General features: G+C 69.9%; 47 protein-coding genes (2 of these 47 only partly in view). 19 read left to right on the top strand and 28 right to left on the bottom strand.

Going from position 1 to position 57,040, the window contains the following annotated elements; all coding sequences use genetic code 11:
- The 6 genes from E3O48_RS10650 to E3O48_RS17820 all read right to left on the bottom strand — a co-directional run.
- Window positions 1-1,212, bottom strand: partial view of a DUF58 domain-containing protein gene (locus E3O48_RS10650; RefSeq protein WP_241982497.1) — the 5' portion only. The gene continues 195 nt to the left of window position 1, outside the view; only the first 1,212 of its 1,407 coding nucleotides appear in the window; the start codon lies at window positions 1,210-1,212; its stop codon lies off the left edge, out of view.
- Window positions 1,209-2,180: a MoxR family ATPase gene (locus E3O48_RS10645; RefSeq protein ID WP_134506230.1), complete on the bottom strand. Its 972-nt coding sequence runs from the start codon at window positions 2,178-2,180 to the stop codon at window positions 1,209-1,211. Before E3O48_RS10645 ends, E3O48_RS10650 begins: the two co-directional genes overlap by 4 nt.
- 62 nt (window positions 2,181-2,242) lie before the next feature.
- Entirely contained in the window at window positions 2,243-8,146 is a 5,904-nt protein-coding gene (locus E3O48_RS10640; RefSeq protein ID WP_134538711.1) for a fibronectin type III domain-containing protein, read from the bottom strand.
- Window positions 8,143-9,564 (bottom strand): serine/threonine-protein kinase, encoded by a 1,422-nt coding sequence (locus E3O48_RS10635; RefSeq protein WP_134538709.1) that lies wholly within the window; start codon window positions 9,562-9,564, stop codon window positions 8,143-8,145. Before E3O48_RS10635 ends, E3O48_RS10640 begins: the two co-directional genes overlap by 4 nt.
- Before the next feature lie 146 nt (window positions 9,565-9,710).
- Window positions 9,711-10,499 carry a PP2C family serine/threonine-protein phosphatase gene (locus E3O48_RS10630; protein ID WP_134538707.1) on the bottom strand — a complete coding sequence of 263 codons (789 nt, stop codon included), beginning with the start codon at window positions 10,497-10,499 and terminating at the stop codon, window positions 9,711-9,713.
- Window positions 10,500-10,539: 40 nt separating this feature from the next.
- A complete protein-coding gene (locus E3O48_RS17820) occupies window positions 10,540-11,604 on the bottom strand; it encodes an FHA domain-containing protein (protein ID WP_241982496.1) in 1,065 nt (354 codons plus the stop codon).
- A gap of 217 nt (window positions 11,605-11,821) precedes the next feature.
- Between E3O48_RS17820 and E3O48_RS10620 the strand changes: the two genes are divergently transcribed.
- Together E3O48_RS10620 and E3O48_RS10615 are read left to right on the top strand one after the other, a co-directional pair.
- Window positions 11,822-12,304 carry an Lrp/AsnC family transcriptional regulator gene (locus E3O48_RS10620; protein WP_134506221.1) on the top strand — a complete coding sequence of 161 codons (483 nt, stop codon included), beginning with the start codon at window positions 11,822-11,824 and terminating at the stop codon, window positions 12,302-12,304.
- Between the two features lie 3 nt (window positions 12,305-12,307).
- Window positions 12,308-13,756 (top strand): aspartate aminotransferase family protein, encoded by a 1,449-nt coding sequence (locus E3O48_RS10615; RefSeq protein WP_134538705.1) that lies wholly within the window; start codon window positions 12,308-12,310, stop codon window positions 13,754-13,756.
- Between the two features lie 26 nt (window positions 13,757-13,782).
- Here E3O48_RS10615 and E3O48_RS10610 read toward each other — a convergent pair whose 3' ends face one another.
- A complete protein-coding gene (locus tag E3O48_RS10610; protein ID WP_134538703.1) occupies window positions 13,783-15,006 on the bottom strand; it encodes a DUF4192 domain-containing protein in 1,224 nt (407 codons plus the stop codon).
- Between the two features lie 183 nt (window positions 15,007-15,189).
- Between E3O48_RS10610 and E3O48_RS10605 the strand changes: the two genes are divergently transcribed.
- Window positions 15,190-16,371, top strand: a complete 1,182-nt coding sequence (locus tag E3O48_RS10605) for a MarP family serine protease (protein ID WP_134506215.1) — start codon at window positions 15,190-15,192, stop codon at window positions 16,369-16,371.
- On the opposite strand, the gene E3O48_RS10600 is transcribed toward E3O48_RS10605, so the two are convergent.
- Window positions 16,368-16,847, bottom strand: a complete 480-nt coding sequence (locus tag E3O48_RS10600; protein WP_134538702.1) for an NUDIX domain-containing protein — start codon at window positions 16,845-16,847, stop codon at window positions 16,368-16,370. The two genes, E3O48_RS10605 and E3O48_RS10600, sit on opposite strands and share 4 nt — an antisense overlap.
- Before the next feature lie 85 nt (window positions 16,848-16,932).
- Here E3O48_RS10600 and E3O48_RS10595 point away from each other — a divergent pair, with 85 nt between their 5' ends.
- Window positions 16,933-17,682 (top strand): RNase H family protein, encoded by a 750-nt coding sequence (locus tag E3O48_RS10595; protein WP_134538700.1) that lies wholly within the window; start codon window positions 16,933-16,935, stop codon window positions 17,680-17,682.
- A 2-nt stretch (window positions 17,683-17,684) separates the two neighbouring features.
- Here E3O48_RS10595 and E3O48_RS10590 read toward each other — a convergent pair whose 3' ends face one another.
- On the bottom strand, window positions 17,685-19,157 hold the full coding sequence (locus E3O48_RS10590; RefSeq protein ID WP_134538698.1) for a sugar porter family MFS transporter: 1,473 nt from the start codon (window positions 19,155-19,157) through the stop codon (window positions 17,685-17,687).
- A gap of 145 nt (window positions 19,158-19,302) precedes the next feature.
- Between E3O48_RS10590 and E3O48_RS10585 the strand changes: the two genes are divergently transcribed.
- The gene (locus E3O48_RS10585; protein WP_134538696.1) at window positions 19,303-20,124 is read left to right on the top strand and encodes a DUF429 domain-containing protein; all 822 of its coding nucleotides are present in this window, start codon (window positions 19,303-19,305) and stop codon (window positions 20,122-20,124) included.
- Between the two features lie 39 nt (window positions 20,125-20,163).
- Here the strand turns inward: E3O48_RS10585 and E3O48_RS10580 are convergent, their stop codons facing one another.
- The 7 genes from E3O48_RS10580 to E3O48_RS10550 all read right to left on the bottom strand — a co-directional run bounded on the left by E3O48_RS10580 (window position 20,164) and on the right by E3O48_RS10550 (window position 26,322).
- A complete protein-coding gene (locus E3O48_RS10580) occupies window positions 20,164-20,454 on the bottom strand; it encodes a hypothetical protein (protein WP_134506205.1) in 291 nt (96 codons plus the stop codon).
- Window positions 20,455-20,469: 15 nt separating this feature from the next.
- Window positions 20,470-21,423 carry a Pvc16 family protein gene (locus tag E3O48_RS10575; RefSeq protein ID WP_134538694.1) on the bottom strand — a complete coding sequence of 318 codons (954 nt, stop codon included), beginning with the start codon at window positions 21,421-21,423 and terminating at the stop codon, window positions 20,470-20,472.
- Window positions 21,424-21,502: 79 nt separating this feature from the next.
- Window positions 21,503-22,354, bottom strand: a complete 852-nt coding sequence (locus E3O48_RS10570) for an amino acid ABC transporter ATP-binding protein (protein WP_134538692.1) — start codon at window positions 22,352-22,354, stop codon at window positions 21,503-21,505.
- Window positions 22,351-23,334, bottom strand: coding sequence for an amino acid ABC transporter permease (locus tag E3O48_RS10565; protein WP_134538690.1), 984 nt, complete (start codon window positions 23,332-23,334; stop codon window positions 22,351-22,353). The genes E3O48_RS10570 and E3O48_RS10565 overlap by 4 nt, the downstream gene beginning before the upstream one ends.
- Window positions 23,335-23,338: 4 nt before the next feature.
- Entirely contained in the window at window positions 23,339-24,268 is a 930-nt protein-coding gene (locus E3O48_RS10560) for an ABC transporter substrate-binding protein (protein WP_134538688.1), read from the bottom strand.
- An 81-nt stretch (window positions 24,269-24,349) separates the two neighbouring features.
- Window positions 24,350-25,459, bottom strand: coding sequence for an o-succinylbenzoate synthase (gene menC, locus E3O48_RS10555; RefSeq protein ID WP_134538687.1), 1,110 nt, complete (start codon window positions 25,457-25,459; stop codon window positions 24,350-24,352).
- Entirely contained in the window at window positions 25,456-26,322 is an 867-nt protein-coding gene (locus E3O48_RS10550; RefSeq protein WP_134538685.1) for a GNAT family N-acetyltransferase, read from the bottom strand. Before E3O48_RS10550 ends, menC begins: the two co-directional genes overlap by 4 nt.
- A gap of 142 nt (window positions 26,323-26,464) precedes the next feature.
- Here E3O48_RS10550 and E3O48_RS10545 point away from each other — a divergent pair, with 142 nt between their 5' ends.
- Window positions 26,465-28,093, top strand: a complete 1,629-nt coding sequence (locus E3O48_RS10545; protein WP_134538683.1) for a CdaR family transcriptional regulator — start codon at window positions 26,465-26,467, stop codon at window positions 28,091-28,093.
- A 29-nt stretch (window positions 28,094-28,122) separates the two neighbouring features.
- Here E3O48_RS10545 and E3O48_RS10540 read toward each other — a convergent pair whose 3' ends face one another.
- Window positions 28,123-29,586: a cryptochrome/photolyase family protein gene (locus tag E3O48_RS10540; RefSeq protein ID WP_134538682.1), complete on the bottom strand. Its 1,464-nt coding sequence runs from the start codon at window positions 29,584-29,586 to the stop codon at window positions 28,123-28,125.
- A 207-nt stretch (window positions 29,587-29,793) separates the two neighbouring features.
- On the opposite strand from E3O48_RS10540, the gene E3O48_RS10535 reads away from it, so the two are divergent.
- Together E3O48_RS10535 and E3O48_RS10530 are read left to right on the top strand one after the other, a co-directional pair.
- Window positions 29,794-30,168 (top strand): type II toxin-antitoxin system Phd/YefM family antitoxin, encoded by a 375-nt coding sequence (locus E3O48_RS10535; RefSeq protein ID WP_198413057.1) that lies wholly within the window; start codon window positions 29,794-29,796, stop codon window positions 30,166-30,168.
- A 74-nt stretch (window positions 30,169-30,242) separates the two neighbouring features.
- Window positions 30,243-31,139 carry an oxygenase MpaB family protein gene (locus E3O48_RS10530; RefSeq protein ID WP_134538680.1) on the top strand — a complete coding sequence of 299 codons (897 nt, stop codon included), beginning with the start codon at window positions 30,243-30,245 and terminating at the stop codon, window positions 31,137-31,139.
- Window positions 31,140-31,204: 65 nt separating this feature from the next.
- Here E3O48_RS10530 and E3O48_RS10525 read toward each other — a convergent pair whose 3' ends face one another.
- From E3O48_RS10525 to E3O48_RS10510, 4 genes are all read right to left on the bottom strand, one after another.
- Window positions 31,205-32,233, bottom strand: a complete 1,029-nt coding sequence (locus E3O48_RS10525) for a hypothetical protein (RefSeq protein ID WP_241982495.1) — start codon at window positions 32,231-32,233, stop codon at window positions 31,205-31,207.
- Between the two features lie 74 nt (window positions 32,234-32,307).
- Window positions 32,308-32,952, bottom strand: a complete 645-nt coding sequence (locus tag E3O48_RS10520) for a MerR family transcriptional regulator (RefSeq protein WP_134538678.1) — start codon at window positions 32,950-32,952, stop codon at window positions 32,308-32,310.
- Window positions 32,953-32,954: 2 nt separating this feature from the next.
- Entirely contained in the window at window positions 32,955-33,899 is a 945-nt protein-coding gene (locus tag E3O48_RS10515) for an NAD-dependent epimerase/dehydratase family protein (RefSeq protein WP_134538676.1), read from the bottom strand.
- Between the two features lie 249 nt (window positions 33,900-34,148).
- Window positions 34,149-35,477 (bottom strand): M18 family aminopeptidase, encoded by a 1,329-nt coding sequence (locus tag E3O48_RS10510; protein ID WP_134538674.1) that lies wholly within the window; start codon window positions 35,475-35,477, stop codon window positions 34,149-34,151.
- 131 nt (window positions 35,478-35,608) lie between these two features.
- On the opposite strand from E3O48_RS10510, the gene E3O48_RS10505 reads away from it, so the two are divergent.
- Together E3O48_RS10505 and E3O48_RS10500 are read left to right on the top strand one after the other, a co-directional pair.
- On the top strand, window positions 35,609-36,436 hold the full coding sequence (locus tag E3O48_RS10505; protein ID WP_134538672.1) for a carbonic anhydrase: 828 nt from the start codon (window positions 35,609-35,611) through the stop codon (window positions 36,434-36,436).
- Between the two features lie 159 nt (window positions 36,437-36,595).
- Window positions 36,596-39,091 carry a glycoside hydrolase family 65 protein gene (locus tag E3O48_RS10500; protein ID WP_134538670.1) on the top strand — a complete coding sequence of 832 codons (2,496 nt, stop codon included), beginning with the start codon at window positions 36,596-36,598 and terminating at the stop codon, window positions 39,089-39,091.
- A 44-nt stretch (window positions 39,092-39,135) separates the two neighbouring features.
- Here E3O48_RS10500 and E3O48_RS10495 read toward each other — a convergent pair whose 3' ends face one another.
- The gene (locus tag E3O48_RS10495; RefSeq protein WP_134538668.1) at window positions 39,136-39,876 is read right to left on the bottom strand and encodes a hypothetical protein; all 741 of its coding nucleotides are present in this window, start codon (window positions 39,874-39,876) and stop codon (window positions 39,136-39,138) included.
- 79 nt (window positions 39,877-39,955) lie between these two features.
- Between E3O48_RS10495 and E3O48_RS10490 the strand changes: the two genes are divergently transcribed.
- A complete protein-coding gene (locus E3O48_RS10490; RefSeq protein ID WP_134511013.1) occupies window positions 39,956-40,435 on the top strand; it encodes a PPOX class F420-dependent oxidoreductase in 480 nt (159 codons plus the stop codon).
- Here E3O48_RS10490 and E3O48_RS10485 read toward each other — a convergent pair.
- The gene (locus tag E3O48_RS10485; RefSeq protein ID WP_134511014.1) at window positions 40,432-40,695 is read right to left on the bottom strand and encodes a hypothetical protein; all 264 of its coding nucleotides are present in this window, start codon (window positions 40,693-40,695) and stop codon (window positions 40,432-40,434) included. The genes E3O48_RS10490 and E3O48_RS10485 overlap by 4 nt on opposite strands.
- A gap of 219 nt (window positions 40,696-40,914) precedes the next feature.
- On the opposite strand from E3O48_RS10485, the gene E3O48_RS10480 reads away from it, so the two are divergent.
- Both E3O48_RS10480 and speB read left to right on the top strand, forming a co-directional pair.
- Window positions 40,915-43,074: an ATP-dependent DNA helicase RecQ gene (locus E3O48_RS10480; RefSeq protein WP_134538666.1), complete on the top strand. Its 2,160-nt coding sequence runs from the start codon at window positions 40,915-40,917 to the stop codon at window positions 43,072-43,074.
- Window positions 43,075-43,199: 125 nt separating this feature from the next.
- Window positions 43,200-44,168 (top strand): agmatinase, encoded by a 969-nt coding sequence (gene speB / locus E3O48_RS10475; RefSeq protein ID WP_134538664.1) that lies wholly within the window; start codon window positions 43,200-43,202, stop codon window positions 44,166-44,168.
- On the opposite strand, the gene E3O48_RS10470 is transcribed toward speB, so the two are convergent.
- On the bottom strand, window positions 44,165-45,154 hold the full coding sequence (locus E3O48_RS10470) for an ADP-ribosylglycohydrolase family protein (protein WP_134538662.1): 990 nt from the start codon (window positions 45,152-45,154) through the stop codon (window positions 44,165-44,167). The two genes, speB and E3O48_RS10470, sit on opposite strands and share 4 nt — an antisense overlap.
- 255 nt (window positions 45,155-45,409) lie before the next feature.
- Here E3O48_RS10470 and E3O48_RS10465 point away from each other — a divergent pair, with 255 nt between their 5' ends.
- The 3 genes from E3O48_RS10465 to E3O48_RS10455 are packed head-to-tail and all read left to right on the top strand — an operon-like array spanning window position 45,410 to window position 47,741.
- Window positions 45,410-46,225, top strand: a complete 816-nt coding sequence (locus E3O48_RS10465) for an amino acid ABC transporter substrate-binding protein (RefSeq protein ID WP_134538660.1) — start codon at window positions 45,410-45,412, stop codon at window positions 46,223-46,225.
- Between the two features lie 54 nt (window positions 46,226-46,279).
- The gene (locus E3O48_RS10460) at window positions 46,280-46,948 is read left to right on the top strand and encodes an amino acid ABC transporter permease (protein WP_134511019.1); all 669 of its coding nucleotides are present in this window, start codon (window positions 46,280-46,282) and stop codon (window positions 46,946-46,948) included.
- Window positions 46,935-47,741, top strand: a complete 807-nt coding sequence (locus E3O48_RS10455) for an amino acid ABC transporter ATP-binding protein (protein ID WP_134511020.1) — start codon at window positions 46,935-46,937, stop codon at window positions 47,739-47,741. Before E3O48_RS10460 ends, E3O48_RS10455 begins: the two co-directional genes overlap by 14 nt.
- On the opposite strand, the gene E3O48_RS10450 is transcribed toward E3O48_RS10455, so the two are convergent.
- From E3O48_RS10450 to E3O48_RS10435, 4 genes are all read right to left on the bottom strand, one after another.
- Window positions 47,738-48,799: a TerC family protein gene (locus E3O48_RS10450; RefSeq protein ID WP_134538658.1), complete on the bottom strand. Its 1,062-nt coding sequence runs from the start codon at window positions 48,797-48,799 to the stop codon at window positions 47,738-47,740. The genes E3O48_RS10455 and E3O48_RS10450 overlap by 4 nt on opposite strands.
- A 187-nt stretch (window positions 48,800-48,986) precedes the next feature.
- A complete protein-coding gene (locus tag E3O48_RS10445; protein ID WP_134538657.1) occupies window positions 48,987-49,331 on the bottom strand; it encodes a DUF2834 domain-containing protein in 345 nt (114 codons plus the stop codon).
- Window positions 49,332-49,403: 72 nt separating this feature from the next.
- A complete protein-coding gene (locus E3O48_RS10440) occupies window positions 49,404-52,400 on the bottom strand; it encodes an AAA family ATPase (RefSeq protein ID WP_134538655.1) in 2,997 nt (998 codons plus the stop codon).
- On the bottom strand, window positions 52,397-53,578 hold the full coding sequence (locus tag E3O48_RS10435) for an exonuclease SbcCD subunit D (RefSeq protein WP_134538653.1): 1,182 nt from the start codon (window positions 53,576-53,578) through the stop codon (window positions 52,397-52,399). The genes E3O48_RS10440 and E3O48_RS10435 overlap by 4 nt, the downstream gene beginning before the upstream one ends.
- A gap of 196 nt (window positions 53,579-53,774) precedes the next feature.
- Here E3O48_RS10435 and E3O48_RS10430 point away from each other — a divergent pair, with 196 nt between their 5' ends.
- The 3 genes in view from E3O48_RS10430 to E3O48_RS10420 are tightly spaced (each overlapping or abutting the next) and all read left to right on the top strand, a layout consistent with a single transcriptional unit that may run on beyond the window.
- A complete protein-coding gene (locus E3O48_RS10430; RefSeq protein WP_134511025.1) occupies window positions 53,775-54,563 on the top strand; it encodes a DeoR/GlpR family DNA-binding transcription regulator in 789 nt (262 codons plus the stop codon).
- A complete protein-coding gene (locus tag E3O48_RS10425) occupies window positions 54,560-55,531 on the top strand; it encodes a 1-phosphofructokinase family hexose kinase (RefSeq protein WP_134538651.1) in 972 nt (323 codons plus the stop codon). The genes E3O48_RS10430 and E3O48_RS10425 overlap by 4 nt, the downstream gene beginning before the upstream one ends.
- On the top strand, window positions 55,528-57,040 hold the 5' portion of the coding sequence (locus E3O48_RS10420) for a fructose-specific PTS transporter subunit EIIC (protein WP_134538649.1). It continues 494 nt past the right edge of the window; 1,513 of the gene's 2,007 nt are visible here — the first part of the coding sequence; it begins with the start codon at window positions 55,528-55,530; the stop codon falls past the right edge of the window. The genes E3O48_RS10425 and E3O48_RS10420 overlap by 4 nt, the downstream gene beginning before the upstream one ends.

Below are 57,040 nucleotides of genomic sequence, written 5' to 3'. Positions count from 1 at the left end.
CAGGAACGCCACCGAGATGCCGGCGACCTTGTCGGCCGCCGCCTTGGCCAATTCACTGACGGGCAGCGCCGCAGCGGACAGTTCCACCCTGCTGAGGTCGTCGAGCAGACGCGTGCGGGTGAGCGTGCTCAGGCTGCGAACCACGGATGCCCGCCGCCGGGCACTGCCCGGAACCACCTCGCTGGCCACGACCGACACCGTTCGAGCATCACGGATGGCCCGCACACCGAGCGACCCGGCCACGCTGACCGCCATCTCGAACTCGTCCTCGGTAGCGAAATCGGACTCCGCCAGGCTCAGGGCCACCATCAGGTGGCTGCGGCGCGACTCCTCATACTGCCGAACCATGTAGCGGCCGGTTTTGGCCGTGCTCTTCCAGTGGATGCTGCGGCGCTCGTCACCGGGCACGTATTCGCGCAGCGCGTGGAAGGACATGTCGCTGTTGGTCAGGTCGCGGGTGGGATTGCCTTCGAGGTCGCGGATGAACCCGGTGCTCATGCTCGGGATCGGGATGGTGCGCGGATGCACGAAGAGTTCGACGCGCTCGGCCCAGACTATTTCCCGGCGCAGCAACCCGACCGGGTCACCGCGCACCGTGCGCACCGGTCCGATCGGGATGACACCCCGGCGGGTGGCCGGAACGATGAAGACGTCGTCGAAGCTGCCCCCGCGGGCAAGCCCCGGCATGGCGAATTCGGCCAGCCCGGCGCCGACCGGGACCTCCACAGCGACCCCGGGGAGCCGCTGCCTGGTCGGGTTCAGCACCGTCACCTCACCGGGCACCTTCGCCCCGACGACCACCCGGTCGACCGGAAGGGACAGGTGGATCTCATAGGCGTTGCGCCCGAGCAGGAAGCAGAACGCCGCCAGGACCAGGACGGACCCGGACCAGGCGATCGCAACGAGTTCGGTCCAGCCGAGGCCGTAACCGAAGAGGAAGGAGAAGAACACCACGACGAGGAGGCACCAGCCGAGCGGAGTGACCACCGAGGCGACGAAGCCGCCGATGGTGGAGCCGAACTCGGCCAGCGCCCGCCAGGCCCGAACCGTGGCGGTGATGGCGTCGGCCAGCCTGCCGTCCCGCACGGGCGCATCCGGCCGGCCCGGCGCACCCGCCGGCACCTGAAGTGCGGTATCCGTTCGGCCGGTGCCACCGGGGAGGTCAGCGGTGCCCCGGGGCACCCCGCTGCGGGTGAGTTTGACCTGGCTCACACAGTCAGCCTGTCGCTGGGCGGCGGGGTCTCGATCAGGATCCGGGCGATCACGCTGGACGGTGTGACCCCGTCGAATTCGGCCTCGGGGTCGAGGAGAAGCCGGTGGGCGAGCACGGTTTCCGCGAGTTCCTTCACGTCGTCGGGGATCACGTAGTGGCGGCCGTTGGCAGCGGCCAGAGTCTTGGCGGTGCGGACGAGGGCCAGGGCGCCGCGCACGCTCACGCCCAGTCGAACCTCGGTGCTCGTGCGGGTGGCGTCGATCAGCCGGGCCACGTAGTCGTTGATGGTGGCGTCGACGAAGACCGTGCGGGCGAGGGCCGCGAGTTCGACCACGGTCTCGGAGGACACGATCGGCGGCACCACCGTCTCGTGCGCGCGCAGCCCGGCACCCTCGAGGATGCGCACCGTGGAGGAATGGTCCGGGTAGCCGATCGAGGCCTTCATGATGAACCGGTCGAGCTGGGCCTCCGGCAACCGGTAGGTGCCCGCCTGCTCGATCGGGTTCTGGGTGGCGATCACCATGAACGGCGCCGCCACGGGATGGGTCACGCCGTCCGCGGTGATCTGTTCTTCCTCCATCACTTCGAGCAGGGCCGACTGGGTCTTCGGGCTGGCCCGGTTGATCTCGTCGGCGAGGACGATGTTGGCGAAGATCGGACCACGGTGGAACTCGAAGGCGCCGCTGCGCTGGTCGTAGATGCTCACGCCGGTGATGTCTCCCGGCAGGAGGTCGGGGGTGAACTGTACACGGTTGCTCGAGCCGCGGACACTCTGCGCAATGGCGCGGGCGAGCGAGGTCTTGCCCGTTCCCGGCACGTCTTCGAGCAGAAGGTGCCCGCCGCTGAGCAGGGCGGTGAACGACATCCGGATCACGTGGTGCTTGCCGAGCAGCACCTGTTCCACCCCGGTCACGAGTCGGTCGAACACCTCGGCGAACTGGGTTGCCTGCTCCGCGGTCATCGTCATGGGGTGGTCACTTTCGTTCGGGGCATGGGCTCAGGCTCGGTGCGAGGCTCATTCTGCGTGGCTCATTTGTCATAGGAAAAGGCACGTCCGTTCACCGTCACGGTGAGCCGCACCGTGCCGGCCGGCTGCGGCGAGGAAAGGGTGCACGTGTTCGCCAGGCCGGCAACCGGGGTCACGGACGAGTCTCCTGGCACGAGGCACTCGTAGGTCGCGTCGAGCCCGTTGTTGTCGGGGCCGTTCGTCCAGGAGAACACGCCGGTCTCTGGAGTGTAGACCAGCCCCTGCACGGTGAAGCTCACGGATGCCTCCGCCGACGCCGGGTAGGTCCCGGACCAGGTCCCGCAGGAGCCCCAGACCGTGCAGGCCTGCACCTGGAAGCGAACCACCTGCCCGAACCGGAATCCGAGCGGCGCCCGCGGCCAGGTCGTCGCCGGGAAGGTGACATCGGTCCACGGCATCGGGTTGCCCGAACCGTCGACGGCACGGATGTTGTAGTGGTCGACGCCGGCGCTCGGGCTCACGCCGTCGATGCGAAGGTCCCAGGAATCGCCGTTCATCGCCATCGGGCTGTTCACGGAGGTGATGGTGCCCGGCGCCGGCCGCACGAGCACGGTCGCCACCGCGGTCGGGGCGCAGCCGGCCCGATTGTAGCCCCAGACGACGAACGAGTAGTGCCCGTTGTCGGCGAGGAGGTTGTCGAAGACGACGGAGGTGGTGCCGGCGGCGACCGTCTTCTGTTCGGCGACGATTCCGCCCTGGGTCGGCGCGACCAGCGTTCCGGGGGCCGGGCTGGTCACCGAGCAGGACTGGGCGCCGGTGGGCACCTGATCGGCGCTCACCCGCTGCACGAAGTAACCCGCGATGCCGTCTCCGCGGCCGTCGAATGCGGCCCAGCTCACCGTGACGGAGCCGCTCGAGTCGACCGAGTTCGCGCTGATCGCGCCGGCCCGGGCCGGGCCGAACGGCCGCCCGTTTCCGGTCGACGTGTTCCAGGTAGACAGCGCCGGGTAGGCGTCGTTCCGCGCGCTGACGGTGAACGAGACATCCGTGCCGTTGACGAGGCCGCCGACGTCGATGGTGCAGGAGCCGGCGCTGCAGGACGGCCCGGATGCGCTCACCTCGCTTTGCGGAGTGCCGGCGACCGTGACGACGTAGCCGCGCATGGCGGTGCCTCCGCCGACCGGGTCGACCGTGTTCCAGTGCAGGCGCAGCCCGGAGTCGAGCGGCTCGGCCGTCAGCCCGTCCGGGGCCGGCGGGACGACGTCGGACCAGACCCGGTCGGCGAGCACGGTGGCCGCGGACAGGCCGATCCCGTTGCGGGCGGCGACGGCGACCCGCACCGCATCGCCCTGGCCATTGCCGGGGGTGGAGAGCTCGCAGGCCGTGGCCTGGCAGAGCGTGCTGCCGACGACGGCGCCCGTCGCTTCGCTGGTCAGGGTGATCTCGAAGCCGGAGACGGCGGAATTGTTCGACGCTCCCGCGTTGAACGACACCGCAATCCGGCGGTCGGCGAATGAGGTCACCCGGAGGCTCGACACCGGGTCGGGTTTGTCCTGCACCGAGATGCGCACCGTGCCCCAGGCGAACCGGTCAGGGTCGCCGGTCGCGTCGGCCACCTGATATTGCAGGTTCGTGTCGGCGGGCGCAGCCTCCGGCGCGACCTTGACGGTGAGGCGGCTGTTGTCGGCGCTGGGGGTGATGCTCACACCCGCGGGCACCCCGGCTCCGTCGACGCCGCGCACCGCCACGACCCGCAGCGGCACGGCCGGGAACGGGTTGGTGGCGCCGTCGTTCGCGAGCACATCGACGACGGTGCTCTGGCCGCGCGGGGCGATCACGGCGTCGGCGGCGGGCACGGCCAGCGGCCGGGTCGACGCGACAACGCCCATCTCGATCCGGCCGGCCTTCCCGGCGTTGATGCCGTCGCGCACACCGATCGTGATCGTTCCGCGGCCGCCCTTGGGAGTCGACTCGGAGGCGTGCAGGGTCAGCTGCTGGCCGTCGAGGGAGTAGCTGAAGCCGACGGGTCGAGGCTCGAGCACCGTATAGGCCAGTTCCGCCTGGTCCTTCGGGTACGGGTAGGAGGTGAGCCGGGTCAGGTCGATGACCTTCGTCTGGTCAGGCTCGAAATCGAGCACTGCGCCGTCGAAGCCGGGCGGCTGGTTCTCGCGCGGGGTGACGTCGATCGGCAAGACGATCGTCGCCGTACGACCGTCCGGGTCGCCTGCCCGGGTGCCGTCCGTCACCTCGAAGGAGATCGAGGCCGGTCCGTAGTACTGGTCGCCGCTGGTGAACACGAGACGAGTGTCGGAGGAGACCAGGTCGGCTCCGTCGGAACGGGTGGCCTGCACGAGGCTGCGATCGGTGAGGCGCACGCGCCGGCCGCCGACGGCGACGACGTAGTCGTTGATGTCGATCGTGAGGGTCGATTCGCTCTGGACCTTGAGCGGGGACATCCCCTTCCGCAGTTGCGGCAGGGCGTCGTTCGAACCGGGAACCCAGATGAACGCATAGGAGACGATGCTCGCGTCGTCCGGGTTCGCCACCTCGAACGGGATGATCCGGCTGCTCTCACCGATGCTCACCTGCACGCGGTGCTTGCCGGTCACCTCGGCGACACTCGAGAAGCGGGCCGGGACGGACAGGTCCAGGCTGCCGGCGGGCCCCTCGGCGAAGAACACGTTGGCGAGCACGTCGACGTCGATGGTGCGCCGGTCGAGCACGTCGGAGAGCGACAGGTGCGTGTCGCGGGCGTCGGGTCGGGAGCGCGGGGCATCCGCCCGCACGACAACGGTGAGGAAGGTGGAACTCGAGCCGCCGCGATCGTTCTGGATGTCGTAGATGAATCCGTAGCGCCCCTCCCTGGCCGGCGCGTGCACGGAGACGGCGTCGCCGACGACGACGGCCTTGCCCCGTGAGTCGGCGGTGCCGGTAGGTTCGACGCCCGTGATGGTCAGCACGCCGCCGTCGGGGTCCGAGTCGTTTCCGAGCACGCGCACCCTGACCGTGGAACCCGGGCGCACGATGACCTCATCCGGCGCGGCGACCGGGTTGCGGGCGCCGTCCAGCCGCGGGCTGATTCCGACCCGCACGGTGCCGACGGCGCGGGCGCCGAGGGCGTCGACGACCGAGTAGGTGAAGGTGTCCGTGCCGGCCGAGTAGTCCCCCGCGGTGTAGTCGATCGAGTCGGAGCTTCCGATCGTCACCGAGCCCTTGCCGGGGTTGGTCTCCTGGCCGACCAGTTGCACAGAGTCGCCGTCGGGGTCGATTCCCGACAGCGGGATGGGGATGCGCACCGTGTCGCCGGCAAGCACTCGGGCGGTCACCGTCTTCGGCACGGGCGGATTGTTCGAGTTGGGGTCGGCTTCCCGCACCGAGATGCGCACCTCGGCGTTGGCGAACTGGCCGTCCGGCGCGTTCACCCGGTAGACCGCGGTGAAGTTGCCGGTCGTGTTCGGGGCAAGGTAGCGCAGCACGGTGCCCGACGCGAAGAGCAGGCCTGCTTCGGCCGGGAGCCCGGTGGCGAGGGTGGGATCGAGCGTGAGGGTGTCGCCATCGGGATGTTCGTCGTTCGCCAGCACGGGCACGTCGATGGCATCGCCGACCCGCACGGAGACCGTGTCCGGCACGGCGAGGGGTGCCTGCTTCCGGGCCGGTGGCGGGATCTCGATCACCGTCACCGTCCCCTCGGCCTCGGCCAGTCCGTTGCTGATCCGGTAGCCGAACGCGACCGAGCCGTTCTCGAGTGGCTTGGTGAGGGTGACCCTGATGATGCGCTGGTCGAGGATCTCGACGCGCAGCCCGCTCACGGGCGGCACGTTCATCGTGCCGGTGACCAGCAGTACGCCACCGGCCGGGTCGATGTCGGTCGCCAGCACGTCCACCAGGGTGGCTTGCTGGCCGCGCACGAACGCGGTGTGCGGAACGGTGATGGGGGTGCTGTTGGCGTCGGGTGCCGCGGAAACGTTGACGCGGATGCGACCGGTCGCGGTGAGCGCGCCATCCGTCACCGCGTATTCGATCTCGTGCACACCGATCGCGCTGCTGGCGAAGCGGAAGCTTCCGCCGTCGTAGTCCGGGGTGATGGTCACATCCGGCTTCGCCGGCACGCTGCTCAGGCGGAGGGGCGCCGATCCGCCGCGGACGTGCTCGAGCGGAGACACCGTCACCTCGACGCCGGCGGTGGCGAGCACGACGAAGGCTTCGGCGACGATCGGCACCGATCCGGAGGGACGGACCGTCACCTGGAGCGTCCCGGTGCCCGTCGCCCGGCCGTCGGACACGGTGAGGCCGATCGACTTCGCGTCGGAACTGCTGCCGGCATCCGTGTAGACGACGGCGCCGCCCGGGGTGAAGCTGATCTGGTCCGGCGCCACGGCGGTCGCCTCGGTCAGGTAGATCGGATCGCCGTCCGGGTCGACCCAGTCGCCGAGCACTTGGCTGGTCACCCGGCCGCCGGCCCTCACCGTCGTGTGGGTGCCCCGCGCCTGCGCCGGGGCCGAGTTCTCCTCCGGGCCCCGGATGGTGACCGTGACCGTGGCCGAGGCTTTGCCGCCCCGGCCGTCATTGACGGTGTAGCCGAAGCTCACCGCTCCCGTCGCGGTCGGTTCCAGCGTCAACTGAACCTGCTGGGTGTTCCCGACCAGGTCGAGTCTCCCCGTCTCGGGTCGGAGGGTGGTGAGCGAGTCGATCACCAGGACGTCGCCGTTCGGGTCGAAGTCGTTCAGCAGCACGGGCAGGATGACGGTTCGCCCTGGCCGCGCCCCGAACGCGTCGTCGACGGCGACCGGCGGGACCTGCGCCTTCTCGAACTCCGGCGGGGTGTCGTCGTTGTTCTCCACGACCCTCTGCTGGTCCTGGTTGGTGTCGATCAGCTCGGCCCAGTTGTCGATGAGCTCGTTCCCGTGCTGCACCGCCCAGGTTGCCCCGTTGAGAGCGTCGTTGAGCACCATCCCCGTGCCGTTGCGGCGGAAGGCGAGCCGGGCGTCGCCCGCGAGGCCGGTGAGGGTCTCGGTCCTTCCGTTCCCCGGGTCGCCGGCACAGTCGCGCCACACGGTGCCGTCTCCCCAGGCGGCATATGAGCAGCTGTCGTCCGAGGCCGGGGCGACGGTCTGCCCGGATCGTCCGCTGACCACGGTCGACGCGGTCCCGCCGGCCAGGGGAACCGCCTCGAGCCCACCGCCGTGCGCGACCAGTACCCGGTCGCCGTGCACGCCGGGCTCCTGCAGCTTCGGTCTGTCACCGGCTCGGATGTCCCGGGAGAGGTCGGTCTCGCCGCCGGGAAGGAACAGGCGCAGGGTCGTCGCGTTGAAGAGCGCCCACTGGCCGGCGACGCTGGTCAGCTGGTAGCTGTCGTCCGGGGCGCCGGCGGCCACTGCCACGGTTGAGGCGATCGCGTCCGGACGGGCCGGTTCGACGAGCGACAGGGAGCCGGTCGCCGGTGTGAAGGCGTACAGCATCCCGTCGGCGTCCGCGCTGACCACGGACCCGGCGCCGAAGGAGAGCCCCGGCTCTGCCGTGCTGTCGAAACCGGCGAGCCGGTCGGCCGCCAGATTCCAGACGTCGCCGTTCGAGACGACGATGGCACGATCACCGGCGAGGAAGATGCCCGGCGCCTTGGGCGGCAGCGCCACGCTCTCGGTGACCTTCGCCGTTGCCGGGTCGACGATGTCGACGGAGTTGTTGCCGCGGTCGAGCACCAGGACGGTGGCTCCCTGCTGGACGACATCGAGCCGGGAGCTGCCGGCTTCGACAACGGTGTTGAGCTCGAACACGGCCGTGTTGGCTCGTCCGACGACCTGGCGGGCCTCGTTCGTCACCCAGACGGCGGCATCGCCGAGATCGAGCCGCTGGGCGGTGTAGCCGCCCGACACAATCGCCACGGTGGCAATGACCGCCACGATGACGGTGCCGCTCAGCATCGTGGTGAACAGCGACCGGTGGGCGGAGAGCCACCGGCGGATCATGGGCCGTCACCAGCGGTGTCGACGCACTTCTCCCCACTGGGCGTCCCGCCCTTGCCGTCGCGGTTGACGGTCACGGTCACGCAGACCCGGGGCTGGCCCTTGGGGTCGACGCTGAATTCGGTTCCGCGCTGGATGCTGCTCTCCCCGGTACGCAGCGCCACGACGTAGCTGTCACCGTCCCTCACCCCCGGGTCGGCCCAGCTGAACTGCACCGTGCCGTTCCGGAGCTCCCCCGACACGTCGCTGACCGTGGGGATGCCCGAGCCGACCTGGCGAACGAGGACCGTCGCTGCGGTGGCGGCGAGGCCGACGATGATCACCGCTGCCGCAATGAACGCCCAGAGGGTCAGGGTCCGCCGCCGGGGTCGGTGCGCGGTCGTCACGGACTCGCCGCCGGTGAGGCTGGGCGGCCGGGTCGCCGAACGGGCCAGGCTCGTCGCCGCCTCCGGCCTGCGGCGGCGGCGCCGGCCGGCGTAGGCGTCGACCGAGTTGACGCCGGTGATCCGGGTCTTGTCCGACTGGTCGGCGACGGTGTCCGTGGCCCAGCCATCCATCACGACTTCGAGCGGGGTCTGCGGCAGACCCAGTTCCGCCTCCACCGATTGCAGCTCGCGGATGAGCTCGAGCACGCTGCGCTGCCGCAGCTCCGGGCGCCGGGACATGGTCTTCGCCAGGATGAATTCGAGCCGGGCCGGCACATCCGCCCGGTCCAGGGCCGGGATCCTGGCCTTGTTGATCCTGGCCATGATCCGGGCCGAGCTGTTCTCCTCGCCCGGCAGCTCGAACGGGGACCGTCCGGCCAGCAGCGAGTACAGGGTCGCACCCAGCGACCACACCTCGGAGGCGATCGAGCCGGAAATCTCGTCGAGGAGCACCTCGGGGGCCGACCAGGGTATCGACAGCCCGATCGCTTCGGAGTTCTCCACCTCGCCGAGGGTGGCCGCGATCCCGAAGTCGGACAGGACCGGATGACCATAGGCCGTGACCAGGATGTTCGACGGTTTGAGGTCGCGGTGCAGCACCCCGCTCTGGTGGGCGGTCTCCACCGCGCTGGCGATCTTGATGCCGATCCGCAGCACCTCGGGCACCGACAGAGCTTCGACCCGATACCGCTGGCTGAGCGTGGAGGAACAGTACTCCATCACCAGGTACGGCCGCCCGTCGGCGGACACACTGGCTTGGAAGACCGTCAGGATCGACGGGTGCGAGCTGAGCTGCGCCATCAGGTTGGCTTCGGCCTGGAACAGCTGGCGCACATGGTCGTTCACGATTTCGGCCAGTAGCACCTTGACGGCAACCTGGCGCCTGGGCATGTTCTGCTCATACAGGAACACGTCGGCGAAGCCGCCTGATCCGAGCACCCTCAGGTAGGAGAAGCCCGGGAGATTCGGGGGCGTCGAGGGCAATCGCCGAGCCATGTTCGCCTCCCCGTGTAACGGTGCGTGTCGAGCGTGCTGTGAACGCTCGTCGAACGGGTAAAACGAACGAGCGTCTGATAAGTCTAGGCAACGGTCGAGCCGCACAGCCTGAAGCGACTACCCCAACTCTGGGGGTACGGCTGAGGTTAGACCTCGCCGACATCGATCACGTCGAGCACGATCACGGTGACATTGTCGCGTCCGCCGTTCTCGAGGGCGGCGTCGACGAGCGACTTCGCCGCGTCGGCTGCCCGCGGGTTCGAGATCAGGAAATGACGGATGCCGTAGGCCGTGAGTTCCTTGGTGAGGCCGTCTGAGCAGATCAGCAGTCGCATCCCCGGCTGGATCGGAAGCACCCGGTAGTCGGGGACCGGCGGCTCGTGGAATCCGACGGCCCGGGTGATGATATTGCCGTGGGGGTGCACATCCGCTTCATCGCGGGTGATGCGCCCGGCGTCGACGAGTTCCTGCACCACGGAGTGGTCGGTGGTGACCTGTTCGAGAACGCCGGAGGTCAACTGGTACACGCGTGAATCACCGATGTTGAAGACGATCCACTGGGGCACCCCGGAGACGACAGCGATGGCGGCCCCGGTCACCGTCGTCCCGGTTCCGAGGTCCGTGACGCCTTCGCCCGTTGCCATGTCGGAGACGGCGAGACTGAGCGCCCCGTTGATCGCGTCGGGTTCGAGGTGATCGCGCCCGGCGAATTCGGCCAGCCGGGTGACCACCGCGGCACTGGCGACGTCGCCGGCCGAGTGCCCGCCCATGCCGTCGGCGACGGCGAAGATCGGCGGCTCGGAAAGAAGGCTGTCCTCGTTGACCTCGCGGCGGTGCCCGGTGTCGGTCAGCGCCGCCCAGGCCAGTGTGACGGTCTTCTGCAGCGACGGAAGCTCGATCCTGATGCCGGTTGAGCTCTGACCAATCTGGGTCACGATTGTGCCTTCCAAAATTGGCGCGTGGACACGGAGCCGGCTAGTCGCCGTTCGTGGGGAGGATCTCGATGATATTACCGTCCCCGATGTCCAGTCTCGTACCGGGGAGCACGGCGAGGGACTGCCCGGAGGCCAGCCGTTGCGGGCGTCGCCGGGGAAGCGTCACGACGGTGCCGTTCGTGGAGCCGAGATCTGTCACCACCACCGAGTCGCCGACCTGGCGGATGTCGAGGTGGGTTCCCGACACGGCCGAGGTCGGCGAAGCCACCTCGAACAGCCGCGGCGGCGGCACTTCGGCCACCCGGGCCGGACGCGGGTGCCGACCCAGCCGGCAGGCCGTATCGAGCCGCAGCTCCGTTCCGTCGGGCAGGCGCAGTCCATAGAGCACGCGGTCGGAAGCGGCCGGCCGGGCCTCCTGTCCCGCCTGTCGCCCCTGTCCCGCCTGACCCGCCGGGGCGACGACGTCGGCCGGAACGGACCCATGCCGCCGTCCCCGGGAACCCGGCGGCGGCAGGATCACCGTGTCCTCCTGCACCCTCGGCACGCGGAGCACCGTGTCCGCGTCGACGGCCGGCGGGCGCGGGGCGCGGATGATCGTCGCCTCCATGCTCTCGGGCTGATCCACGAGCGTCCAGAACAGCCGGCTCGCCGAGACCGTGCCGCCGAGGAAGAGTCGTCCGGAGTCGAGCAGACCGGCCGGCACGACTGCGCGCCCCGGGCCGCCGATCACAAGGCCGGTCACGGCCCGGAAATCGGCGAGCAGCCACGGACGGATGTCTCCGGCCACGAATCGCCGTGACCCACCCACCGAGAACACGTCGACCGCGATCTCGCCGCGCACTATCACCGACACCGGCACGCCGTCCTCGTCGGTGGGATCCCGCTGCACGATCACCGCGAAGCTGGCGACCGCCTGGTCGCCGCGTAGCGGCAGCAGCGCGACCAGCGCCTCCGCCTCCACCGTCTGCTCGCCGGACAGGGCGTCCAGCGCGGCCACGACCGCGATCGGCGTCGCCGCCGGGAGGGCGGCCAGGAATGCGCGCCCGACGACGAAGGACCACTCGGCCTCTTCCCCCGGCGCCACCAGGTACCCAACGCGTGCCATAGAACCGGCCTTCCGCTCAGTGTCCGACCCGACCCATTGTCCGGCACGACACATTGTCCGGCACGACCCATTGTCCGGCACGACGCATTGTCCGCACATCCCGCCGGCGACGAAAGGGCGACCAGCAATCCAGTCATAGCTCTGGATTCCGCAGTTTTGCACCCTTTTGGCTACGGAATCCCTTGCCGAATGGCAATCTCACTGACATAATCGCTGGATGAGCGCAAATGGACGTGGTGCGGCAGCGAAGCCCGCCCAGCTGGACGAGGTGTCCAAGAAGATCATCGAACAGCTGCAGGTCGACGGGCGGCGCTCCTATGCCGAAATCGGCAAGGCCGTGGGCCTCAGCGAAGCAGCGGTGCGGCAGCGGGTGCAGAAGCTCACCGAGTCCGGCGTCATGCAAGTGGTCGCCGTGACCGATCCGATGCAGCTGGGCTTCTACCGCCAGGCCATGATCGGCATCCGCGCCAGCGGCGACACCCGTATCCTGGCCGACAAGCTCGCCGCCATCCCGGCCGTCGACTATGTCGTGCTCACCGCCGGATCGTTCGACATCCTCGCTGAGGTCGTCTGCGAAGACGACGACGAGCTCATCGCTCTGCTCAACTCGCAGATCCGCAGCCTCGAAGGAGTCAACTCCACCGAGACCTTCGTCTATCTCAAACTCCACAAACAGCTCTACAACTGGGGAACACGGTAAAAAATGACAATCACTGCGCCTGAAACCACCGAAACAATCTCCGCCGAAGCATCGCCTCCCGTCTTCACCGACGCCGAGAACGCGGCGATGCAGCAGAAGGCGAAGGACCACCTCTGGATGCATTTCTCCCGCCAGTCCGTGCTGGAGTCCGGCGCCGGGGTGCCGATCATCACCAAGGGCCTCGGTCATCACATTTGGGACTCGCACGGCAAGAAATACATCGACGGGCTCAGCGGCCTGTTCACCGTGAACGTCGGCCACGGGCGCAAACGCCTGGCCGAGGTGGCGGCCAGGCAGGCCGAGGAACTGGCCTTCTTCCCGGTCTGGTCCTATGCGCACCCGAACGCGATCGAATTGGCCGACCGGCTGGCGTCCTACGCTCCCGGCGACCTGAACCGCGTCTTCTACTCCACCGGCGGCGGCGAAGCGGTCGAGACCGCCTTCAAGCTGGCCAAGTACTACTGGAAACTGCAGGGCCGGCCGACCAAGCACAAGGTGATCTCCCGCAACGTCGCCTACCACGGCACACCGCAGGGCGCCCTGGCGATCACCGGGATCCCGGCCATGAAGGAGATGTTCGAACCGGTCACGCCCGGCGGTTTCCGGGTTCCCAACACCAACTTCTACCGCGCGGACGAGATGGGCTCCGGCCTCGGCGACGACGTGGAGAAGTTCGGCCTGTGGGCCGCGAACCGGATCGAGGAGATGATCCAGTTCGAGGGCCCGGAGACGGTTGCCGCCGTGTTCCTGGAGCCCGTCCAGAACTCTGGCGGATGCTTCCCGCCGCCCCCCGGCTACTTCAAGCGGGTCCGTGAAATCTGCGACCAGTACGACGTGCTGCTCGTCGCGGACGAGGTCATCACCGCCTTCGGCCGGATCGGCAACATGTTCGCCTCCACCACCTTCGGGATCGAGCCGGACATGATCACCTGCGCGAAGGGCATGACGAGCGGCTACTCGCCGATCGGCGCGACCATCGTCAGCGACCGCATCTACGAACCGTTCAAGCACGGCGACACCACGTTCTACCACGGCTACACTTTCGGCGGCCACCCGGTGTCGTCGGCTGTGGCGCTGGCCAACCTCGACATTTTCGAGGAGGAGAAGCTCAACGAGAACGTGCGCGAGAATTCGCCTGTTTTCCGCGCCGAGCTCGAGAAGCTGCTCGACCTGCCGATCGTGGGCGATGTGCGCGGCGAGGGCTACTTCTTCGGCATCGAACTGGTCAAGGACAAGGCAACCAAGGAGACTTTCACCGACGCCGAGTCGGAGCGCCTGCTGCGCGGCTACCTGTCCAAGGCCTTGTTCGAGGCGGGCCTTTACTGCCGGGCCGACGACCGGGGCGACCCGGTGGTTCAGCTCGCTCCCCCGCTGACCATCGGACCGGCCGAGTTCCGCGAGATCGGCGAGATCCTGCACGGGGTGCTGTCGGAGGCGCCGAAGTACCTCTAGCCCGGGCCGGCAGACGGACCCTCACTTCAGGCCCCGGCCGGACTCGTCGTCTCCGGTGGCCGTTCTTCATCGAACGGTACCGCGAACGCCCAGTCCGGCAGGTGCCCTGAGGAGACCAGCGTGTCCAGCAGGTCCGCCATGCCGTAGCGGGGGTCGACGGCCAGCGCCCGGTCGACGAAGATGCCCGCCACCGAACCGCGGCCCATCGCCCAGGACAACCAGGCGAGCATGCAATACGGGGCAGGCCTGGCCCGGCGAGGGGCCAGGGCGACCACGGTCAGCAGCAACCGCACCGCCCGTTCGATGCGGTCGGGGTCCGGCCGCACGGTCGTCAGACCGAGGATCAGGTCGCTCGTCCGTTTCGCGTCGGGTTCGTCGTCACCGTTCCGTTCCCGCTCGGCCCGCACGATGTCGTCCATGCTCTGCCCCGTGGCGCCCTGGATGGCCGCGTACCGCAGGTTCAGCGCGTGGGTGAGCGCGCCGACCGCCTCACCGAACGCGAACTGCAGCATCATCTGGTCACGGCAGGCAGGGCCCTGCAGCAGGAAGAGCAGCGCCGCCACGTCCGCGGGATCGAGGGCGCCCGGATCCCAGTCCAGGGCCGCCTCCGCTGTGGCCACCGGATCGAGGATGTCACCGACCATCGCGAGCAGCTCGGGAACGGTCTCCTCCTTCCCGCCGAGCCTCTGGTAGCGGGCCAGCCGACGGCCGACCCGCTCCCGCGCGGCGAGGTCGACACGGGGCAGGTCGGCCCGGCTGCGCAGGCTGGCCAGGTCACGGCGGGCCTCGGCGGGGATGGCCCGCTGCACCTCCGATCCGGCGATGTCCGCCAGCGGATGCCCGCCGGCCGGGCAGGACGGGTCACGGTAGGACCCCCAGCCGTCCGGTGCGACGCAGAGCGCGTCCCGAACGAGGAAGCCGGACAGTTCCGCCCGCACACACACGGTTTCGGCGAACCGCTCCGCCGGCAGCCCGGCCACCGACGCGAACGTCTCCTCCGTGTAGACCACCGGCACGACAGCGTCCACCCCGGGGATCCGGCACAGCGTGCCGACGAGGGTAGACGCGATTCTCCGCAACACTGTGCGGGATGCGCCGGCTGCCGGCAGGTTGAAGCGCATGGCCCCGCAGGTGCGGTTGCCCCGGAACGCCACGAGCACCATGCTCCGTTCCGGCTGGAATCCGACGAGTTGCGGCACGAGCGCGAGGAAGTCATACGCTTCCCTGGTCTTGACGATTGTCCTGTTCATGCCGCCACCCTTGTCTTTCGGCCAAAGCTGCGACCGCCTCCGACGCAATCGGTGGACAACCGCACCTTCAGGCTGCCTGTGGATGACTCCCGCGATTGATGCGATGGCGCGGCGGCACCGTACTCTTGAGCAAGAAATGCCGAGGGTGAACGCCGGGCACCGACGAAAGCGCAGGGTCCACGAATGCCAGGTTCAACGATTGTTGACATCCTCCTGGTCCTGCTGCTGGTGAGCTACCTCGCCTCGGGCTTCCGCAGCGGCCTGATCGGCAGCCTGAGCAGCATCGCCGGGCTCATCGCCGGTGGCGTCGCCGCCTACTTCCTCGTTCCCGTGGTCGGCACCTGGGTTCCCGCCGCCGAATGGCGCACGGCCGCCACCCTCGCAACGGCCGGGGTGCTCCTGGTCGGCGGCCTCTCACTCGGCAGCTCGATCGGCCGGTCCCTTCGCCCGCACAGCGCCCGCACCAAGCTGCGCCTGGCAGACCGGATGCTCGGCGCCGGAGCCGCGGTCGTCGCCTCCGCCCTCGTCGTGTCAATGCTCGCGTTCAGCATCGGCGGGCTGGGCGTGCCGCTGCTCTCTCCCGCCATCGCCTCCTCCGGCGTGATCCGGTCGATCGACACCCTGACCCCCGACCCGCTGAAGTCGTTCCTCGCCCAGTTGCGCTCCGTCGTCGTCAGCGAAGGGCTCCCCCGGGTGGTCGAGGCCTTCAACGGGCCGATGCCGACCATCCCGCCTGTCTCCGCCGACACCGACGCACTGCTCGCGGCCCGGCAATCCGTGATGAAGATCACCGGCACCGCCTACGCCTGCGGGCAGAACCAGTCGGGCAGCGGTTTCGTCATCGCCGAGGACCGCGTGCTCACCAACGCCCACGTCGTCGCCGGGGTGACCGAACCCGTCGTCGTCACCCCGGGCGGCAACGCGAGGCCAGGCCAGGTCGTCTACTTCGACCCGGTCGTCGACCTGGCCGTCATCGCCGTGAGCGGCCTCTCCGCCCCTGCGCTCGAACTCGGTCCCAACCTCGCCCCGGGCAGCCGGGCCGTCAGCGACGGCTACCCCTACGGCGGCCCGTTCGATTCCGGGCCGGCCCAGGTCGTCGCCGTGGCCCCGGCACTCGTCGCCGACATCTACGGCCAGGAACCGGCGCAGCGGCAGCTCTACACGCTCGCCGCGGACGTGCAGCACGGCGAATCCGGGGGGCCGCTCCTGAGCGAGGCCGGCCAGGTGGCCGGAGTCATTTTCGCCAAGTCCACCGTCACGAACAACCTCGGCTACGCTCTCGCGATGGAGGAAGTCGACCCGGTGGCCGCCCAGGCGGCGGCGCTTTCGGCTCCGGTCTCTTCCGGGGACTGCATCAAGGGCTAGCCTCCGTTCCGGCGGCGAAAGGCCGCCGGGCCCTGATGGGAGACCGCCAGCCGCAGCCGCTCGGCGTGGGTGCCCGGCAGCGCCGGGAGCGCGTCGAGGGGCCACCACGCCGCCGCCGTGTTCTCACCGTCGGCGGGGTGCGGCTCTCCGCTCACCCACCGACAGCGGAAGACGAGGTCGAGGTACTGCGCCTGGTCCCCGTTCGCGTAGCTGAGCGGCTCGCGGGTGAAGACGCCGACGAGGGCTTCCACCTCGGCGACGATACCGGCCTCCTCGAGGATTTCGCGGGCCGCAGCATCCGCGGGCTCTTCACCGGGATCGATGACGCCGGCCACGGACGACCAGTGGCCCGTGTCGACGCGGCGCACGAGGAGCACCTCGGTATCCCGCACGACGACAGCGGTGACGCCGCTCAGCCACAACGGGGCATGCCCGATGCTCTCGCGGAGTCCGAGGATGAAGTCGGGAGTGGCCATGAACAGAGCCTAGCGGCGGGGTCGCCGTCGTCCCGGTGGCAAAATGGACAGGTCCCGGTTCACGGGACCAGACGAAAGGCCAGCAATGACCATCATCGCCGCCGCTGACGGCTCCGCGCTCGGCAACCCCGGTCCGGCCGGATGGGCGTGGTACGTCAACGACTTCTGCTGGGCTGCCGGCGGGTGGGAGCACGCCACGAACAACCAGGGCGAACTCAAGGCCGTGCTGGAGCTGTTCCGGGCGACCGCGCACCTCGACGACGACCTTCTCGTGCTCTGCGACAGCCAGTACGTGATCAACTCCGTGACGAAATGGATGCGCGGCTGGAAGGCCAAGGGCTGGCGCAAGGCCGACGGCAAGCCCGTGCTCAACCTCGAACTGCTGCAGGAGATCGACGCCGCGCTGGTCGGCCGCAGATACCGGTTCGAATGGGTCAAGGGGCACGCGAATCATCCGCTGAACGAGGCCGCGGACAGCCGCGCCCGCGCCGTCTCCGATGCGTTCCAGCGCAAGGTCCCGTTCAAGCCCGGCCCGGGGTGGGTGCGAACCGGCGACCTCGTGCCGGCCCCCGACGCCTCAACCGCCGTCGTTCGCAGCACGCCGGCGCGGCGCGGTGCGGCGGAGCGGCCTGCCACCGCGCCACCGGCCTCGAAGCCCGCCGGCCGCTCGGCGCATCCCGAACTCTTCTCGTTCGATTCCGCCGGGCCGGAGGCGGCCGCCGCACCCGGCCACACGATCTCGCTGACACTCTCCGTCGACGAGCACGCGCGCCTCGCCGAGCGAGCCGGCCGCCTCGGGGTCAGCTCCGAGGAGCTGCTGCGCGGCCTGATCTAGGATCAGACCCTGACGGGCACCTTCTCCGCGGCGAGCCTCGCGGCGGCCTTCTTCGCCGCGTTCTTCGGCGGCAGCAGGGTGTTCGCCTCGTCGAGCGACATCCCGTTGGTCTCCGGGATCTTGGTCAGGACGAAGACGAAGGACAGGGCCGCGAACACCGCGTACATCCCGTAGGTCAACGGCAACGACAGCGCCGCCAGCGGTGGGAACGTGACGGCGACCAGGAAGTTGGCGACCCACTGCGCGGCGGCCGCGATTCCGAGGGCCTTCACTCGGATCGTGTTCGGGAAGATCTCCCCGAGCAGCACCCAGACCACCGGACCCCACGACGCACCGAAGAAGATCACGAACACGTTCGCCGCGACCAGGGCGATCGGACCCCAGGCGCCGGGCAGGCTGAGTTCACCGTTCACGGTCACCGCCTGGCTGAACGCGATCGCCATGGTGGCCAGCGACAGGGTCATCCCGACCGAACCGGTCATCAGGATCGGCCGCCGGCCGATCCGGTCGACGAGCGCGATGGCGACGAAGGTGACCAGGATGTTGGTGAGACCGGTGAACACGGAGATGGTCAGGGAACTGGACTCCTCGAAGCCCACCGCCTTCCACAACGTGGTCGAGTAGAAGAAGATCACGTTGATGCCGACGAACTGCTGGAAGACGGACAGGATGATCCCGACCCAGACGATCGGCCGGAGTCCCAGGGCCTTGCCCCGGAGCGAACCGGAGCGGGCAGCGCGCTTGTCGACCGCGATCGACGTCTTGATGTCGCGGATCTCACGGTCCACGTCGCCGTTCGGCCAGAGCTTCGCGAAGACGGTGCGGGCCTCGTCCTCGCGTTCCTTGAGCACGAGGAAGCGCGGCGATTCCGGCAGGAGCCTGGCGATGACGAAGTACACGGCGGCGGGCAGGGCGCAGGCGAGGAACATCCAGCGCCAGGCGTCGAGCCCGAACAGGGACGGTTCGCTGGCGCCGCCGGCGGTATTGGCGAAGACCGCGTCGGACAGCAGCGCCGAGAAAATGCCGATGGTGATGGCGAGTTGCTGGAGCGATCCCAGCCGCCCACGCAACTGCCGGGGCGAGATCTCGGCGATGTACGCCGGAGCGACAACGGAGGCGAGTCCGATCCCGAGGCCGCCGACAATGCGCCAGAGCACAAGGTCGAAGACGCCGAAGGCGAAGGCCGATCCAACCGAGCTAATAAAGAACATAATCGAGCCGAGCAGCATGACGGGGATGCGACCGAACCGGTCGCCCACGCTCCCGCCGAGATACGCACCGCCCGCGGCTCCGAGCAGCGCGCTCGCCACGGCCAGACCCGTCAGGGTGGCGTTGAGCGAGTACTCATCCTGAATGGCATTGACGGCGCCATTGATGACCGACGCATCGAACCCGAAGAGGAATCCTCCGAAGGCCCCGGCTACCGCGAGTGCGATGACCTTTCCGTTTGTCGACGGTTGTAGTTTTTGCTTCATTTTCGGCGACCTCAGTTCTGTGTGACAACCTTCCGAGGCTACGCCCGGCGGTCTCTGCCGGAAAAATCGGCCGGATTTTACCGGATGCCCTGGTGTAGGCGGAACGCCCACTTCGGGTGACAGGCGCGTGTGCTATCTATGACGCATGACGCGATTCCTCGGAGTTGATCTGGCCTGGGCCGAAGGCACGGCCACCAAACCCGCCAACGAAACCGGCCTGGCCTGCATCGACGAAGAGGGCCAGGTCCTCGGTGCTGGTTGGGCCAGGGGCACCGAGGCCGTGCTCGAGTGGATCGACTCGATGTGGGAGCCGGGCGCGGTGCTCGCGATCGACGCCCCGCTGGTGGTGAACAATCCTTCCGGGATGCGACTGTGCGAACGTGAGACCGGCAGCCGCTACGGCGGCTGGTTCGTCTCCGCGAACGCCTCCAACCTCGCCCGCCCGTGGCAGGGCGGCGTATCGATCCGTCGTCGGCTCGAGGCATCCGGCTGGACCTACACCGACGGCCTGTCGCCGGTGGACCCGGCCATCGCCAGTTTCTTCGAGTGCTACCCGTACACGACCCTGGTCGGCGCCGAGGAGTTCGGGTACGACGACAAACGGCCGCGGTACAAGCGGATGGGTTCGGCCCTCCCTCCCGACCAGCGTCGCGCCGCCCGGGCGTTCGTGTGCGACGACCTCATCCAGCGGGTATGGCGGCTGCATGCTGCGACGCCACCCCTGGACCTGTCCACCCACCCGGTGTCGGATGCCCTGGTCACCAGCCACTCGCCGCTGCTCGACCGGGCCTACAAACACCGGGAGGACCTGATCGACGCCCTGGTCAGCGCGTGGACCGCGTCGCTCTGGTGGCACCACGGCATCGAGCGTAGCCAGGTGCTCGGTGCGGACGACCAGCCCTCCCCCGATGGGCACCGGGCCACGATCATCGCGCCGGCCAGGCCGGAGCAGCGCCGGCCGCGCTGAACCGCGGTGCGCCTGGGCGCCTGAGCGCCGCCGGGCGGGTCAGCGCACCGGGAGCCAGCGACCTCTGATCCGTTCGGTCACCCGCCAGGACTGCGGATCGGCCACCCTGCCGGTGGCGACGAGCACGGCGTGCCCGATCCGGAGCGCGTCTGACGGGTCGTCTGCGCTGAACCGCACGGTCGCCCGGGCCGCACCGGCCACGACGGCCAGGTCGGAGGCCTCCACGGTGGTCAGCGCGGCGGCCGCGGCGGCTGCGGCGGGGAGCACGGACTGCGGGGCGACACCCGGTTTCACCGCGCCGATGGTCATTTCGATGCGGAACGAGGGCATACAGCCAGCGTAGGCTCAACCGGCCGGTGCCGGGTCGGCCTGCCCCTCGTCGGGGAACCGCACTTCGACCCTGGCGCGGTCGGCCAGCTCATCGCCGGCCGAGTCCCGGATCGCGATGATCACGACGCTCGGCGACCGGCCGAGCCGGTCCAGAACCTGGCCGATCTCGATCGCGGAGTATGGGTCGTCGATGTCGAGCACCTCCGGGCGCACGCCGAACAGGTCCTCGGCCTCGTCGATCAGCAGGACAGCCCCCCGGTGCTCGGCCTGTTCGAACAGCGCGGTGAGATTGTGCTCGGTTTCGTCCATGTCGCGGCTGACGATCGAGGCGAGCGGCACTGTCACGAGGGCCTTGCCCAGCTCCTGCGCCACGGATGCCGCCGCGGCCGCCTTCGCCGCCGCATCCGTGCCGCTGAACACGGCGATCGCCCCCGCCCCGGCGAGTTGCACGACGTCGTGCACCGTGCCGACCACGGCGACCCGTTCGGCCGCGTCGAGGGTGAACGACGCCATCACCCCGAAGGACAACCGCAGCGGCGCCCCTGACGCCAGCCAGAGTGCGGTGAGCGACTCGGCGGTAAGAGGCGACGAGGTGAGCCAGACCTGGAGGCTGTCCGCCGACCCGACCGGCACGGTGAGCACCGGGTGCCGCTCGATCGCGGCCCTGGCGGCGCCGAAGGCCCGGTGGCTGGCGGCATCCGTGTCTCCGTCGTCCGCGGGAAAAGCGCTGACCAGGTAGTGCAGCTCGGCGATGACCCGGCTCGGGCCGTGCTGGGTGCTGGCCTCACGGTAGCTGATCAGGCCGTCGCTGTAGAGGAACAGGTTCACGGACGCCCCGGTCAGGCCGGTCCGGGCCTCGCCGGGCGCCCGAATGGTGGCCTGCAACCCGACCGGCGGAGAGGTCAGCAGTTCCTGAAGCGCGATGGTGGTCGATGCGATCGCCTGGCCGTAGTTTGTCAGTGACGACATGACGACTCCGTCTTCTGGCCGCGGTGAGCCCGCACCCAGTTGTCACGGTACTCCGGCGACGGTTCGAGGTCGACCCTTTCTAGATCACACTGTCCAGGAATGCCCGGGTGCGCGGACTCTGCGGGTTGTCGAGCACCTCGGCCGGCGGCCCGGACTCGACGACGACCCCGCCGTCCATGAAGACCACAACATCGGCAGCGCCCCTGGCGAAGCCGATCTCGTGGGTCACGACGACCATGGTCATTCCGTCCGCGGCAAGGGTGCGCATCACGTCCAGCACGTCGCCGACGAGTTCGGGATCCAGGGCACTGGTCGGCTCGTCGAAGAGGAGCAGCTGGGGATCCATGGCCAGCGCGCGGGCGATCGCGACGCGCTGCTGCTGCCCACCGGAAAGCTGGGCCGGATACGACTGGGCCAGGCTGGCCAGGCCCACACGGTCGAGAAGTTCGAGGCCGCGGTCCTTCGCGATCTGTTTGGAGATCCGGCGCACCCCGATCGGTGCGGCCGTGATGTTCTCGAGCGCGGTCATATGCGGGAAGAGGTTGAAGCGCTGGAAGACCATGCCGATCCCTCGACGCTGCCTGGCAACCTCGCGAGGGTTCATCTCGAAGATGCGGTCTTTGCGCTGGGCGTAGCCGACGAGTTCACCGCCGACCGAGATCCGGCCGCCGTCGATGCGCTCGAGGTGGTTGATGCAGCGCAGGAACGTGGACTTCCCCGAACCCGACGGCCCGAGGAGACACATGACCTGCCCCGGGTTCACGGCGAGCGAGATGCCCTTCAGCACCTCCACTCCGCCGTAGCTTTTGCGCACTTTGAGGGCACTGAGCAGCGGTTCGACCGCAACCCCGTGGGCATCCGGCTCGGAGGCGAGACTCGCGGTTGTCGCTCGCGAGGTCGCCACGGACGTGCCTGGGCCTGCTCCGGTCATGAGGCGTCCTGACTGTCGGTGCGGTGGGTGTTGATCGGGGTGCGCCGGAGAGCGGCGCGGAGTCGTTGGAACGGGGTCGGCGGGAGGCTCCGGGCCTTGCCTCGGCCGTAGTAGCGCTCGAGGTAGTACTGCGGGATCGACAGCACAGAGGTGAGGAAGAGATACCAGCAGCTCACGACGAGGAGCAGCTCGACCTGGCGCAGATTCTGGGAGGAGATCTGGGTGGCGACCGTGTAGAGCTCGAGCACGGCGATGACCGACAGCAGGGAGGTGTTCTTGAGCATCGAGATCGTCTCATTGCCCATCGGCGGGATGATCACCCGCATCGCCTGGGGCAGGACCACCTTGAACAGGGTGAAGACCGGGCTCATCCCGACCGAGTAGGCGGCCTCGTACTGGCCCTCATCGACGGAGAGCATGCCGGAGCGCACGATCTCCGCCGAGTAGGCGGCCTGGTTCAGGGTGAGGGCGAGGAGCCCGGCCGTGAGGGCCGGGATCAGCGTGTTCGTGTCGACGGAGAAGATCGTGAAATCAGTGAACGGGATGCCCATCGAGATCTGAGAGTAGAGCAGCCCGAGATAGCCCCAGAACACGATCTGGATCAGCAGGGGGGTGCCACGGAACGCCCAGACGTAGAGCCAGGCCAGGGTGTTCATCACCGGGTTGTTCGAGAGCCGCATCACGGCGAGCAGCACCCCCAGCACGGAGGACACCAGCATGGCGACGACCGTGAGCATGATGGTGAGCACGACGCCACTGAGGATCCGGGGGTTGAAGATGAATTCGGTGATCGTGGGGTGGTCGATGTTCTCGTTCTGCCAGAGCGAGATGCCGAGGCTCACGAATCCGATCAGCAGGAAGACGGCGAGGATCCAGCGCCACGGATGCCGGAGCGGCACGGCGACGATGTCATCCGGGTCGATCTCGACCGCCGGGCCGGCGGGGGCACGGCCTGACCCGGTCAGGGTTGCCTGCGTCATCCGGTCACGACCCGAGGTTGAGGCCGGCAGCGTCGACGGCGTAGTCGCCCATGTCGTACTTCTTCAGGATCTCCGCATAGGAGCCGTCGGCCACGACAGCCTGCAATGCGAGCAGCAGGGCCTGGCTCAGCCCGGAATCCTTCTTGAGCACGCCGATGCCGGTGTAGACCGGGTTGTAGCCGGCCGGGTTGGCCGGGTCGCGCACGACTTCGAACAGCTTCCCGCCGCCCGCGGTCTGGGCCGCGTAGGAGGCGACGGCGGAATCGACGACATCGGCGATGGCCTTTCCTGAGCGAACCGCCGTTTGCACGTCCGTCTCCAGTGGGAGTTCGGCGATCTTCATCGGGCCGGAGCCGGCCGCCGTGCACTCGGCGTCGTAGCCGCGCAGGATCTCGGCCTGCACGGTCGCCTTCTGCACGGCGACGTCCTTGCCGCAGAGGTCGAGCACCGTGGCGATCTTGCCGGGGTTCCCTGCGGGCACGAGGATGGAGAACCCGGCGTGGAAGTAGTCGACGAAGTCGATCGTCTTCTGGCGCTCGGGGGTGTCGTTCATTCCGGACATGATCACGTCGTGCTTGCCGGACTGGAGCGAGGGGATGATGCTGTCGAAGGCCTGGGTCTGCAGTTCCATCGTCACGCCGAGTCTGGCGCCGATGGCCTGGGCGAGGTCGTAGTCGAACCCGGTGAGCATCTGGTTGTCGTCGAACATCTCCATCGGCGGGAACGGGATGTCGGAGGCGACCTTGATGGTGCCTGCGTCCTTGTACTTCGCCGGCAGCGCCGCCGCCGCGGCAGCGTCGACGTCGGCAGTGGACGGCGCCTGCGGCGCCGGCGAGGTGCCCGAGGCGGAGCACGCCGCCAGCACCAGCGCCGCGGTGACCCCGATCGAGGCTGCCAGCAGAACGGACCGGCCGGTTCGTTTGTCAATCTTCATTCGTGCTCTCCTGACTGGGGTGGCGCGGGGTAGGGCGAAACTGATGCAGCGGAACAGACGTGGGACGAACGTGACGGCGCGCTAGAACCTGATGTCGGTCCTGGCCGTCGTGACGTCGGCGAGCACGTCGGGCAGAACGTCGACGCCGATGCCGGGCCCGGTGGGCACCCGCAGGTGACCGTCCTCGAGCACGAACGGGGCGGTGAGGTCCTGGGCGTAGTAGCGGTTGGAGGCGGAGGTGTCCCCCGGCAACACGAAGTTCGGCAGGCCGGCCAGGGCGACGTTCGCGGCCCGCCCGATGCCGGTTTCAAGCATGCCGCCGCACCAGACGGGGACTCCGTGGGCCGCCGCGACGTCGTGGATGCGCCTGGCCTCGAGGTAGCCGCCGACCCGGGCCGGCTTCACGTTGATGATGCTGCACGCGCCGAGCGTGATCGCCGCCGCCGCGTCCCGGGCGGACTCGATCGATTCATCGAGGCAGATCGGGGTCTTGATCAGCCTGGCGAGGGCGGCGTGGCCGAGGATGTCGTCTTCCTTGAGCGGCTGTTCCATCAGGAGCAGGTCGAACGGGTCGAGACGGGCGAGGTGGCGGGCATCCGCGAGGCTGTAGGCGGTGTTGGCGTCGACCTGCAACAGGATCTCGTCACCGAAGCGCTCCCGCACGGCGCGAACGGGCAGCAGGTCCCAGCCCGGTTCGATCTTCAGCTTGATCCGCAGGTACCCCTCGGCGAGGTAACCGGCGACCGCGTCGAGCAGTTCGTCCAGCGAATCCATGATGCCCACCGAGACGCCGGCCGGCACCGTGTCGTGCACGGCGCCGAGGTACCGGCCGAAGGAGACCCCGGTCTCCTTGAGCTGGGCGTCGAGAATGGCCGTCTCGAGCACGGCCTTGGACATCGGGTGTCCCTTGACCGGGGCGAGGGCGGTGGCCACATGTTCGGCGGTGAGCGCGTCTCCCAGCGCCTGCAGCCGCGGCACGAGGTGGTCACGGATGACCAGGTCGGCTCCGTCGAGGAATTCGGGGCTGTAAAGGGGGTCAGGTTCGGCGGCGCATTCCGCCCACCCCTCCGCGTCGGCGGTGCTGACCCGCACGAGAGTGGTCTCGCGTTCCGTCGAGGTGCCGAACGAGGTGCGGAACGGGCTCACCAGTGGGAGGGTGACGCGGCGCAGTTCGATGTTTTCGATTCTCATTGCTGTCCTTTGGTTGCGAGCCGGTACCAGCCGGATCGGGTGACCCCGTGGGCGGCGAGCCCGGAGGCGAATGCCGTGGTGAAGAGTGTGCGGGTCGCGGTCCGCCAGGCGGCGGCCTCGCCGGGGTCCCTGACCCGGAGCGCGACGATGTCGGTCGGCACGCGGCACCAGGTCGACCCGGCTGCCTGGACCGTGCTGGGGTGGCCGTCCGGGCCGGTGGCGCGCACCTGGTCCGGGGTGAAGGCCGGCAGTTCCGTGGCGAGGGGGGCACCCTCGCTGCAGGCGACCGCCTCCGGGCTCGTCAGGGGCCAGATCGCCGCGAGCCGGTCGCTCTCGTCGTTCGCGTTGATCTCGTCCGCCATCGGGCCGTAGAAGTCCTTGAGGTACTCCTCCGCGTGCGCGCCCAGTTTCGTGAGGTTGAACCGGGCGTTCCTGCTCACCAGTGGGTCGAAGGTCCAGGTCATCGTGTCGATCCCCCGGGCGAGAGCCCAGGCCCGTTGGTGCTGTTTGAGCGCGAACCCGACGCCGGCGTCGCCCAGGCCCGGAAGGACTCCCGCGATGAGCGAGTACATCCCGGCGTTGCCCGGTGACACGATCGCCACGGCGGCACCGCAGAGGACCCCCTCGCCGGTGTAGGCCACCGTGACGTTGCAGCCGGCGTGGCTGATGCTCCGGAGCAGGTCGGTCGGGATCGGGGCGCCGTGCTGCGTGGTGCCCCACACCGTGACCAGCAGTGCTTCGACCTCGCGGAGGCGCTCCAGCTCCGACTCGTCGCCCACCCGCACGCCGGCGAGCGCTGCGGCACGGGCCGCCGCGTCCTGCGCCTGGCGGACGACGGGGCTGACTTCGAGGCTGTGCAACATTGTTCCAGTGTGGCCACCCGGAACCGCCGTGTCGTCGTCGTGCAGCATGAAGATAGTGGTTTTTCATTGTCGCGTGGCACAATCGGCGACTACGGTGATCGATATGCGACCATCACGGACACCCCATTCCACAACTGCGGCCGTGGCTGCGGCCGTGGCTGCGGCCGTGGTCGATGCACGGGAATCCCCGGCGGGCGGCATCGGTGTGTCCGAGCTGCTGGCGGTGCTCGACGGGTCGGGACTGCGGCTGGCCTCACGGCCGAGCTCGCTCCGGTTGCCGCTGACCAGCCCGACCCTGTTCGATCCCTTGAGCGTCTCGCCCGGCCCGCATGCCGGCATCCTGCTCGGTATCGGAGTGCACCCGACCGACGCCGACTCACCCCGGATCGTGCGCGACGCCGCCCGCCGGGGATTCGGCGCGGTCATTGTGAAGTCGCTCGGCCTGGCCGTCGACACCCTCGCCGCGGTGGCGGACGCCGAAGGTGTGGCCCTTCTGGTGGTGGACGACGAACTCGACTGGCGCCAGGTGGACACCCTGGTCAACTCCGCTCTGACCAGTGCGAGCGAGGCCGACAGCTCCCTCTCGGCGACACCGGTGGGCGACCTGTTCGCCCTGGCGAACGCGATTGCCGCGATGATCGGCGGCGCCACGGCGATCGAAGACCTCCAGACGCATATCCTGGCCTACTCGACCGTGCCGGGGCAGATCATCGACGCCGATCGGCGCGAGGGAATCCTCGGCCGACGGGTACCGGACCTGCCGGAGAACGCGGCCCAGTACGCGGCGGTGTTCCGCGCACCGGGCGCCGTGCGGGTGCCGGGGCTCACACCGGGCCTCGACCGCCTCGCCGTGGCCGTTCGCGCCGGCGCGCAACCGCTCGGGTCGATCTGGGTCGTCGACGCGGCCGGGGACCTGGACGCGGATGCCGAGCGCGCGCTGGAACGCGCCGCCGATATGGCCGCCCTGCACCTCCTCCGAGCCCGGAGCACGGCCGACCTGGCCCGACAGCAACGCGCCGAACTGCTGCGGCGCCTGCTCGAGGGCGGCGACGACTCGCGTCTCCTGGCCTCCCAGCTGGGCCTCGACCCGGCCGGGCCGTTCGTGGTGCTCGCCTTCCAGCCCGAGCTCGCGCCGACCGGCGACGAGATCCGTCTGCTGCGGATGATCGACCTGATCGCCATCCAGTGCGAGGCACACCAGCCTGGCTCGGAGTGCGTCGTCATCGGCACCACGATCTACGCGCTTTTCGGCGGGCAGGCCGGGTCAGCACCGGCCGAGGTCGAGGCGGTGGCGGAGCGTGTGGTAGCGCGGTCCGGGTCCGCGTTCGGGATCACGGTGCGCGCCGCGGTCGGATCGTCGATGCCCACCCTCGGCGGCATCTCCCGGTCGCGCCAGGACGCCGACCTGGTGCTCCTGCTGGTCGGCGGCAGACCAGGAGGAGGCCGGGTGGCGAGCGCGCGGGATGCCCGCAGCCAGCTGACCCTGCTGGAGCTTGCCCAGGTCTTCCGGGACACGCCCCGGTTGGTCTCCCCCGTGGCCAGGCGCATCCGTGAACTGGATGCCGGCACCGGCACCGAATACGCGCGCACGGTGCGCACCTACCTTGATTGTTCCCGGGATTCCGCTGTGACGGCCGACCTGCTCTCGGTGCACCAGAACACGCTCCGTTACCGGCTGCGCCGCGCCCGCGAGTTGTTCGGCGTCGACCTCGGCAACCCCGACGACACACTCACCCTGTGGCTCAGCCTCCGCGTGGCCGAATTCGACTGAGCACCGAGTTGGGCTGCACGGCGCCAGGGTCACCACTCCGTGCGCGTGCGCTCCTGTTCGACGACCGCCTCCCGGTCGACGAGACGGCGCAGGCCGGCGAGCGACTGTTGCATTCGGTGATTACCCCGGATGCGCGGCTCCACCCGGTCGAGGAAGGCCCAGTAACCGGCGGTGAACGGGCAGGCATCCTCGCCGAGCCGCTTCTTCGGGTTGAAGGTGCAGGAACCGCAGTAGTCGCTCATCTTCGAGATGTAGGCACCACCGGAGGCGTACGGCTTCGTGGCGACGATGCCTCCGTCGGCGTGCTGGGACATCCCCACCACGTTGGCGGGCATCACCCAGGGCGTGCCGTCGACGAACGCGTTGGTGAACCATTCGGTCAGTTCGGCAGGACGGTAGCCGCGCTGCAGCGCCCAATTGCCGAGGATCATCAGGCGCTGGATGTGATGTGCATAGCCGGTGCGGCCGACCTCGTCGAGCACGTGGCTCAGGCACCGTGCCCGCACGGTGCGGCCGTCGAGTTCGAGGAACTCCCTGGGCAGGGGCGTCTGCGCGTCGAGGTGATTGCTGCGCCGCACGTAATCCTCGCCGAGATGCCAGTACAGGTGCCAGACCCAGTCCCGCCAGCCCATGATCTGCCGAACCACGGCCTCCACGCTCTGCAGCGGGGCTTCCCCGGCGCGGTAGGCGGCGACCACCGCGTCGATCACCTCCCACGGATGCAGAAGCCCCAGATTGAGCGGAACGCTCAGGCGCGAATGGGCCATCGCGTCATCGCCCAACAGCGACGCATCCTCAAACGGTCCAAAATCACCCAGCCGGGTCTCGACGAAGTCGGCGAGCGCCGTCAGGGCCTCGGCTCGGGTGGCCGCGAACCGGCGGGGGCCATCCTGCCCGATCAGACGGATGCGTCCCTCGGCCTCCAGCCGGTCGAGGTCGGCGCGAACCTGTTCGTCGATGTCGTCCTCAACCGGACGGTACGGATCGGGCAGGCCGAGGCCCGACGCCCCCTTGGGCGGCGGTCGGCGGTTGTCGTGGTCGAAGTTGAAGCGGCCGCCCTCAGGGTCGGGACCACGCATGAGCAGCCCGGTGCTGGTGCGCACATGCCGGTAGAACTGGTCCATGACCAACCGGGACGGGGGTCGGCCCTGGGCCCAGGCCGCGAACTCGACCTCGCTCGTGACGAAGCCGCGGCTGGGCAGCACCCGCGCGCCGAGTTCACGCACCAGCGCCCGAGCACCCCACGAAGTGGGATCAACGACTTCAAGATCGCGTCCCGCCAGCACGTCTCGATAGTGTTCGGCGTGCAGGAACTCGACCCGGTCGCCCAGCTCCCTGACCCGGTGACGGAGGGCGCTGAGGATCAGGTGCGCCTTGGCCCGGTGGTACGGATGCCGGCCGAGCACGCCGGCCGCTTCCACCATCAGCAACGGACCCCCGTCATCGAAGTGGGGGCCGAGCTGGTCGGCAAACAGGAAACGCGACACCGGCATGGTGCTGATCCTAGAGCGGCCAGGCCTTCAACGGCCATCGCTGCGAGGGTTCCGGGCCGCGGGCGCGCCCCTTTTCGCAGCCCCCCCTGCCGTCGCGGGTGCCGTCGCGGGTGCCGTCGCGGGCGCGGGCTGCCGAAACCGGCGCGGCGAGGATGCGCGACCGGCTCGCGAGGAGCCGCGCGACAGGGGCGAACGACTAGCGAACGGATGCCGATCGAAGTACCGTCAATGCAGGCATCCGTCAACGGAGAGGAGCCGACGATGTTCTACCCGGACGATCTCGACCAGCTGCCAGAGCTCCCCGACCCTGGCCCGCGCGACGGGCGCCACGGCGTCGACCGCGATCCCGATTACGACCCGTATCCGCTGCTGCACTCCGGCACCGGCGGGCTTCTGCCCCTGACCGTCTCCGTGCCGGATGCGAGGTGGCACCTCGGCGTGCTGCTGGACCGCGTGGAGGCCGGCGAGGAGATCGTGCTCACCCGGCGCGGGCGACCGGTCGCGCGCGTCGTGCCGTTCGGCGCACCGGTGCGCGCGGCGGTCACCCGCGCCGGGCGCCGACCGGCGCGCGACCCATCCTGAGCGGCCGCGGGCCGACAACGGGCCGCTGCCGGGTTCCGGGCCGATGCCCAGCCAGCCCGGGTTAGCCTCTCTGCATGGGAAGGTTCGTGGACAGCTGGCGGTCACATCTTCTGGTGACGTTCTCCGGCAACGGTGAGGGCCGGCCGCAGTGGGTCGACAGAATCGAACTCGGCGACGACGTCGGCTTCTTCGGCCCCGGCTCCGCGGCCTGGGCCGTGCACGGCGGGATGGCGACGATGGTGGCCGGCATCCGTGCCCTGCTCATGCAGACCCTCCACCCGGGCGCCATGGCCGGCGTGCACGACTGGTCGCGGTACAAGGAGGACCCGCTCGGCCGGCTCTCCGGAACCATCCAGTGGCTCGTCACGGTCACCTTCGGCGACACCGCCCTGGCCGAGAACGAGTCCTCCCGGGTGGGGCGGTTCCACGACCGGGTCACGGGCACCTACCGCGACGCTCAGGGCATCGAGCGCCCGTATGCGGCCGGCGACCCCGACCTGCTCGCCTGGGTGCACATCGTCTTCACCGACGCGTTCCTCCAGTCGCACACCATCTGGGGCGGGCCGATCCCCGGCGGCGCGGACGGCTACGTCTGCGAATGGGCCAAGGCGGGCGAGCTCGTCGGCGTGCGCAACCCGCCCCGGTCCCGCCTGGAGCTGCAGCGCCAGCTTGACGCCTTCCGGGATGCCGGCATCCTCAAGAGCGACGAACGCGTCGCCGAGGCGGTGCGCTTCATCCGCAATCCCCCGCTCCGGCCCGCGATGATGCCCTTCTACCGGGTGATGTTCGCCGGAGCCGTCGCGTCGATCCCCCGTGAGTATCGCGACCTGCTCGGCGTGCGGCGCTCGATGCTCCCGGTCGTCTGGGGCACCGGCGCCGTGCTCGGCCTGGTGCGCTTCCTGCTCGGCCGGTCCTCGACCTCCGAGGATGCCGCCCGGGCCCGGATCGCCCGGCTCGGCGCGGCGGCCTAGCCGCTCCCTGGCCGCGGGTGAGTTGCGGAAAAGACACCTTCGCGGCCAGGTGCATTCTCCGTATCTCAGCGGGCGAACGCAGCGCGTGCGCGGCGCTGGCCGGCCCAGAGCACTCCGCCGGCGGCACTGGCGGCCGCGACCAGGAGGGACACCGCGGACACCACGGCGACGACATCCGGTTGCACGATCGACTGCCCGGCGAGCGCCTGGCCGGTCAGAAGCGCGAGCACCCCGAGGTAGAGGCCGATCACGACCCAGATCAGGCGCAACCGGGTGCCCGGCTCGGCGAGGGCCGGGATGCGCCTGGCCAGGAGTTCGAGCAGCAGCGCGGTGAGCGGAATCGCCTGCAGGGCGTGCATCCCGACGAAGTGCGGGATGCGGAGGTCGCCGGCCACTGTGCTCCAGCCCAGCAGGGGCAGGCCCGGTCCGCCGTCGGGCACCCCGATGGTGTGCGCGCCGGCGATGCCTTGGAAGCTGTCGAGCTGGGCCGCCGTCGGCCCGGTCATCAGGAAGGCGAGTCCCATCCCGGCCACGGCGACCAGGGCGCCGGCCCGGATGGCGAGCGACCGGGCCGGATGACCGAGGTCGGCCCGGAAGAGCAGCACCGCCACGAGCAGCGTTGCCATCCACACCACGACGATCGAGAACGCCATCACCGACCACAGTGTGGACGCGAGCGGGGTCGAGACGTTGAAGTGGCTGGTCACTCCGGCCCAGGCGGTTCCGACGATGATGACCATCTCGATGGCGAGCGCAGCAATCGCCACCGTGCCGATCCACCAGGCCAGACGCCGCCGACGCAGAAACGGGAGCAGCCAGGAGAGGGTGATCGCGTACACGAGCACGCTGATCGAGAACTTGAGCGGCTTGGCCCAGAGCGGCGCGCCGGTGAGGGTGCGCGGATCGACCACGAGCCCGACCAGGCAGATCACGACGAGGACCGCCATGGCCAGAGTCATCCCGAGCAGGGGACGATGCCAGGCGAGTGGGCCGAGGATCGCCCGTCGCCCCCGTTGCGCGGGGTCGGACGGCGGCCGAAGGGTGCGGGTCGGCGCGAGGCTCGGCCGGGACGACGGGAACGGCTTACCGGACATGATCACTCCTTGAGAACTGCGGTTTCGCTGGACGGTTTGGTTCACTGCTAGGCGTGCGGGAATCTGCGCCCGGTTCAAACCTCCGCCGCGGGCGGAGTCGCGTAGCGGAGCGCAGACACATGCTCCTGGGCGGCCCGACGCAGACCGGAGAACAGCGTGTCACCGAGCACGGTGCCCACGACGACGATTTCCGCCTTGGCCGCTCGCTCGGCGCGGGCGTCGAGTTCGTCGATGTCGGCCTCCGCCGCGAGCAGGGCGGCGGCCGCGTAGCGACGGAACCAGCCGGCGGCGTCGACCTGGCCGACTCCCGTGAAGGTGTCGTAGACCCGGGCGGCAGCTAGGCGACCCGGGTTGTCGGCGGAGACGTGCCATCCGCTCATCAGTGCGTCGACGTGGGTGAGGGCATCCGTGGTCAGGGTCTCCGGATCGATCGCCTCGGACACGGAGTGCTGGGCGATCTCGAAGGTCTCCTGCAGGGGGCGCTCGGAGTCGATGGCCTCGAGCACTTGGCGGGCGGCGACGATGCTGAGGCCGCCGACCTCGATCAGGGCGCGGATGAGACGGATACGGCCGAGATGCGCTTCGCCGTACAACGCCTGATTCGGGCCCGTGCGCTCTCCGGACGGAAGCAGGTTCTCCCGCTGGTAGAACTTGATCGTCGCAACCGGGACACCGCTCCGTGCGCCGAGTTCGGCCATCTTCCATTCGGCTGTCGCCATGGTCAGGCGACCGCCAGCCCGGCCTGCATTCGGTAGCCATCGATCACGGCCGGCAGCGAACGCTCCCAGGGCGTGGCGTGCACGCCGAGCAGGCGCTCGGTCTCTGCGGAGCCGACGATGAACGGCTGGTCGAACTGGTAGACCGAGTCGCCGGCCGCCCGGATGAACGGCACCACGAAGCCGAGCATCCGCAGGAACGCCGGGCTCATCGGCTTGACGCTCCCTGCCTCACCAGTGAGTTGGTTCACCCGTTCGGCGAGTTCGGCACGGGAGAGCGGTTCCGCTGCGGGAACATGCCAGACCCGGCCCCACGGTCCGCGGTAGTCCGCGGCCGCGATCAGCGTGGCGACGATGTCCGGCAGGTAGCACCAGCTGTGCGGTGCGGCCTGGCCGCCGAAGATCCGAGCCCGTTTGCCGGCAAGGAGCGGCTCGAAGAACGCCGATCCGAGCTGGGCACCCTTTCCGGCGGCCGGTCCGAAATAGTCGCTGGCGCGCACCTCGACCACTTCGATCTCGCCCCGCGCCTGGGCGGAAAGGGCCAGCGCCCACCCCTCGGCGCGCACCCGGCCCTTCGGCTCGGTCGGATGCTGCGGCGTCGTTTCCGTCATCGGCATCGGGCTGCCCTCCCCGTAGCCGTAGAGGTTGCCCATCAGCACCAGCCGCGCCGAGGACCGGCTGGCCGCTTCGATCGCGGCGCGGTAGATCGGTGGCCACCGTTCGGGCCAGCGGTGGTACTCGCGAGGACCGGTCGCGAGGAAGATCGTGGCGGCGCCTTCCGCAGCGGCAGCCAGGGCATCCGGGTCGGACGCGTCGACCGTGAGGGCTGTCACGCCGGGCACGATCGTGCCGGAGCGGGTTGCGAGCCTGACGGTGTCGCCGCGCGCGACGAGCGGCTGGGTCAATGCGCGCCCGATGAAACCGGCGCCGACGACGAGCTGGGTGGCCATTGGTTCTCCTCCGTGGACGACGCAAAGATCGCCTTACCGATAGTGAAACTTTCTGATACTCACTATATCAGATAGTTACACTATCCATGCTAAATCTTTCGCCACCGATGGTTTCCGTGCACCTCCGAGCACCCCGTCTCGTGGCCAATTCAGGAAATCCGCCGGAATCCGGCCCGGATTTGGCCTCCGACCGAATCTGTCCCGCAGATTTCCTGAGTTAGCCACCCAACGGCAGCGGGCAGGAGGCCGTCACCGCTCGGGCGCGAAAAACGCGCCGATCGCCGTGGACAGGGCGACCGGGTCGTTCACGTGGCACAGCTCGCGGGCCGAGTGCATCGAGAGCAACGGGATCCCGACGTCCACGGTGCGGATGCCGAGCCGCGTCGCCGTCAGCGGCCCGATGGTCGAGCCGCACGGCACGGTGTTGTTCGACACGAACTCCTGGTACTCGACCCCGGCCGCCGCGCAGGTGCGGGCCCAGAGCGCGGCGCCGGCGGCATCCGTGGCGTAACGCTGGGTCGCGTTGATCTTGAGCAGCGGCCCGCTCCCGGCGATCGGCAGATTCGCCGGGTCGTGCTTCTCCGGGTAGTTCGGGTGCACGGAGTGGCCGGCGTCGGCCGACACGCACCAGGAATCGGCATACGCCCGCAACCGCTGGCTGGCGGATGCCCCGAGCCCGGCCCCGATCCGGGTCAGGATGTCGTCGAGCAGCGGACCGCTCGCCCCCGAGCGGGTCTCGGAGCCGAGCTCCTCGTGGTCGAAGGCGGCCAGCACGCTGATCTGCCCGGAGCCGCGCTGCGAGGAGCCGCCCTGCGCCGGGTTGCCGGCCGCCAGGAGAGCGACGAGGCCGGCGTGCACCGAGGACAGGTTGTCCATCCGTCCGGCGGCGAAGAGGGCCAGGTCCTGGCCGAACCGGGCCGGAGCCTGGCTGTCGGCGGTGAGCAGGTCGTAACCGGCGACATCCGCCCCCGTCAGCCCGGCCAGGCCGGCCAGATGCCCGACCAGGTCGGCCTGGGCCAGGTCGCCGACGCCGAAGACCGGGGTCAGGTGGCGCTGGCGGTCGAGGGTGAGTCCGGTGTTCGCGTCCCGGTCGAGGTGGATCGCGAGCTGCGGGATGCGCAGGAACGGGCCGGTTCGGACGAGATGCTCGGTGCCGTCACGGGTGACGAGCCGGCCGGCGAGCTCGAGTTCGCGGTCGAGCCAGGAGTTGAGCAGCGGGCCGCCGTAGACCTCGACGCCCGCCTGCAACCAGCCGTGCGAGCCGATCGTGGGCTTGGGCTTGAGCTTGAAACCGGGCGAGTCGGTGTGGGCACCGAGGATCCGGAACGGCGTCGTCGGCCCGGCGCCGGCCGGCTGCAGCCAGGCGACCACGGCGCCGTCGCGCACCACATAGCACCGGTCGGGCTCGTCCGGCCACTCGTCCGACTCGCTCAGCCGGGTGAAACCGCCCTCGTCCAGGCGCCGGGCGGCCTCCGCCGCCGCGTGGTACGACGACGGCGACGCCGCGATGAACCGGGCGAAGTCGTCGACGTACGCTGTGGTCGAGGCCGCGGTGTCGATGGGCGCTGTGGAGGTCATGGGTCAATCCAACCACCCGCGGGCGGGACCCGGGCGCGTCGAGAGGATAATTCGGGACGGCCGTTCTCTCACGGGAGTGGTCACGCCGCACGTTCGGTGCGGCGTTTGTCTCACCAGTTCTAGGAGTTCCCATGTCCGCACGATCCTGGCTCGTCACCTCTGCACTCACGTTGGCCGCCGTCACCCTTGTCGGCTGCGCCCAGCCCGGGCCGGAGGCGAGCGTGACACCGGTGGCAGAACCGGGGCACTGGTCGTACGACGGCGCGAGCGGACCGGCGTCGTGGGCGGAGCTGGACTCCGGCTTCGAGACCTGCGCGGTCGGCAGCCGGCAGTCCCCGATCGACCTGCCGGCGGCCATGCCCGCAGCCAGCAGGAGCATCCGGCTGAGCGCGACGAACGCGGACGGCGACGTATTCGACAGCGGCCACGCGGTGGAGTTCGAGTCCGACGGCGAGGGCGAGACCCTGACCCTCGCCGGCGATGAGTACCACCTTCAGCAGATGCACGCCCATGTGCCGTCGGAGCACACCGTGAACGGCCGGCCGGCCGCGGCCGAGCTGCACCTCGTTCACGCGACTGCAGACGGCGCACTGCTGGTGCTCGGCGTCCTGGTGGCCGAGGGGCAGGCATCCGACGCCCTGGCGCCGTTCATCGAGGCCGCCACCCATCCGGCTGACGAAGGAGACGTGACGATGGATGTCTCGGCTGTGCTGCCGTCGTCGCTGGAGCATTTCGAGTATTCGGGCAGCCTGACCACGCCGCCGTGCACCGAGGACGTGCAGTGGGTCGTGATGAGCACGCCGATCTCGATGTCGCCGGGGCAGATCGGCACGCTCGTGGGCGCGCACAGCCACAATGCGCGGCCGACGCAGCCGCTCGGGGACCGGGTCGTTAGCGGGGGAACCACGGAGCTCGGGGTCGAGGTCGAGGGCGAGGGTGCGTCTGCCGAAGTTGACTGACGACCAGGCCGCCGCGGAAGCCGCCACGGCGAGTCGCCGGCCGCCGACCTCGCCGATGTACGCTGTGGTCGTGGCGGCGGTGTCGCTGGACGCAGTGGAGGTCATGGGCCGATCGGCCACCCGCGGCCCGATGGCCGCCGTTCGAAGGAAGGGACCGGCATGGACTCGACGACGAGCTGGGCCGGCGCCGAGCGCGAGGGCCCTACCGTGGGCCGCACCGGGGGCCGCGCCGAGGGCCGCTCACCCGCAGCCGGCGACGATCCCTGGATCCTCCGCTTCGACGGCTTCGACCCCGGGACCGAGGGCCGCCGCGAAGCCCTCTGCACGCTCGGGAACGGCTATTGGGGCACCCGCGGCGCCGCCCCCGAATGCGCCGCGGATGCCGTGCACTACCCCGGCACGTACCTCGCCGGCGTCTACAACCCGGTCCACACCGACCTCGGCGAGCACTCCCGCGACGATGAGCACATGGTCAACGCCCCGAATTGGCTGCCGCTCGGCTTCCGGTTCGCCGGCGGCGACTGGTTCCGGCCGGGCAGCCCCGACGTTCTGGACTACCGGCAGGAACTGGACCTGCGGCGCGGGGTGCTCACCCGGTTCGTGCGGATTCGGGACCGGGCCGGGCGCACCAGCACGGTCACCTCGCTCCGGTTCGTCTCCCAGGCCGCGCCGCACCTCGCGGTGCTCGAGACCAGGTTCGAGGCTGAGGACTGGAGCGGCCCGGTCACCGTGCAGACCGGCATCGACGGCCGGGTCGCCAACCGGAACGTGATCGCCGATGCGCTGCTGGCCTCCGGCCACCTCGTCGCGCGCAGCACCGGGCAGGTCACCGCCGACACCGTGCTGCTGCAGATGGAGACCACTCGCTCCGGCGTGCACATCGCCATGGGTGCCCGCACCCGCGCCTTCGCGGGCGACCGGCCGCTCACCCCTGAGCGCCGGTTCGAGAGCGACCCGGCCGGCTGGGTCGCGCAGGAGTTCGATCTGCTGCTGGAACCCGGGCATCCGGTGCGGGTCGAGAAGACCGTCGCGGTGAGCACGTCCCGGGACCGGGCCGTGCTGTCCGCCCCGGCCGCCGTCACCACCTGGCTGGAGCGGGCGGCCGACCCGGCCGAACTCCTCGCCGCCCACGAACGGGAATGGGAGGGGCTCTGGGACGAGTTCGCGGTGAGCCTGAAGAGCGGCGACCACCAGGCCCTCGCGCTCAACCTGAACACCTTCCACGTGTTGCAGACCCTCGCGGGCGTGGACGCGGACCTGGATGCGGGGGTGCCGGCGAGGGGTCTCAGCGGCGAGGGCTACCGCGGGCACGTCTTCTGGGACGAGACGTTCGTCTACCCGATGCTCACCCTCCGCCGGCCCGACCTGAGCCGGGCCCTGCTCGGTTACCGCTACCGGCGTCTGAACGAAGCACGGGCCGCGGCACGGGCGGCCGGGTTCACCGGCGCGATGTTCCCGTGGCAGAGCGGCATCGACGGGCGGGAAGTGACCCCGGCCGAGCTGTTCAACCCGCGCTCGGGCCGCTGGCTGCCCGACAATTCCTACAAGCAACGGCACGTCGGCCTGGCCATCGCCTACAGCGTCTGGAAGTACTACCAGGCCACCGGCGACGCCGACTTCCTCGTGCACCAGGGCGCGGAACTCATCCTCGAGATCGCCCGTTTCTTCGCTTCGCTCACCACCCACGACCCGGCTGCGGACCGCTACGACATCGACGGGGTGATGGGCCCGGACGAGTTCCACGACGGCCCGCCCGGGGCACCGGGGGCGGGGCTGCGCAACAACGCGTACACGAACGTGATGACGGCGTGGGTGCTCTGCCGGGCGGTCGAGACGGTGGCCCTGCTGGCCGGGCGAAACTGCCGCCCGCTCTGGAACCGGCTGCGACTGCGGCCCGACGAGGTGGACGGCTGGGAACGGATCAGCCGGCGGATGCGGGTGGCCTTCCACTCCGACGGCGTGCCCAGCCAGTTCGACGGTTACGAGGACCTCCCCGAGTTCGACTGGGCCGGGTACCGGGAGCGCTACGGCGACCTGGGCCGGCTCGACCTGATCCTCAACGCCGCGGGCGACAGCACCAACAACTACCGGCTCTCCAAACAGGCCGACGTGCTCATGCTGCTCTACCTGTTCTCGGCCGAGGAACTGCGTGAACAGCTCGAGGCGCTCGGCTATGAGTTGTCCCCGGAAGCCGTCGTGCGCACCGTCGACTTCTACAGCGCCCGCTCCAGCCACGGCTCGACGCTGAGCAACGTCGTGCACTCGTGGGTGGAGGCTCGACGCGATCGGGAGCGGTCCTGGCAATTCCTCGGCCAGGCGCTGGCGAGCGACCTCGCCGACATCCAGGGTGACACCACCCACGAGGGCATCCACCTCGGGGCGATGGCCGGCTCCGTCGACATGGTGCTCCGCTGCTACAGCGGTCTGGAGATCAGGGACGACGTGCTCTGGCTCCACCCGGTGCTCCCGGCCGAGCTGGACGAGGTTGCCTTCAGCATCAACTACCGCGACCAGCCGATCCGGCTCGAGCTCACCCCGGCCACCCTGCGAGTCCGGCTGCGGACGGGAGGAGCGGCACCGATCACGGTGCGGGTGGAGGGACGGGAGGCCCGGCTCTCGCCCGGCGAGAGCCGGGACTTCCCGCTCGGCGGCTGACGGCATCCGTGGCGCCGCCGACCACGCGAGGGGCCGGCCGTCGGTCAGTCGTAGTCCCTGGACTCGACGTCGGTCTGCAGGGCGGCACGGGCGAAGGCCGCCCCGCCGGGAGTGATCGTCCAGTGCCGGTAGTCGTTCGGGGTGCGCGCGAACAGGCCGAGCTGATTGAGCAGCCGCCACTTGGGGGCGACCAGGGCCATCGCCACGTGACTGGACAGCTGGGCGCCGTCGGGGGCCACCCAGCCCAGGGTCTCCAGGCCGAGGGCGAGCATCTGGGTGAAGAGTTCCGCCTCGTCGAAGCCGCGCCGGGCGATGAGCACCAGCAGCAGGTTGACCGCGTCGCTTTCGGCCGGGTTCCGGCTGATCTGGATGGTGCGCGCGAGATGCCACCACAGCTCCCGCGGTGCCTCGGCGAGCGCCCGGCCGCGGCTGGTCACCAGCAGCATGCCCTTGCTCACCCGCAGCAGCCCCACTGCACGCAGGTGGGCGCGCAACTCGGCCAGCGGGAGCAGGTTGGACTCCCGGTTCGCCCCGGTCGGCCAGTCCCAGTCGAGTTCGGCCGACGCGGCCACCACGACTGCCGGCGGCAGGTGGCCGGCCCTGGTGAGGCGGATGCCGTCGGCCCCGACCCGGCGCAGGATCCACTGCACCTGGCCGAGCATGCGCGTCATCGCCCGCTCCGGGAGCAGGATCGAGTCGGTGACCCGCGCCTCGGCGACCACCAGCCGGAAGCCGGCGATGGCATCCGGGTGCATGCGGGTCTCGAGTTCCTGAATCACCTTCACGCTGCGAGCCTAGCGACGCCCGGCGCAGAGACTGCGCGACTCCCCGAGCGGCACCGGGTGACTCCGGTAGCCTTGGCGGATGGCCAGAAGCATCGCAACCACCACCGTCGTCGACCGGGACGGCATGCTCGATTTCGTGCGACCCCGGCACCGGATGCTGCTCGCCACCACGCGCGCCGACGGCCGCCCGCAGATCTCACCCGTGTCGGGTGGGGTCGACCCGGCCGGACGGATCGTGATCTCCTCCTACCCGGCCAGGGCCAAGACCCGCAACGCCGAACGGGACGTGCGCGCATCCGTTCTCGTGCTCTCGGACGACTGGGACGGCGGCTGGATCCAGGTCGACGGTGACGCCGAGGTGCTGCACATGCCGGAGGCGGCCGACGGCCTGGTCGAGTACTTCCGCGCCATCGCCGGCGAACACCCGGACTGGGCGGAGTATCGCGCGGCCATGGCGTTGCAGGACAAGTCCCTGATCCGCATCACGCCCACCCGGTGGAGCCCCATCGGCACCGGCGGCTTCCCGGCCGATGTGGCCGCCCGCCTCGACGCGCTCTAACGGCTCGACTCGCTCTCACTGCCTGTCCGCCGCTCACGCGCCTCGCGGTCGTCCTGCGCGATCCACAGCGTGCCCAGGATGAAGAGCACCAGGGCGGCGGCGGCGGTCATCGCGACCCACGGCCAGAGCGCGAGACGGTCCCAGCAGACCGTCGTCCCGGCGATGTAGATGAGCAACCCCACATAGCTCAGGGTCCCCCGACGCGGCGTCGAGTACATGACCGTCACCGTGTCCGGCGTGAAAACCCGTCGACGCGTCATGTCGTCGGTGTTCCGGCCGGATGGCCGGGCGCGGCGGTCGTCAGTGAGCGCATCATTCCCCCGAATGTTGAGAGCACAATCGATACTGCGCCGGCATCCACGCTAGGGCGGGCGCCGCCTTCGCCGCCATTCCCAGTTCGGGCGCCCGCAGGCCTGGGGGCGCACAGTTTTGGGGGACACGCGGGGCGCACTGTCACCTGCGTCTGCAAGGCTGGGCCGATGACCGACACCCGTGCCGCCGCCCTTGAGATCCTTCGCAGCCTGGTCGGCCGCGACGACGCCGACTTCCACGAGGGCCAGTTCGAGGCGATCGAGACTCTGGTCGACGCGCGCAAACGGGCGCTCGTGGTGCAACGCACCGGTTGGGGCAAGTCCGCCGTCTACTTCGTGGCGACCCTGCTGCTGCGCCGCCAGGGCGCCGGGCCGACCATCCTCGTCTCGCCGCTGCTCGCCCTGATGCGCGACCAGGTGGCCGCGGCGGCCCGTGCCGGGGTGCGGGCGGTGTCGATCAACTCCTCCAACGCCCACGAGTGGGCCGAGGTCCTGCAGAAGCTCCGCGATGACGAGGTCGACGTGCTGCTCGTGTCGCCCGAACGGCTGAACAACCCGTCCTTCCGCGACGAGCAACTCCCCGCGCTGATCGCCAGGGTCGGGCTGCTCGTGGTCGATGAGGCGCACTGCATCTCCGACTGGGGCCACGACTTCCGCCCGGACTACCGGCGGCTGCGCGACTTGATCGCCGAGATGCCGCCCGGCGTGCCGGTGCTGGCCACGACCGCGACCGCCAACAGCCGGGTCGTGACGGATGTCGCCGAGCAGGTGGGGGCGGCGGCGGGGGTCGGGGCAGGCCAGACCGCCGGCGGCCCGACCACCGGCGGCGCGGAGGTCGTCACCATCCGCGGCCCGCTCGCCCGGGCCTCCCTGCGCCTCGGCGTGCTCCGGCTCCCCGATTCCCGTGCCCGGCTGGCGTGGCTGCTCAGCCACCTGGCCGAACTGCCCGGCAGCGGCATCATCTACACGCTCACCGTCTCCGCGGCCGAGGACACCGCCCGGATGCTGCGGGAGGCCGGACATCCGGTGCGCGCCTACACGGGCCAGACCGACACCGCCGAACGGGAGGAGTCCGAGGGCATGCTCAAGCGGAACGAGGTCAAGGCCCTCGTCGCCACCAGTGCCCTCGGGATGGGCTTCGACAAGCCCGACCTCGGCTTCGTGCTGCATCTCGGCGCGCCCAGTTCCCCGGTGGCCTACTACCAGCAGGTCGGCCGTGCGGGCCGGGCCACCGCGAACGCGGACGTGCTCCTGCTGCCCGGGGTCGAGGACGAAGCGATCTGGCAATACTTCGCCACCTCGTCGATGCCGAGCCGGCACAAGGCGGAGGCCGTGCTCGGCGCGCTCTCCGCCCACGGCGGGTCCCCGCTCTCCACACCGGCCCTGGAGGCACGGGTCGACCTCAAGCGTTCCCCGCTGGAACTGCTGCTCAAGGTGCTCGACGTCGACGGCGCCGTGCGCCGGGTCACCGGCGGCTGGGTCGCGACCGGGCAGCCGTGGGTCTACGACGAGGACAGGTACGAGCGGATCGCGGCGGCCCGGCTGAGCGAGCAGCAGGCGATGATCGACTACGAACGCACCACCGGCTGCCGGATGGAGTTCCTGCAGCGGGCCCTCGACGACGACACCGCCGTGGCCTGCGGCCGCTGCGACAACTGCACCGACGCCTGGTACCCGTCCGGGGTCGCCGACGAGGCCGCGGCGGCCGCCGCCGCCTCGCTCGACCGGGTCGGCGTCGCCCTCGAGCCCCGGGCCCAGTGGCCCACCGGGGTGGCGAGCCTCGGCATCGACGTGCGCGGCAACATCCCGGTGGGCGAACGGCTCGGGACCGGCCGCGCCCTCGCCCGGCTGACCGACCTCGGCTGGGGTGGCCCGTTGCGGGACCTGTTCGCGGTCGACGCCCCGGATGCCCCGGCAAGCGCGGCCATGACGGCCGCATGTTTCCGGGTGTTGGCCGACTGGGGCTGGGACGAACGCCCGGCCGCGGTTGTCAGCGTGCCGTCACGGCGGCATCCGCTGCTCGTCGACTCGGTCGGGCGGGCGTTCGCCGACGCCGGCCGCCTGCCCTGGCTCGGGTCGCTCGACCTGGTCGGAGGCGGCCCGGTCGGCACGCCGGGCGGCAACAGCGCCTACCGCCTGTCCTCCGTCTGGGACCGGTTCGCGGTCGGGCCGGCACTCGCCGCGGCGCTGGCTCCCTTCGCCGGACGCCCCGTTCTGCTCGTCGACGACCTTGCCGACAGCCGTTGGACCCTCACCGTGGCCGGCCGTCTGCTCCGCCGCCAGGGCGTGGGAACGGTGTTGCCGTTCGCGCTGGCCCTGCGTTCCTGACCGCCGCCCGCACGGCCTTGACAACGGCCGGGCCTGCCCGCAGACTCGATCCACACCGATATTGCCTCTGAGACACTTTTAATTGCGTCACAGTGCCACCGCTCGACTGACAAGCAAGGAACACCATGGTCAACGGAGACTCACCCCTCGGTCCGGTCGACGCCAGCCTCGTCCCGCGCTATGCCGGGATCGCCACCTTCGCCCGGCTCCCCCGGCTCGAAGACGTGACCCGCGCCGACATCGCCGTGGTCGGCGTGCCGTTCGACTCGGGGGTCAGCTACCGCCCGGGGGCACGCTTCGGCCCGGCGCACGTGCGCGAGGCCTCCCGCCTGCTCCGCCCGTACAACCCGGTGCAGGACGTCGAACCGTTCTCCAGCCAGCAGGTCGTCGACGCCGGCGACATCGCCGCCAACCCATTCAATCTCACCGAGGCCGTCGCCCAGATCCAGGCCGCCGCGGCCGAGCTCTCCGCCGACGGCAAGCGGCTCGTGGTCATCGGCGGCGACCACACGATCGCCCTCCCGCTGCTGCGGGTCGTGGCCGAGCGGCACGGCCCGGTGGCGGTGCTGCACTTCGACGCGCACCTCGACACCTGGGACACCTACTTCGGCGCCCCGGTCACCCACGGCACGCCGTTCCGCCGGGCGTCCGAGGAGGGCCTGATCGACCTCACCGCGAGCCTGCACGTCGGCATCCGCGGCCCCCTGTACTCCCGCGACGACCTCCGTGACGACGAACGGCTCGGCTTCGCGATCATCGCCAGCCACGAGTTCGAGACCGAGGGGCTCCCCCGCGCGATCGAACGGATGCTCGCCCGCCTGGGCGACCGTCCCGTCTACCTGTCCATCGACATCGACGTGCTCGATCCGGCGCATGCGCCCGGAACCGGCACGCCGGAGGCCGGCGGAATGACCAGCCGGGAACTCCTCGCGATGATCCGCGCGCTGCGCGGCGTGAACCTGGTCGGCGCCGACGTCGTCGAGGTCGCCCCGGCCTACGACCACGCGCAGATCACCGCGGTCGCGGCCTCCCATGTGGCCTACGAGATCATCTCCGCGATGACGCCGTCGGCCCCGGTGTCGCCCTCCGCCTAACGGACCACGTGCAGCCGGAACGGCACGGGCGCGGCGTCCTCGCTGTACCGGCCGCCGTGGGAGCTGAGCACGGCCAGGCTCACCAGGTCCGGCCCGGTGAGCCCGGGCCAGCCCCGAACCAGGCGCCGCCAGGATTCCGGCACGGCCGGGAGTCCCCAGCGCGCGGCCAGGAGCGCACCGGCAGCCGCTGCCACCGCGTCGGTGTCGCCGCCCCCGCGGACGACCGCCTCCACGCCCCGCCGCAGCTGGCCGGCATCCGCCTCGGTGCGGCTGATCGCCGACCACACGGCCTGCAGGGTTTGCACCACCCAGCCGTTCCGGGGAAAATCGGCCGGAAGTTTCCGGGCGGCCTCGGCCAGCCGCGCCGCCCATAGGTCCCTGCGGGCAGCGGGAAGCAGGTCCAGCCCGATTCGGAGGTCGGCCTCCCCCTCGAGCACGGCGTGCCGGAGGGCGAGCCCGAAGAGTACGCAGGCGTCACCGGCGTCCTCATCGACGTGGGTCAGTTCGCTGATCAGGCGGGCGATCCCGGCGAGCGCGGCCGGGTCGTCGAGGCAGGCCAGCGCCACCGGGGCGGTGCGGAGGAGGGAACCGTTGCCGGCGCTGCGACCGGTGCGGTTGTGCTGCTCCCTGGCCATCCGCCGGCTGCAGGCCGCGGTCGGTTCGGTGCCGGAGAGCACCGCGCCGAGCTGGATCCCGGCGTAGGGCGCGGACCGGGACCAGACCACCCATTCGGCCACGATGTCGTCCAGCACGGCGTCCGCGGCAAGGTCGCGGTCCTTCGACGCGGCGATCGCGATCGGCACGGCCATGGCCGTGTGGTCGGTCCATTCCCCGGGCGCCTGGTGGAAGCCGTCCCCTCCGCGCATGCTGACCGGTGCGTTCGACGGAAGGGGGCCGGCGAATTCGTAGCCGGCGCCAAGGGCATCCCCGCAGGCCAGCCCGAGGAGCACGGCGGCGGATCGATCGTGCTGGGCAGGGCTGAGCATCAGCGGACTCCTTCGGGTTGAGTCGACAGGCACAACCTACGTCGGCCAGGAATGGTCGGGCAAGGCATTGACGGGAGGCCCGGATCCGTGCGAGTAACCGGGCGTCACGGGAATACCCGCGGTCGCCGGGCGCTTGTTACTCTTCGGACGTCGCCTTCGGGCGTGCCACGGAAATCCAGCATCCTGCGATTTCGTCACCCTGCGGACCGTCGTCACCCTGACGTTCCCACCCGCATCCCGGTTAGGCCAGAAATAATGAAGCTCAAGATCATGTCGGCGGTTCTTCTCACAGCGGTTGCCGTTTCACTGGCCGGCTGCTCCGCCGGCGGGGCAGGCCAGGCCAAGCCGGCCGCGACGGGCAGCGACAACTCTCTGTCGTCCGTGCAGAAGGCCGGCACCCTGACCGTGGGCACGGAGGGCACCTACCGCCCGTTCTCCTTCCACGACGCGGGCTCCGGACCGCTCACCGGGTTCGACGTCGAGGTCGCTCAGGCCGTCGCCGCTAAGCTGGGCGTCAAGGCCAAGTTCGAAGAGACCCAGTGGGACGGCATCTTCGCCGGTCTCGAAGCGGACCGGTTCGACGTCATCGCCAACCAGGTCTCGATCACACCGGAGCGCACCGCGAAGTACGAGTTCTCGAAGCCGTACACCTATTCGTCGGGCGTCATCGTCGTGAAGAGCGACAACACCTCGATCACCTCGTTCGCCACCCTGGCCGGCAAGACCAGCGCCCAGTCGCTGACCAGCAATTGGAACGCCCTCGCCACGGAGAGCGGCGCGAACGTGCAGGCCGTCGAGGGTTGGGCCCAGTCGGTCGCCCTCGTCGAACAGGGCCGCGTCGATGCCACGGTGAACGACAAGCTCACCTACCTCGACTACAAGAAGCAGACCGGAGCGGCCGGTCTCAAGGTCGCCGCGACCACCAAGGACCAGTCCGAGAGCGCGTTCGCGTTCAAGAAGGGCAGCACCAAGCTCGTCGGCGCCGTCGACAAGGCGCTCGAGGAACTGAGCAGCGACGGAACCCTGGCGACGATCTCCGACAAGTACTTCGGGGCCGACGTCTCCCGGTAGCCTGAGACTGCGCCACCCCCAGTCAGCCTCGAGCAAGATCCTGGACCTCTTCGCATGAACCAATCCACGTGGGACCTGTTCCTGAGCTCGCTCGGACCGATCGTGCTGGGTGCCGTCACCGGGACGATCCCGCTGGCTCTGGTGTCGTTCGCCGTCGGTCTCGCCCTCGCCCTCGTGCTCGCGCTGATGCGGCTGTCCCGGCGACGGTGGATCTCGTCGATCGCGCGGGTGTACATCTCGATCGTGCGCGGCACCCCGCTCCTGGTGCAGCTGTTCGTGATCTTCTACGGGCTGCCGTCGCTGGGCGTGCTGATCGACCCCTGGCCGAGTGCGGTGATCGCCTTCTCGGTCAACGTCGGGGGCTACGCGGCGGAAGTGATTCGCGCCGCGATCCTCTCCGTGCCCAAGGGACAGTGGGAGGCCGCCTACATGATCGGCATGTCCCACCGCCGCGCCCTCACCCGGATCATCCTGCCCCAGGCCGCCCGGGTCTCCGTCCCTCCCCTGTCGAACACCTTCATCAGCCTGGTCAAGGACACCTCGCTGGCCTCGTTGATCCTGGTCACCGAGCTGTTCCGGCAGGCGCAGCAGGTGGCCGCTTTCAGCCAGGAGTTCATGCTGCTCTACCTCGAGGCCGCCCTGGTCTACTGGGTGATCTGCCTCGTCCTGTCCTCGGTGCAGGGCGTGCTCGAGACCCGATTGGACCGCTATGTCGCCCACTGACCTGCCGACGGATGCCGCGCCCGCCGGCGTTCCCGCCCCGGCACCCCTGCTGAGAGTTCGAGGCCTGAGCAAGAGCTTCGGCACGAACCGGGTGCTCGAATCGATCGACCTCACGGTGGGCCGGGGCCGGGTTCTCGCCCTGATCGGGCCGTCCGGCTCGGGCAAGACCACCATCCTCCGCTGCCTCAACGGGCTCGAGGTCGCCGATGGCGGCACCATTTCCATCAATGGTGAGGTGACCCTCGATTTCGGCACCGCGCCGGCACGGAAGGAGCTCACCGGGCTGCGTGACCGCTCGGCGATGGTCTTCCAGCACTACAACCTCTTCCCGCACAAGACCGTGCTCGAGAACGTGATCGAGGGTCCCATCATCGTGCAGGGCCGGCCGCGCGCGGAAGCCACCGCGGAGGCGCTCGCCCTGCTCGGCCGGGTCGGCCTGGCCGACAAGCGGGATGCCCACCCGTTCGAGCTCTCCGGCGGCCAGCAGCAGCGGGTCGGGATCGTGCGCGCCCTTGCGCTCCGCCCTCAGTTGTTGCTCTTTGACGAGCCGACCTCCTCGCTCGACCCCGAACTCGTCGGCGACGTGTTGCGCCTGATCAAGGAACTCGCGGTCGAGGGCTGGACCATGGTGATCGTCACGCACGAACTCGAGTTCGCCAGGGAGGTCGCCACCGAGGTCGCCTTCGTCGACGGTGGAACCATCGTCGAGCACGGCGACCCGAAGCAGTTGCTCCGCAACCCCACCCAGGAACGCACCCGCCAGTTCCTGCACCGCCTGCTCTTCCCCTTCTAGGTTCGGCCCTTCTCGGTTCGGTCCTTCTCGGTTCGGCTCAAGCCGGCTCGGCGCGAGCCTGCTCCCCAGACCGGTTCGAGGGCCGCGATCTCCTCCGCGCTCGCCATCCGGAACGCCCCGGCCGACTCGGCCGCGACGGGGCGGCGACCCTGGCCGCGCGTGGCGCGGAGGCTGAGCACGATCGAGACCCCGATGATCGATGCGACGACAAGCAGCGACACGGTGGTCGGAACGTAGAACAGGTCGAGCAGGAGCATCTTGACGCCCACCCAGACCAGCACCAGCGCGAGTCCGATCTTCAGGTAGACGAACCGGTGCATGAGGTCGGCGAGGAGGGAGTACATCGCCCGGAGGCCCAGGATGGCGAACGCGTTCGCGGCGAAGACGATGAACGGTTCGCTCGTGACCGCGAAGATGGCCGGGATCGAGTCCACCGCGAAGACGACGTCGGTCACCTCGACCAGCACCAGCACCGCCAGCAGGGGGGTGGCCAGCAGCACGCCGCCGCGGCGAATGAGGAGCCGTTGCTCGTGGAAAGCGTCGGTCATCGGCACCAGCCGCCGGAAGACCCACAGCACCGGGGACTTCTCCGGATGCACGTGCTCGTTGCGCTGCCGGATCATCCGGTAGCCGGTGAAGATCAGGAACGCGGCGAAGAGGTAGAGCACCCAGGAGAAACTCTCGATCAGGATGGCTCCGGCCGCGATGAACACGCCGCGCAGCAGGAGCGCCCCGACCACGCCGAGGAAGAGCACCCGGTGCTGGTACTGACGCGGCACGGCGAAGGCCGAGAAGATGATCGCCCAGACGAAGACGTTGTCCACCGAGAGCGACTTCTCGATCAGGTAGCCCGCGAAATACTGCTGCCCGAATTCGGCGCCGGCGACGACCCAGACCCCGACGCCGAAGCCGACCGCGACGAGAACCCAGGCCACCGACCAGGCGGCCGCCTCGCGCACCCCGATCACGTGAGCGGTGCGGTGGGCGAACAGGTCGACGGCGAGCATCACGGCGATGGCGCCGAAGACGATCAGCCAGGCGGAGAGGGGAACATCCATGAGTCATGCCTTCCAGTCGGGATTCCAACTGGAGGTCTCGTCCGGCCCTCTCGGACCCGTTGCGCCGGATTCCGCCCGGGGAATCGTGGTGACGACGCAACGTCGGGGATTACTCCCCTCCTTCGACCAGTGAACCAGACCGGCCGGCCGTCACGGCTGGGAATCCACCGGGAACGAGAGCCCCGACTCAGCCCTCGGCGGCCGCGCGTGCGGCCTGGAGGGTGCGTTCCCGCATCGCGAGGAACAGCGGAAAGGTGAATGCGAACGCGGTCAGGCCGGACAGCACCACGTACAGCCAGCCCCACCGCATCCCGAGCCGGCGTGCCTCGACGATGATCAGGATGCTGCTGGCCACCGCGGCGACGAGCAGGTCGACGGTCAGGGAGGAGACGGCAGGGCCGCTGCCCACCCAGTCGCCGATGAAGTCCCGCAGCCCCACGATCGCGAGGATGTTGAACGACCAGGTGCCGATGAGTCCGGCAAGACTCAGGGCCAGGTAGACGAACGCGAGCGGAGTCCAGTGTTTGGTCATGGGGCCAGTATGCCCGCGCGCCGGCCGGGCTGCCGGACCGGTGCGGCCCGGGCTGCCGGCGAGCACCCGGCCTTACACGGGCAGCAGCGCCGGTTCGATCTCACTGCAGCCCTGGTCGGTGACGATGATCGACAGCTTCGCGGGGATCTGCTCCTTCATCGAGTCGACGTGGCTGATCAGCCCGATGGTGCGCCCGCCCGCCCGCAACCCGTCGAGGGTGCTCATCGCCGTCTCCAGGGTGGCGCTGTCGAGCGAACCGAACCCCTCGTCGACGAAGAGGGTGTCGAGGGCGATTCCCCCGGCCTGGTTCGACACCACCTCGGCCAGCCCGAGAGCCAGGGCCAGCGAGGCCAGGAAGGTCTCGCCGCCGGAGAGCGAATGGGTCGGGCGGGCGCGCCCGGTGTGCTCGTCCCTGATTGCGAGGCCCAGCCCGGACTGGCTGCCCCGGTACTGCAGCGAATCGTCGTGTTCGAGCGCGTAACGACCGCCGGTCATGGTGCGCAGCCGGCCGTTCGCCGCGGCGATGATCTGCTCGAGCTGCGCGGCCAGCACATAGGTTTCCAGGCGCATCCGTTTCGTGTTCGGTTCCTCCCCGTGCACCACCGCGGCCAGGGCGCGCACCTGGGATTGGGTGGCCAGCAGCGCGGCGGACGCGTCGAACAGCGACCGGGCCTCGCCGACGAGCCCCGTGGTCACGGTCACCCGCTCGGCCAGGGAGGCACGGTCGGCGATCGCCGTGTCGCGGAGCGCCGCGGCGGCGGCCTGGTCTCGCCGTGCCGGGGCGGGATCGACCGGTTCGTCGGGAAGGCCGCCGAGTTCCGGCTCGGCGAGCACGGCGAGTGCCGCGGCCGTCTCATCGTCGTGGCGGCGGATGCGCGCCTCGACCTGGAGCAGGGCGGCCTCGGTGAGCCTGGCGGCGACCGCGGCTGCCTCGGCGGCGAAGCCCTCGACGGCCAGCTGGGCCTCCGCGGCGGCAGCCGCGGCGTCGCGCACCCCGCGGTGCTCGCGGCTGCGGTCGAGAGCATCGTCGAGGGTGCGGGCCGCCTCGAGCTCGCGCTGCAACCGGTCGACGAGTTCGGTGACGGATGCGCACCGGCCACGCTGCGCCGCGACCCGCTCGAGGATCCCGGCCTGCTGGCTGCCCCGTTCGGTGAGCCTGGTCGAGTCCAGGTCCTTCGCCTGCCGTACCTCAGCCAGCGCCCGGCCGGCCTCGTCCAGGTCGGCGCGGAGGCGGGCCTTCTCGCTCTTGAGCTCGGTCTCCTGCGCTGCGGCCTGGCGGGCGGCCGCAAGGTCGCCGGACGCGGCCGCGACGTCCGTTTCGAGGGCGTCGACGCTGCGGTCGCCCGCCCGGCCGCGGGCCTCGCCCAGGCGCAGGTTGATCTCCTGGATCCGGGCACGGGTCTCTTCGAGCGCGGCCTGGCGCGCCGTCATCTGCAACCGCGCCTCCTCGATGTCGCTTTCGGTGACCGGTTCGCCGGCACTCACCGCCCTGGCCGGGTGGACGGTCGAACCGCACACCTCGCACGCCTTCCCGTCGACGAGCTGTTCGGCCAGTGCACCGGCGTGGCCGGCGAGCCGGCGATCGACCAGCGCCTGGAACTGAACGGCGGCGGCGGTGTTCGCGGCCGCGGCCGTCCTGTCGGCCTGGAACGCCCCCTCGAGTTCCGCACCGCGGACGCTCACTTCCTCGGCGGCAGCCCTGGCTGCCTCGAGCCGGGTGAGCCTGGCGCGCGCCTCGGGTTCGCGTGCGGCGGCGAGGGCCGCCACGGAGCGGTCCCGGTCGACGGTGTCGATCTGTCCGGGCAGCCGCACGACCCGGGCCTGCGCGGCGGCCAACGCCTCCTCGTGCCGGGCGAGCCTGGTTCGTACCTCGGTCAGTTCGCGCTCGAGGCCGGGCAGCATGTGTTCGGCGACGAGCACATCGTTGAGGGACCCGAGTCGCCCGAGCAGCTCCTCGATGACCGCCCCGACGGTCTCGTGCGACTCGGTGCCTGCGCCTCCGGCTGAGGCCGGACCGTCGCCCGGTTCCTCCTCGGCGAGGGTGCGCCACCGGTCGCGGGCATCCGCTTCGACGGCGACGGCCGCCGCGAGGGCCTCCTCGGCCTCTCGTCGTGCCGTGAGGAGCGGCCACACTCGTGCCGCCCGGTTCGCGGCCTGCACGGCGACGCGGTCGGCGGCGACGGATTCCTGCCGGCCGGCCAGGACCGCGGCTTCAGCTGCCGCCGTGTCCCGCCTGTCCTGGCGCCGTCGCAGGTCTTCCTGCATCCGATGGTGCAGGGTGGCGGCGGCCAGCGCCGTGCCGGCCCGTTCGGCGGCGTCGATCGCCCGGCCGAATTGGCCGTCAAGCTGTTGCTGGGCCCGGTCGAACCAGTCTCGGTCGGCGGTTCCCTCCGCCGCCTCGCACTGGGCCTGGCCGGCCAGGGACGCCGCCAGCCCGGCCAGGCGCAGCTCGACGGCGACCAGCTCGTCATCGAGGGACTTGCGCCGGTCGATCAGCACGGTCTCCAACTGCTCGAACCTGACGGTGCCGAACAGGGTCCGCAGCACGGCTCGGCGATCGTCCGTCTTCGCGAGCAGGAACTTCTGGAACCGGTTCTGGGCGAGCAGGATCACCTGCAGGAATTGGTCCTGTTTGAGCGGCAGGATGCGGGCCAGCTCGTGGCCGACGTCGACCGGCCGGGTGGCGATGGTGCGCCAGCCCTCGTTGCTGCGGAGATCGAGCCGGGCGTCCGGTTGCGCCAGGGTCGTACCGGTGCCGCGCTTCCTGGCCTTCTCGTACCGCGGCGCGCGATAGAGGCGGTAGTCCCGCTCGCCCAGCCCGAAGTCGAGTTCGACGAAGGTCGGGTCCTCCGGCTCGCAATAGTCGCTGCGGAGCTGGGACTCCGTGCCCTCGTAGCGGGGAACGTTTCCGTAGAGCGCGAAACAGATGGCGTCCAGGATGCTGGACTTTCCGGCCCCGGTCTTGCCGGTGATCAGGAAGATCCCGTCGTCGTCGAACCGTTCGAAGTCGATTACCTGCTCGTTCTTGTACGGTCCGAACCCGGCGATCCTCAGTCGGTGGATCTTCATGCCGTGATCTCCCTCAGATCGTTGGCAGCAAGCAATTCGGCGACCAGCTCGCGCTCGAAGTCGGTCTGGCCGACCCCGTTGCGCACGAACTCGAGGAACCCGGCGACGATCTGGTGGTCGTTCTGCTGGTGCAGGCGCGCGCCGTAGCTCGCGGCATCCGTGTCCACGACGACCAGGGGCCGGTGTTCGACGGTGACGCAGTGCGGGAATCGTTTCTGCAGGCGGCGCATGCCGTCGAGGGGCCGCACCTGGTCGGTGAGCACGGCCGACACCCAGTCGGCCTCGAACCGTTCGTAGTCGTCGGCGGTGAGCAGTTCCTCGATCTCGCCGGTGAGCACGGACAACCTGCGGGGAACGGGAAGCCCGACCCATTCGACCTCGGCGCGCCGGCCGGCCTGGAGGTCGACGAGCCAGGCGCCGCGCGGCTTGCCTGCCTCGGAGAAGGAGTAGTGCAGGGGTGCCCCGGAGTAGCGCACCCGCTCGGTGAGCGTGGCCCGGCCGTGGATGTGGCCGAGCGCGACGTAGTCGGGGCCGAGCGGGCCGTCGGACGGGCCGAACACCGCGATCGGCACCAGGTAGAGGCCTCCGGCGGTGATGTCCCGCTCGACCTCGGTGGCCTCGGCCGCTGGAGCGACCCCGGCCGCGAAGCAGTGCGCCAGCACGACCGAGCGCCCGCCCCGCGCGGCGATCTCAGCGCGGATCCTCCGCATCGCGAAGGTGAGCACTTGCTCGTGGTTTCGCAGCGTCTCCTCCGGGAACAGATGCCGGATCATCGCCGGCTCCAGGTAGGGGATGCCGTAGAAGTGCACGGGGCCGTTCGCGTCGGCGATGGTGACGGGTTCGAGGAACTGGTCGGGCCGGGTGATGATGTGGATGCCGGCCAGGCCCGCCCACTCCGACTGGAAGCCGAGCCGTGTCGCCGAGTCGTGGTTGCCGCTGGTCATCACGACCGCGGCTCCGGCTCCCCTGAGCTCCCGCAGCACCCAGGCCAGGAGGGTGTAGCTGTCGGCCGACGGCATCGCGGAGTCGAAGACGTCACCGGCGACGACGACAACCTGCACCTGTCGTTCCCGCACCACCTCGACGAGCGCCTCGAACACCACGCGGAGATGCCCCAGCGTGGAATGCGTGTGGAAGGTGCGCCCGATGTGCCAGTCCGAGGTGTGCAGGATCTTCATTGTTCCCACGCTACGGGCGACCGCCGACATCGCACGGTGAATCGCCACCGCGGAGGCGGGCGATGCTGAAATCGTCCCCGAGTCAGACTGATTCTTTGTTTGTCTGCGTTTTTCTTGACAAACAAAAGCAAACACAGGTAGCGTGAAGATTATTCACACAGTGACCCCGGTCACTCAACGTCGAGGAGGAGGTCTCATGTTCGCGGAAGAGCGTCAGGCCCTGATCATCGATCTGGTCTCCAGTTCGAGTCGGGTCACGGTCAATGAACTCGCGACCCGTTTCGACATCACCCCGGAGACCGTGCGGCGGGACCTCGACACCCTCGAAGGCGCGCGCCAGTTGCGCCGGGTCCACGGCGGCGCGGTGGCCCTCGACCGGCTGAGCATGTCCGAGCAGAGTCTCGAGGAACGGCAGACCCAGCACCACGACGAGAAGGTGCGGATCGCCGCCGCAGCGTTCACGCTGATCCCCGCCAGCCAGACCGGCTCGATCCTGCTCGACGCCGGAACCACCACCGAACTCCTCGCCGACCTCCTCGTCGACTGGGCCCCGGCCGATCCGGGAGACGAGCTCCTCGTCATCACCAATGCCGTGCCGATCGCCACGAAGCTGGCCGGCAACGACGACATCCAGTTGTACATCCTCGGCGGTCGCGTGCGCGGTCTCACCCGGGCAGTCGTCGGGCCGAGCACCATCGCCCAGCTCGACGCCCTGCGCCCCGACATCGGCTTCGTCGGCGCGAACGGCGTGCACGCCGAGTTCGGTTTCAGCACCCCGGATGCCGTCGAGTCGGCCGTGAAGACAGCCATCGTCCGTTCGGCCCGGCGTGTCGTCGCTCTGGCCGATTCCTCCAAGCTCGACAAGGAAACCCTGCTCCGCTTTGCGGCCCTCGGCGAAATCGACGTGCTGATCACGGACGCTCCCCCATCACTGGAACTTGCCGCGGCCCTCGCCGCGGCCGACGTTGAGGTTGTGATCGCGTGATCATCACGTTTACCCCCAATCCGAGCCTGGATCGCACGATCGGACTGAACCGGCCGCTCGTCCGCGGCGAGGTGCAGCGGGCCGTGTCCTCACACGAGGAACCGGGCGGCAAGGGCGTCAACATCTGCCGCGCCCTCGAGGCATCCGGCCTGCCGAGCCTCGCCATCCTGCCCGGCGATGAACTCGACCCCGTGCTGCAGGGCCTTCGCGCGGCCGGGATCCCCCACCAGGGCATGCCGATCGGCGCCGCCATTCGCAGCAACGTCGCGATCACGGAACCCGACGGCACCACGACCAAGGTCAATGTTCCCGGACCGCTGCTCAGCACCGAACAGCAGCAGGCGCTGATCGCCCTGGTGCTGGAGAAGGCGGAGGGCGCCGACTGGCTCGTGCTGGCAGGATCCCTGCCGCCGGGCGTGCCGGTGGACTTCTACGCCGACATCACCCGGCAGCTGCGGGTCCGCTACGGCGCCGCCGCCCCCAAGGTCGCCGTCGACTCGTCGGGCCCACCGCTGGCCGCCGCCGTGACCGCGGCCCCCGACCTGATCAAGCCCAACGGCGAGGAGCTGGCCGAACTCACCGGAATCCCCGATGCCGACGCGCTCGAGGCAGACCCGGCGCTGGTCGCCCGGGCCTCCGAACGCCTCGTCGCCGCCGGGGTCGGGGCCGTGCTGGCCACCCTCGGCGCCCAGGGCGCCGTGCTGGTGACCGAGGCCGGCGCCTGGCTGGCCCGGACGCCGCCGATGATCGCCGCCAGCACCGTCGGCGCCGGCGATTCGTCGCTGGCCGGATTCCTGCTCAGCACCATTGCCGGGGCATCCGCGCCCGACTCCCTTCGTCAGGCCGCCGCCCACGGGGCAGCAGCCGCGTCATTGCCTGGCTCGACCGTGCCGGCAGTGAATCAAACCAGACCAGGCGATGTCACCGTGACGTCGCTTGTTACCCATCCAAAGGAGGATGTCCAGTGAGTGCACTGATCACGCCGGAGCTTGTTGCTCTGGATAAGAATCTCGGAGCCGCTCCCTCGAGCGTAATCCGGCATCTTGCCGAGCTGATCGTCGGCGCCGGCCGGGCCACCGAGATCGAGGGCCTTTACGCGGATGCCCTCGCCCGCGAGGCGAAGACAGCCACCGGCATCCCGGGCGGCCTTGCCATCCCGCATTGCCGTTCCTCCGCGGTCACCGAGCCGACGCTGGCGTTGGCCCGGTTGACCTCGCCCGTCGACTTCGGGGCCAAGGACGGCCCGGCCGACCTGGTCTTCCTGATCGCCGCGCCGGAGGGAGCCGACCAGGAACACCTGAAGATCCTGGCGAAGCTCGCCCGTTCGCTGATGAAGAGCGACTTCACCGCCGCCCTGCGCGCCGCCAAGTCGCCGGCCGAAATCGTCGAACTCGTCACCAACGTCATCGCCCCCGTCACCGTCGGCGCGGGCGCGGCCGCCGCCGGCAACGCCAACGCCGGCACCGGCTCCAGCTCGTCGTCGTCGGTCAAGCGCATCGTCGCCGTCACCGCCTGCCCCACCGGAATCGCGCACACCTACATGGCTGCCGACTCCCTGGTCGCGGCGGCCAAGGCCGCCGGCGTCGACCTGCAGGTCGAGACGCAGGGCTCCGCCGGCCTGACCATGCTCGACCCGGCCGTCATCGCCGCCGCCGACGCCGTCATCTTCGCCGTTGACGTCGACGTGCGCGGACGGGAGCGCTTCGCCGGCAAGCCGGTCATCCAGGCCCCGGTCAAGCGGGGCATCGACGAACCGGCCAAGCTCATCCAGGACGCGCTTGCCGCAGCCAGGAACCCGAACGCGCGTCGCGTCGGCGGCAACGTCGGCGTCGTCGAGGCCGACACCAAGAACGAGCACTTCGGCCAGAAGGTCAAGCGTGCGCTGCTCACCGGTGTCAGCTACATGATCCCGTTCGTCGCCGGTGGAGGTCTCCTCATCGCCCTCGGCTTCCTGCTCGGCGGCTACGAGATCACCAAGGTCGCCGACGTCGTCGTGCTGCAGAACAGCCTGTTCAACCTCCCTGAGGGTGGACTGCTGATCTACCTCGGCGCGGTCTTCTTCAAGATCGGCGCCCTGTCGATGGGCTTCCTGGTTCCGGCCCTCGGCGGTTACATCGCCTACGCGATCGCCGACCGCCCCGGGATCGCGCCCGGCTTCGTCGCCGGCGCCGTCGCGGGCTTCATGGGCGCGGGCTTCCTCGGCGGTATCGCCGGTGGTCTCCTCGCCGGTGTCGCGGCAGCGAGCTTCGCCAGGCTCGACGTTCCGCGCTGGCTCCGCAGCCTGATGCCCGTCGTCATCATCCCGCTGGTCGCCTCGATCGTCGCATCCGGCCTGATGTTCCTCGTGCTCGGCGGTCCGATCGCCTGGATCACCACGAACCTGAACGAATGGCTCACCGGCATGAGCGGCGCATCGGCGATCATCCTCGGCCTGATCCTCGGCCTGATGATGGGCTTCGACCTCGGCGGCCCGGTCA

Origin of the sequence: Cryobacterium sp. HLT2-28, assembly GCF_004402495.1 — a bacterium.
GTDB classification, from domain to species: Bacteria; Actinomycetota; Actinomycetes; order Actinomycetales; family Microbacteriaceae; genus Cryobacterium; species Cryobacterium mannosilyticum.
Note: the sequence above shows the minus strand (reverse complement) of the source record. Positions and strands in the feature narration are given on the sequence as shown.

Coding starts and splice junctions, on each gene's coding strand:
- E3O48_RS10645 (WP_134506230.1), bottom strand. CDS start 2,180: ATGACGATGACCGCGGAGCAGGCAACCCAGTTCGCCGAGGTGTTCGAC.
- E3O48_RS10640 (WP_134538711.1), bottom strand. CDS start 8,146: ATGATCCGCCGGTGGCTCTCCGCCCACCGGTCGCTGTTCACCACGATG.
- E3O48_RS10635 (WP_134538709.1), bottom strand. CDS start 9,564: ATGGCTCGGCGATTGCCCTCGACGCCCCCGAATCTCCCGGGCTTCTCC.
- E3O48_RS17820 (WP_241982496.1), bottom strand. CDS start 11,604: ATGGCACGCGTTGGGTACCTGGTGGCGCCGGGGGAAGAGGCCGAGTGG.
- E3O48_RS10620 (WP_134506221.1), top strand. CDS start 11,822: ATGAGCGCAAATGGACGTGGTGCGGCAGCGAAGCCCGCCCAGCTGGAC.
- E3O48_RS10615 (WP_134538705.1), top strand. CDS start 12,308: ATGACAATCACTGCGCCTGAAACCACCGAAACAATCTCCGCCGAAGCA.
- E3O48_RS10610 (WP_134538703.1), bottom strand. CDS start 15,006: ATGAACAGGACAATCGTCAAGACCAGGGAAGCGTATGACTTCCTCGCG.
- E3O48_RS10605 (WP_134506215.1), top strand. CDS start 15,190: ATGCCAGGTTCAACGATTGTTGACATCCTCCTGGTCCTGCTGCTGGTG.
- E3O48_RS10600 (WP_134538702.1), bottom strand. CDS start 16,847: ATGGCCACTCCCGACTTCATCCTCGGACTCCGCGAGAGCATCGGGCAT.
- E3O48_RS10595 (WP_134538700.1), top strand. CDS start 16,933: ATGACCATCATCGCCGCCGCTGACGGCTCCGCGCTCGGCAACCCCGGT.
- E3O48_RS10590 (WP_134538698.1), bottom strand. CDS start 19,157: ATGAAGCAAAAACTACAACCGTCGACAAACGGAAAGGTCATCGCACTC.
- E3O48_RS10585 (WP_134538696.1), top strand. CDS start 19,303: ATGACGCGATTCCTCGGAGTTGATCTGGCCTGGGCCGAAGGCACGGCC.
- E3O48_RS10580 (WP_134506205.1), bottom strand. CDS start 20,454: ATGCCCTCGTTCCGCATCGAAATGACCATCGGCGCGGTGAAACCGGGT.
- E3O48_RS10575 (WP_134538694.1), bottom strand. CDS start 21,423: ATGTCGTCACTGACAAACTACGGCCAGGCGATCGCATCGACCACCATC.
- E3O48_RS10570 (WP_134538692.1), bottom strand. CDS start 22,354: ATGACCGGAGCAGGCCCAGGCACGTCCGTGGCGACCTCGCGAGCGACA.
- E3O48_RS10565 (WP_134538690.1), bottom strand. CDS start 23,334: ATGACGCAGGCAACCCTGACCGGGTCAGGCCGTGCCCCCGCCGGCCCG.
- E3O48_RS10560 (WP_134538688.1), bottom strand. CDS start 24,268: ATGAAGATTGACAAACGAACCGGCCGGTCCGTTCTGCTGGCAGCCTCG.
- menC (WP_134538687.1), bottom strand. CDS start 25,459: ATGAGAATCGAAAACATCGAACTGCGCCGCGTCACCCTCCCACTGGTG.
- E3O48_RS10550 (WP_134538685.1), bottom strand. CDS start 26,322: ATGTTGCACAGCCTCGAAGTCAGCCCCGTCGTCCGCCAGGCGCAGGAC.
- E3O48_RS10540 (WP_134538682.1), bottom strand. CDS start 29,586: ATGCCGGTGTCGCGTTTCCTGTTTGCCGACCAGCTCGGCCCCCACTTC.
- E3O48_RS10535 (WP_198413057.1), top strand. CDS start 29,794: ATGCCGATCGAAGTACCGTCAATGCAGGCATCCGTCAACGGAGAGGAG.
- E3O48_RS10530 (WP_134538680.1), top strand. CDS start 30,243: ATGGGAAGGTTCGTGGACAGCTGGCGGTCACATCTTCTGGTGACGTTC.
- E3O48_RS10525 (WP_241982495.1), bottom strand. CDS start 32,233: ATGTCCGGTAAGCCGTTCCCGTCGTCCCGGCCGAGCCTCGCGCCGACC.
- E3O48_RS10520 (WP_134538678.1), bottom strand. CDS start 32,952: ATGGCGACAGCCGAATGGAAGATGGCCGAACTCGGCGCACGGAGCGGT.
- E3O48_RS10515 (WP_134538676.1), bottom strand. CDS start 33,899: ATGGCCACCCAGCTCGTCGTCGGCGCCGGTTTCATCGGGCGCGCATTG.
- E3O48_RS10510 (WP_134538674.1), bottom strand. CDS start 35,477: ATGACCTCCACAGCGCCCATCGACACCGCGGCCTCGACCACAGCGTAC.
- E3O48_RS10505 (WP_134538672.1), top strand. CDS start 35,609: ATGTCCGCACGATCCTGGCTCGTCACCTCTGCACTCACGTTGGCCGCC.
- E3O48_RS10500 (WP_134538670.1), top strand. CDS start 36,596: ATGGACTCGACGACGAGCTGGGCCGGCGCCGAGCGCGAGGGCCCTACC.
- E3O48_RS10490 (WP_134511013.1), top strand. CDS start 39,956: ATGGCCAGAAGCATCGCAACCACCACCGTCGTCGACCGGGACGGCATG.
- E3O48_RS10485 (WP_134511014.1), bottom strand. CDS start 40,695: ATGACGCGTCGACGGGTTTTCACGCCGGACACGGTGACGGTCATGTAC.
- E3O48_RS10480 (WP_134538666.1), top strand. CDS start 40,915: ATGACCGACACCCGTGCCGCCGCCCTTGAGATCCTTCGCAGCCTGGTC.
- speB (WP_134538664.1), top strand. CDS start 43,200: ATGGTCAACGGAGACTCACCCCTCGGTCCGGTCGACGCCAGCCTCGTC.
- E3O48_RS10470 (WP_134538662.1), bottom strand. CDS start 45,154: ATGCTCAGCCCTGCCCAGCACGATCGATCCGCCGCCGTGCTCCTCGGG.
- E3O48_RS10465 (WP_134538660.1), top strand. CDS start 45,410: ATGAAGCTCAAGATCATGTCGGCGGTTCTTCTCACAGCGGTTGCCGTT.
- E3O48_RS10460 (WP_134511019.1), top strand. CDS start 46,280: ATGAACCAATCCACGTGGGACCTGTTCCTGAGCTCGCTCGGACCGATC.
- E3O48_RS10455 (WP_134511020.1), top strand. CDS start 46,935: ATGTCGCCCACTGACCTGCCGACGGATGCCGCGCCCGCCGGCGTTCCC.
- E3O48_RS10450 (WP_134538658.1), bottom strand. CDS start 48,799: ATGGATGTTCCCCTCTCCGCCTGGCTGATCGTCTTCGGCGCCATCGCC.
- E3O48_RS10445 (WP_134538657.1), bottom strand. CDS start 49,331: ATGACCAAACACTGGACTCCGCTCGCGTTCGTCTACCTGGCCCTGAGT.
- E3O48_RS10440 (WP_134538655.1), bottom strand. CDS start 52,400: ATGAAGATCCACCGACTGAGGATCGCCGGGTTCGGACCGTACAAGAAC.
- E3O48_RS10435 (WP_134538653.1), bottom strand. CDS start 53,578: ATGAAGATCCTGCACACCTCGGACTGGCACATCGGGCGCACCTTCCAC.
- E3O48_RS10430 (WP_134511025.1), top strand. CDS start 53,775: ATGTTCGCGGAAGAGCGTCAGGCCCTGATCATCGATCTGGTCTCCAGT.